This window comes from Methylobacterium sp. Leaf93, assembly GCF_001422345.1.
GTDB classification, from domain to species: Bacteria; Pseudomonadota; Alphaproteobacteria; order Rhizobiales; family Beijerinckiaceae; genus Methylobacterium; species Methylobacterium bullatum.
Window position 1 is genome coordinate 395,210 of sequence record NZ_LMMS01000026.1, and the last position, 56,051, is coordinate 451,260.

54 protein-coding genes and 1 pseudogene (2 of these 55 running past the window's edge) are annotated in these 56,051 nt (G+C 66.8%); 33 read left to right on the top strand and 22 right to left on the bottom strand.

Features of this window, described 5'->3' with window-relative positions:
* The 5 genes from ASF26_RS15590 to ASF26_RS15610 form a co-directional block, all read right to left on the bottom strand.
* On the bottom strand, window positions 1-216 hold the start of the coding sequence (locus ASF26_RS15590; RefSeq protein ID WP_056255848.1) for a cytochrome c1. Its footprint begins 684 nt before the window's first position; only the first 216 of its 900 coding nucleotides appear in the window; its start codon is at window positions 214-216; its stop codon lies off the left edge, out of view.
* A 19-nt stretch (window positions 217-235) separates the two neighbouring features.
* Window positions 236-1,519: a cytochrome b N-terminal domain-containing protein gene (locus tag ASF26_RS15595; protein ID WP_056255668.1), complete on the bottom strand. Its 1,284-nt coding sequence runs from the start codon at window positions 1,517-1,519 to the stop codon at window positions 236-238.
* A gap of 97 nt (window positions 1,520-1,616) precedes the next feature.
* Complete coding sequence (gene petA / locus ASF26_RS15600) at window positions 1,617-2,177, bottom strand: ubiquinol-cytochrome c reductase iron-sulfur subunit (RefSeq protein WP_056255850.1); 561 nt, start codon at window positions 2,175-2,177, stop codon at window positions 1,617-1,619.
* A 241-nt stretch (window positions 2,178-2,418) separates the two neighbouring features.
* Entirely contained in the window at window positions 2,419-3,831 is a 1,413-nt protein-coding gene (locus ASF26_RS15605; RefSeq protein WP_056255670.1) for an MATE family efflux transporter, read from the bottom strand.
* Window positions 3,828-5,696, bottom strand: coding sequence for an ABC transporter ATP-binding protein (locus ASF26_RS15610; RefSeq protein WP_056255672.1), 1,869 nt, complete (start codon window positions 5,694-5,696; stop codon window positions 3,828-3,830). Before ASF26_RS15610 ends, ASF26_RS15605 begins: the two co-directional genes overlap by 4 nt.
* 98 nt (window positions 5,697-5,794) lie before the next feature.
* Here ASF26_RS15610 and ASF26_RS15615 point away from each other — a divergent pair, with 98 nt between their 5' ends.
* The 9 genes from ASF26_RS15615 (at window position 5,795) to hslU (ending at window position 14,106) form a co-directional block, all read left to right on the top strand.
* Window positions 5,795-6,253 (top strand): tRNA (cytidine(34)-2'-O)-methyltransferase, encoded by a 459-nt coding sequence (locus ASF26_RS15615; RefSeq protein WP_056255852.1) that lies wholly within the window; start codon window positions 5,795-5,797, stop codon window positions 6,251-6,253.
* Window positions 6,254-6,349: 96 nt separating this feature from the next.
* On the top strand, window positions 6,350-7,030 hold the full coding sequence (locus tag ASF26_RS15620; RefSeq protein WP_056255673.1) for a PspA/IM30 family protein: 681 nt from the start codon (window positions 6,350-6,352) through the stop codon (window positions 7,028-7,030).
* Between the two features lie 312 nt (window positions 7,031-7,342).
* Window positions 7,343-7,621, top strand: coding sequence for a YiaA/YiaB family inner membrane protein (locus ASF26_RS15625; protein WP_056255675.1), 279 nt, complete (start codon window positions 7,343-7,345; stop codon window positions 7,619-7,621).
* Window positions 7,622-7,675: 54 nt separating this feature from the next.
* Entirely contained in the window at window positions 7,676-8,596 is a 921-nt protein-coding gene (hemF, locus tag ASF26_RS15630; protein WP_200925948.1) for an oxygen-dependent coproporphyrinogen oxidase, read from the top strand.
* Window positions 8,593-9,711 carry an AAA family ATPase gene (locus tag ASF26_RS15635; protein WP_056255680.1) on the top strand — a complete coding sequence of 373 codons (1,119 nt, stop codon included), beginning with the start codon at window positions 8,593-8,595 and terminating at the stop codon, window positions 9,709-9,711. Before hemF ends, ASF26_RS15635 begins: the two co-directional genes overlap by 4 nt.
* 71 nt (window positions 9,712-9,782) lie before the next feature.
* The gene (locus tag ASF26_RS15640; protein ID WP_056255683.1) at window positions 9,783-10,178 is read left to right on the top strand and encodes a GFA family protein; all 396 of its coding nucleotides are present in this window, start codon (window positions 9,783-9,785) and stop codon (window positions 10,176-10,178) included.
* A 114-nt stretch (window positions 10,179-10,292) separates the two neighbouring features.
* Window positions 10,293-10,829: an ATP-dependent protease subunit HslV gene (gene hslV, locus ASF26_RS15645; protein WP_056255685.1), complete on the top strand. Its 537-nt coding sequence runs from the start codon at window positions 10,293-10,295 to the stop codon at window positions 10,827-10,829.
* A gap of 132 nt (window positions 10,830-10,961) precedes the next feature.
* Complete coding sequence (locus ASF26_RS15650; RefSeq protein WP_244475948.1) at window positions 10,962-12,587, top strand: HAMP domain-containing methyl-accepting chemotaxis protein; 1,626 nt, start codon at window positions 10,962-10,964, stop codon at window positions 12,585-12,587.
* 205 nt (window positions 12,588-12,792) lie between these two features.
* Window positions 12,793-14,106 (top strand): ATP-dependent protease ATPase subunit HslU, encoded by a 1,314-nt coding sequence (hslU, locus tag ASF26_RS15655; RefSeq protein ID WP_056255690.1) that lies wholly within the window; start codon window positions 12,793-12,795, stop codon window positions 14,104-14,106.
* A gap of 6 nt (window positions 14,107-14,112) precedes the next feature.
* On the opposite strand, the gene ASF26_RS15660 is transcribed toward hslU, so the two are convergent.
* Window positions 14,113-14,595, bottom strand: a complete 483-nt coding sequence (locus tag ASF26_RS15660) for an Lrp/AsnC family transcriptional regulator (protein ID WP_056255692.1) — start codon at window positions 14,593-14,595, stop codon at window positions 14,113-14,115.
* A 114-nt stretch (window positions 14,596-14,709) separates the two neighbouring features.
* On the opposite strand from ASF26_RS15660, the gene ASF26_RS15665 reads away from it, so the two are divergent.
* Complete coding sequence (locus ASF26_RS15665) at window positions 14,710-15,327, top strand: glutathione S-transferase (protein WP_056255694.1); 618 nt, start codon at window positions 14,710-14,712, stop codon at window positions 15,325-15,327.
* 32 nt (window positions 15,328-15,359) lie between these two features.
* Here ASF26_RS15665 and ASF26_RS15670 read toward each other — a convergent pair whose 3' ends face one another.
* The 4 genes from ASF26_RS15670 to ASF26_RS15680 form a co-directional block, all read right to left on the bottom strand.
* A complete protein-coding gene (locus ASF26_RS15670) occupies window positions 15,360-16,433 on the bottom strand; it encodes an MBL fold metallo-hydrolase (RefSeq protein WP_056255854.1) in 1,074 nt (357 codons plus the stop codon).
* Window positions 16,434-16,478: 45 nt separating this feature from the next.
* Complete coding sequence (locus ASF26_RS22760) at window positions 16,479-16,679, bottom strand: hypothetical protein (RefSeq protein WP_156463006.1); 201 nt, start codon at window positions 16,677-16,679, stop codon at window positions 16,479-16,481.
* Between the two features lie 67 nt (window positions 16,680-16,746).
* Complete coding sequence (locus tag ASF26_RS15675) at window positions 16,747-17,856, bottom strand: aromatic ring-hydroxylating dioxygenase subunit alpha (RefSeq protein ID WP_082477667.1); 1,110 nt, start codon at window positions 17,854-17,856, stop codon at window positions 16,747-16,749.
* Between the two features lie 476 nt (window positions 17,857-18,332).
* Entirely contained in the window at window positions 18,333-18,911 is a 579-nt protein-coding gene (locus ASF26_RS15680) for a hypothetical protein (RefSeq protein WP_200925942.1), read from the bottom strand.
* A gap of 174 nt (window positions 18,912-19,085) precedes the next feature.
* Here ASF26_RS15680 and pgeF point away from each other — a divergent pair, with 174 nt between their 5' ends.
* The 3 genes from pgeF to ASF26_RS15695 all read left to right on the top strand — a co-directional run bounded on the left by pgeF (window position 19,086) and on the right by ASF26_RS15695 (window position 21,972).
* Window positions 19,086-19,856, top strand: coding sequence for a peptidoglycan editing factor PgeF (pgeF, locus tag ASF26_RS15685; RefSeq protein ID WP_056255696.1), 771 nt, complete (start codon window positions 19,086-19,088; stop codon window positions 19,854-19,856).
* 272 nt (window positions 19,857-20,128) lie between these two features.
* On the top strand, window positions 20,129-20,974 hold the full coding sequence (locus ASF26_RS15690) for a porin family protein (protein WP_056255698.1): 846 nt from the start codon (window positions 20,129-20,131) through the stop codon (window positions 20,972-20,974).
* A 272-nt stretch (window positions 20,975-21,246) separates the two neighbouring features.
* Entirely contained in the window at window positions 21,247-21,972 is a 726-nt protein-coding gene (locus tag ASF26_RS15695; protein ID WP_056255701.1) for a DUF2076 domain-containing protein, read from the top strand.
* Between the two features lie 112 nt (window positions 21,973-22,084).
* On the opposite strand, the gene ASF26_RS15700 is transcribed toward ASF26_RS15695, so the two are convergent.
* The gene (locus ASF26_RS15700) at window positions 22,085-22,855 is read right to left on the bottom strand and encodes a L,D-transpeptidase (protein ID WP_082477656.1); all 771 of its coding nucleotides are present in this window, start codon (window positions 22,853-22,855) and stop codon (window positions 22,085-22,087) included.
* A 334-nt stretch (window positions 22,856-23,189) separates the two neighbouring features.
* Between ASF26_RS15700 and ASF26_RS15705 the strand changes: the two genes are divergently transcribed.
* The 7 genes from ASF26_RS15705 to ASF26_RS15730 all read left to right on the top strand — a co-directional run bounded on the left by ASF26_RS15705 (window position 23,190) and on the right by ASF26_RS15730 (window position 28,232).
* On the top strand, window positions 23,190-23,921 hold the full coding sequence (locus ASF26_RS15705) for a chemotaxis protein (RefSeq protein ID WP_056255703.1): 732 nt from the start codon (window positions 23,190-23,192) through the stop codon (window positions 23,919-23,921).
* Between the two features lie 81 nt (window positions 23,922-24,002).
* Complete coding sequence (uvrC, locus tag ASF26_RS15710; RefSeq protein WP_056255704.1) at window positions 24,003-26,057, top strand: excinuclease ABC subunit UvrC; 2,055 nt, start codon at window positions 24,003-24,005, stop codon at window positions 26,055-26,057.
* Window positions 26,058-26,165: 108 nt separating this feature from the next.
* Window positions 26,166-26,441, top strand: a complete 276-nt coding sequence (locus ASF26_RS15715) for a type II toxin-antitoxin system ParD family antitoxin (RefSeq protein WP_056255706.1) — start codon at window positions 26,166-26,168, stop codon at window positions 26,439-26,441.
* Entirely contained in the window at window positions 26,434-26,745 is a 312-nt protein-coding gene (locus ASF26_RS22175) for a type II toxin-antitoxin system RelE/ParE family toxin (protein WP_082477657.1), read from the top strand. The genes ASF26_RS15715 and ASF26_RS22175 overlap by 8 nt, the downstream gene beginning before the upstream one ends.
* A 135-nt stretch (window positions 26,746-26,880) precedes the next feature.
* On the top strand, window positions 26,881-27,480 hold the full coding sequence (gene pgsA / locus ASF26_RS15720) for a CDP-diacylglycerol--glycerol-3-phosphate 3-phosphatidyltransferase (RefSeq protein WP_056255709.1): 600 nt from the start codon (window positions 26,881-26,883) through the stop codon (window positions 27,478-27,480).
* A 31-nt stretch (window positions 27,481-27,511) separates the two neighbouring features.
* Complete coding sequence (moaD, locus tag ASF26_RS15725; protein WP_026176075.1) at window positions 27,512-27,763, top strand: molybdopterin converting factor subunit 1; 252 nt, start codon at window positions 27,512-27,514, stop codon at window positions 27,761-27,763.
* A gap of 40 nt (window positions 27,764-27,803) precedes the next feature.
* Window positions 27,804-28,232, top strand: a complete 429-nt coding sequence (locus tag ASF26_RS15730; protein WP_056255711.1) for a GNAT family acetyltransferase — start codon at window positions 27,804-27,806, stop codon at window positions 28,230-28,232.
* Between the two features lie 33 nt (window positions 28,233-28,265).
* On the opposite strand, the gene ASF26_RS15735 is transcribed toward ASF26_RS15730, so the two are convergent.
* Window positions 28,266-29,207 carry a zinc ABC transporter substrate-binding protein gene (locus tag ASF26_RS15735; RefSeq protein ID WP_082477658.1) on the bottom strand — a complete coding sequence of 314 codons (942 nt, stop codon included), beginning with the start codon at window positions 29,205-29,207 and terminating at the stop codon, window positions 28,266-28,268.
* 171 nt (window positions 29,208-29,378) lie between these two features.
* On the opposite strand from ASF26_RS15735, the gene ASF26_RS15740 reads away from it, so the two are divergent.
* The 6 genes from ASF26_RS15740 (at window position 29,379) to ASF26_RS15765 (ending at window position 35,507) form a co-directional block, all read left to right on the top strand.
* Entirely contained in the window at window positions 29,379-31,160 is a 1,782-nt protein-coding gene (locus ASF26_RS15740) for an ABC transporter transmembrane domain-containing protein (RefSeq protein ID WP_200925943.1), read from the top strand.
* A 56-nt stretch (window positions 31,161-31,216) separates the two neighbouring features.
* The gene (locus tag ASF26_RS15745) at window positions 31,217-32,254 is read left to right on the top strand and encodes an aldose epimerase family protein (RefSeq protein ID WP_056255715.1); all 1,038 of its coding nucleotides are present in this window, start codon (window positions 31,217-31,219) and stop codon (window positions 32,252-32,254) included.
* Window positions 32,255-32,323: 69 nt separating this feature from the next.
* Window positions 32,324-32,884: a MarR family transcriptional regulator gene (locus ASF26_RS15750; protein ID WP_056145774.1), complete on the top strand. Its 561-nt coding sequence runs from the start codon at window positions 32,324-32,326 to the stop codon at window positions 32,882-32,884.
* 23 nt (window positions 32,885-32,907) lie between these two features.
* Window positions 32,908-33,606 carry a DUF4166 domain-containing protein gene (locus ASF26_RS15755; protein WP_244475960.1) on the top strand — a complete coding sequence of 233 codons (699 nt, stop codon included), beginning with the start codon at window positions 32,908-32,910 and terminating at the stop codon, window positions 33,604-33,606.
* A gap of 25 nt (window positions 33,607-33,631) precedes the next feature.
* Window positions 33,632-35,134 (top strand): TIGR01777 family oxidoreductase, encoded by a 1,503-nt coding sequence (locus tag ASF26_RS15760; protein WP_056255717.1) that lies wholly within the window; start codon window positions 33,632-33,634, stop codon window positions 35,132-35,134.
* Between the two features lie 49 nt (window positions 35,135-35,183).
* Entirely contained in the window at window positions 35,184-35,507 is a 324-nt protein-coding gene (locus ASF26_RS15765) for a YnfA family protein (RefSeq protein WP_082477660.1), read from the top strand.
* 9 nt (window positions 35,508-35,516) lie between these two features.
* On the opposite strand, the gene ASF26_RS15770 is transcribed toward ASF26_RS15765, so the two are convergent.
* The 5 genes from ASF26_RS15770 to tesB form a co-directional block, all read right to left on the bottom strand.
* Entirely contained in the window at window positions 35,517-38,243 is a 2,727-nt protein-coding gene (locus ASF26_RS15770; protein ID WP_056255721.1) for a DNA translocase FtsK, read from the bottom strand.
* Window positions 38,244-38,457: 214 nt separating this feature from the next.
* Complete coding sequence (locus tag ASF26_RS15775) at window positions 38,458-39,414, bottom strand: TorF family putative porin (RefSeq protein ID WP_244475949.1); 957 nt, start codon at window positions 39,412-39,414, stop codon at window positions 38,458-38,460.
* Between the two features lie 296 nt (window positions 39,415-39,710).
* Window positions 39,711-41,216 carry an ammonium transporter gene (locus ASF26_RS15780; RefSeq protein WP_056255723.1) on the bottom strand — a complete coding sequence of 502 codons (1,506 nt, stop codon included), beginning with the start codon at window positions 41,214-41,216 and terminating at the stop codon, window positions 39,711-39,713.
* Between the two features lie 88 nt (window positions 41,217-41,304).
* Window positions 41,305-41,643, bottom strand: coding sequence for a P-II family nitrogen regulator (locus ASF26_RS15785; RefSeq protein WP_018044676.1), 339 nt, complete (start codon window positions 41,641-41,643; stop codon window positions 41,305-41,307).
* Window positions 41,644-41,926: 283 nt separating this feature from the next.
* The gene (gene tesB, locus ASF26_RS15790) at window positions 41,927-42,796 is read right to left on the bottom strand and encodes an acyl-CoA thioesterase II (RefSeq protein WP_056255726.1); all 870 of its coding nucleotides are present in this window, start codon (window positions 42,794-42,796) and stop codon (window positions 41,927-41,929) included.
* Between the two features lie 289 nt (window positions 42,797-43,085).
* On the opposite strand from tesB, the gene ASF26_RS15795 reads away from it, so the two are divergent.
* A complete protein-coding gene (locus ASF26_RS15795; RefSeq protein ID WP_056255874.1) occupies window positions 43,086-44,357 on the top strand; it encodes an FAD-dependent monooxygenase in 1,272 nt (423 codons plus the stop codon).
* Between the two features lie 235 nt (window positions 44,358-44,592).
* On the opposite strand, the gene ppa is transcribed toward ASF26_RS15795, so the two are convergent.
* From ppa to ASF26_RS15810, 3 genes are all read right to left on the bottom strand, one after another.
* Complete coding sequence (ppa, locus tag ASF26_RS15800; RefSeq protein WP_056255727.1) at window positions 44,593-45,129, bottom strand: inorganic diphosphatase; 537 nt, start codon at window positions 45,127-45,129, stop codon at window positions 44,593-44,595.
* Between the two features lie 181 nt (window positions 45,130-45,310).
* Entirely contained in the window at window positions 45,311-45,652 is a 342-nt protein-coding gene (locus ASF26_RS15805) for a hypothetical protein (protein ID WP_018044680.1), read from the bottom strand.
* A gap of 123 nt (window positions 45,653-45,775) precedes the next feature.
* The gene (locus tag ASF26_RS15810; RefSeq protein ID WP_056255730.1) at window positions 45,776-46,282 is read right to left on the bottom strand and encodes a GNAT family N-acetyltransferase; all 507 of its coding nucleotides are present in this window, start codon (window positions 46,280-46,282) and stop codon (window positions 45,776-45,778) included.
* Window positions 46,283-46,488: 206 nt separating this feature from the next.
* On the opposite strand from ASF26_RS15810, the gene ASF26_RS15815 reads away from it, so the two are divergent.
* Window positions 46,489-47,214: a tyrosine-protein phosphatase gene (locus ASF26_RS15815; RefSeq protein WP_056255732.1), complete on the top strand. Its 726-nt coding sequence runs from the start codon at window positions 46,489-46,491 to the stop codon at window positions 47,212-47,214.
* Between the two features lie 7 nt (window positions 47,215-47,221).
* Here ASF26_RS15815 and ASF26_RS15820 read toward each other — a convergent pair whose 3' ends face one another.
* Both ASF26_RS15820 and ASF26_RS15825 read right to left on the bottom strand, forming a co-directional pair.
* The gene (locus ASF26_RS15820) at window positions 47,222-48,094 is read right to left on the bottom strand and encodes a prephenate dehydratase (RefSeq protein ID WP_056145752.1); all 873 of its coding nucleotides are present in this window, start codon (window positions 48,092-48,094) and stop codon (window positions 47,222-47,224) included.
* A gap of 20 nt (window positions 48,095-48,114) precedes the next feature.
* The gene (locus ASF26_RS15825; protein ID WP_056255735.1) at window positions 48,115-48,858 is read right to left on the bottom strand and encodes a 3-deoxy-manno-octulosonate cytidylyltransferase; all 744 of its coding nucleotides are present in this window, start codon (window positions 48,856-48,858) and stop codon (window positions 48,115-48,117) included.
* A gap of 245 nt (window positions 48,859-49,103) precedes the next feature.
* On the opposite strand from ASF26_RS15825, the pseudogene ASF26_RS15830 reads away from it, so the two are divergent.
* The 5 genes and pseudogenes from ASF26_RS15830 to ASF26_RS15850 all read left to right on the top strand — a co-directional run.
* Window positions 49,104-49,649 (top strand): annotated as a pseudogene (locus ASF26_RS15830) (cytochrome c family protein); the annotation flags it as partial.
* A 442-nt stretch (window positions 49,650-50,091) separates the two neighbouring features.
* Complete coding sequence (locus tag ASF26_RS15835) at window positions 50,092-51,357, top strand: alpha-hydroxy acid oxidase (protein ID WP_056146519.1); 1,266 nt, start codon at window positions 50,092-50,094, stop codon at window positions 51,355-51,357.
* A gap of 207 nt (window positions 51,358-51,564) precedes the next feature.
* On the top strand, window positions 51,565-53,376 hold the full coding sequence (locus tag ASF26_RS15840) for an extracellular solute-binding protein (RefSeq protein WP_244475961.1): 1,812 nt from the start codon (window positions 51,565-51,567) through the stop codon (window positions 53,374-53,376).
* Window positions 53,373-55,235 carry an extracellular solute-binding protein gene (locus ASF26_RS15845; RefSeq protein ID WP_056255738.1) on the top strand — a complete coding sequence of 621 codons (1,863 nt, stop codon included), beginning with the start codon at window positions 53,373-53,375 and terminating at the stop codon, window positions 55,233-55,235. Before ASF26_RS15840 ends, ASF26_RS15845 begins: the two co-directional genes overlap by 4 nt.
* 9 nt (window positions 55,236-55,244) lie before the next feature.
* On the top strand, window positions 55,245-56,051 hold the 5' portion of the coding sequence (locus ASF26_RS15850; protein WP_056255740.1) for a microcin C ABC transporter permease YejB. Its footprint extends 300 nt past the window's final position; only the first 807 of its 1,107 coding nucleotides appear in the window; the start codon lies at window positions 55,245-55,247; its stop codon lies off the right edge, out of view.

Below are 56,051 nucleotides of genomic sequence, written 5' to 3' on the forward strand. Positions count from 1 at the left end.
CTTCACGAGGCTCATGCTGTGACAGTTGGAGCAGACCTCGCGATAGACCTGGAAGCCGCGCTGCAATTGAGCCTCATCGAACTTGCCGAAGATTCCGGCGAAGCTCCACTTCTCCCGCGGCGGTTTCGGCGTGGAGTGACTGTCCTCGGCGCTGACCGAAGCCGAGCCGAGAAGTGTCGCGACGAGCGTGACGGCGAGGATGCGCGCTGTGTTCATGCTTTTCACGATCCGCACCTCAACCCTTCGACGATGGTGCGGCGGCCGCACCGGCTGGCATGCCCGAACCGCCATATTGCGGATGTGGTCCGGTCACGCTCTCCAGGATCGATCCCGGCATGGCCGTCGGCGTCTCGAACAATCCCACCAGCGGCATCACGATGAGGAAATGCGCGAAGTAGTAGGCGGTGCAGATCTGCGAGGCGATGACGTAGCCGCCCTCCGGGGGCTTGGAGCCGAGCCAGCCGAGCAAGACGGTCACCGCGACGAACAGCCAGAAGAACTGACGGTAGATCGGGCGGTAGTTCGACGAGCGGACGCGGGACGTATCGAGCCAGGGCGCGAAGGCGAGGATGATGACGGCGCTGAACATCAGGATGACGCCGCCGAGCTTGTCCGGAACCGCGCGAAGGATCGCGTAGAAGGGCAGGAAGTACCATTCCGGCACGATGTGGGCCGGCGTGACCGAGGCGTTGGCGGGAATGTAATTGTCCGCGTGGCCGAGGTAGTTCGGCTGGTAGAAGATCCAGTAGGCGAAGAAGACGAAGAACACGACCGTGGCGAACACGTCCTTGATCGTCGCGTAGGGCGTGAACGGCACCGCGTCCTTGCCGGTCTTAATCGGAATGCCGGTCGGGTTGTTCTGACCGGTGACGTGCAGTGCCCAGACGTGGAGCACCACGACGCCGAGGATCATGAAGGGCAGCAGGTAGTGCAGCGAGAAGAAGCGGTTGATCGTCGGATTGCCGACGGAATAGCCGCCCCAGAGCAGGCTCTGGATCGTGTCGCCGACGATCGGGATCGCGGCCAGGATGTTGGTGATGACGGTGGCGCCCCAGAAGCTCATCTGGCCCCATGGCAGGGTGTAGCCGAGGAAGGCGGTGGCCATCATCAGGAGGTAGATGATCACGCCCAGGATGTAGAGCACCTCGCGCGGCGCCTTGTACGACCCATAATAGAGAGCGCGGAACATGTGTATGTAGACCGCCACGAAGAACATCGAGGCGCCATTGGCGTGCATGTAGCGAAGGAGCCAGCCGTAGTTCACGTCGCGCATGATGTGCTCGACGGAGTTGAACGCGTTGCCGGCGGAGGGGTCGTAATGCATCGCCAGCCAGATGCCGGTGACGATCTGCGACATCAGCATCGCGATCAGGATCGCACCGAAGGTCCAGAAATAGTTCAGGTTTCGTGGGACGGGGAACGAGACGAACGACGAATGGACCAGCCCGACGATGGGCAGCCGCGATTCGAACCACTTGGCGATCCGACTCTTGGGGACGTAGGTGGCGTGACCGCTCATGTGGTTACCCGCTTCGAAGTCTGTTTCGCTCTGATCCGTCGCGTGCCCTCGCGCGTCGGACCCCCTCCCTCACCGCCCATGGGCGATGGTCCCGAGATCAGGCGACGGCCTTGCCGCCGTCTTCGCCGATCCGGATCTTGGTGTCGTTCAGGAACGCGTAGGGGGGAACCGGCAGGTTGGTCGGCGCCGGTCCACGGCGTACGCGGCCGGACGTGTCGTAGAGCGAGCCGTGGCAGGGGCAGGACCAGCCTTCGTACTGGCCCTGATGCCCGATCGGGACGCAGCCGAGATGGGTACAGTTGCCGTAGACCACGAGCCACTTGGCGTGGCCTTCCTTCACACGGGCGGAATCGGGCTGAGGGTCCATGAGCTCGCTGAGCTTCACGGCCTCGGATTCCTTGATCTCCTTCTCGGAACGGTTCCGTACGAAGATCAGCTTGCCACGCCAGAACACGTTGACGATCTGGCCCTCCTGGATCGGCGTGAGATCCACTTCGAGGGGGGCACCGGCCGCGATCACTTCCGCGTCGGGCGCCATCGACGCCACGAAGGGCCAGGCCAACGCACCGGCGCCCACGGCGAGGCCCGCACCGGTAGCCAGGAACAGGAAGTCGCGGCGGGAGCCGTCGGGACCTGGTGTGGGAGGGGTGTTCGCCAAGATGGACACTCCGGTCAGGATGGCGCCGGCTCGGGCCGCCCGCGGATCGAGGACGCGCCGCTTCCGTTCGCCGACAATTAGAGGCGCTCGAAAGAAGCACGCAGCGCAGACGCAGACACGATTGTACCGGGCGGTGCAATGCGACCGGGCGTCACCCGAGACGAGCCTTCTGAGGCAGGGTTGTCTGGCACGCCAGATGCGAATTTGTCCAGAGTAGGCCCGTGACGGGACGCGGCATTCGTCACGGGCACACAGTGACGCTGCCACTGAGGGACAGCCAGCGGCGCACCAGCATCACGGCGACCACCGCCAGACCGGCGCAGAACCCCATCCAGATCCCCGAGCCGCCGAATCCGAGACCCCAGGCGGCGAGGATGCCGGCCGGAATGCCGACGATCCAGTAACCGAACAGAGCGATGGCCATGGGAATGCGCGTGTCCTGCATCCCCCTAAGGGCACCGAGCGCCACCGACTGGATGCCGTCCGCCATGGCGAAGAGCGCGGCGAAGCCGATGAAGGTGATCGCATAGGGGATCACCTCGGCATTGCCGGGAGCCTCCAGGTCGAGGAACAGCCCAATCAGCGGGCGCGGCAGCGTCACCTGCGCGAGGGCGCACGCGCTCATGAAGCCGAATCCGAGGAGGATCGCGATGGTGCCGGCCCGGCGCATGGCCATGCGGTCCCCCGCCCCGAAGGCACGCCCGACCCTCACCGTGGCCGCCTGGCCGATGCCGTTGGGCACCATGAAGCAGATCGCTGCGATCTGAATCGTCACCGCATGGGCCGCAAGCGGCGCCGTGCCGAACAGGCCCATGCCGAAGACGGCGGCCTCGAACAGGCTCGCCTCGGCCAGACCCGTCGCCGCCATGGGAAGGCCGAGGCGGAACATGGTCGCGAGGCGTGCGGCATTGGGGCGCCAGACACCGAGGAAGAGCCGTCGCCGGCGAAGGGACGGCGCCAGCATCATCACGCCGACGAGGGCGGCCAGGGACAGGAACGCGGCGAGCGTCGTGGCGAGGCCGACACCGACCATGCCGAGGCCGAGCAGCCCCGGCCCTTCGAAGGCGAGCCAGATCGCCAAGCCCACATTCACCGGCAGCGCCGCGAGGCTGATGGCAAGGGGCCAGCCGGGCCGCTCCAGGGCGGAGAGGCTGGCGCGCAGGGCCATGAAGGCGAGGGCCGGCCACATCGACCATTGCAGGGCGCGCATGTAGAGGCCGGCATCCTCGGCGAGCTTCTGCTGCTGCCCCATGGCCAGCAGGAGGGGCTCGGTGTGCCAGAGCGCGAGCATCACCGGGAGGACCGCGATGGTGACGGCCCAGAGACCGGCCCCCACGATGCGGCGCACATCGTGATCGGCGGAATCGTCACGGCCGACCGCGCCCGCGATCAGGGGCGAGACCGCCGAGGCGAAGCCGATCCCGCAGATGAACAGGATGAAGTAGAGGCTCGTCGCCAGGGCTCCGGCCGCGAGCGGCTCAGCCCCGAGACGACCGAGCAGAACAACGTCGGCGGTGACGAGGCCGTGCTGGGCGAGATTGGTCAGGATCAGAGGTGCGGCGAGAACCAGCGTCGCCCGCAACTCCGTGATCCAGGGACCGCGCGAGGGACGCCGCCGCTCAGCTGCCCCAGCCGAAACGTCGAGGGCGATCATTCCGCTGCATCCTCGTAGACGGTCGGCGAGACGTCACCGAGAAAGCCGCCGGACTGGCGCTCCCACAGGCGCGCGTAGAGTCCGCCGGTGCGGATCAGTTCCGCATGTGTCCCCTCCTCCACGATGCGCCCGGCGTCGATCACGATCAGCCGGTCGAGCGCTGCGATCGTGGAAAGCCGGTGGGCGATGGCGAGCACGGTCTTGCCCTGCATGAGCGTGTCGAGGCTGTCCTGGATCGCCGCCTCGACCTGGCTGTCGAGGGCGGATGTCGCTTCGTCGAGGATCAGGATCGGCGCGTTCTTCAGGATGACGCGGGCGATGGCGATGCGCTGGCGCTGACCGCCGGAGAGCTTCACGCCCCGCTCGCCGACCTGAGCGTCGTAGCCTGTCCGCCCCTTGTTATCCACGAGACCGGCAATGAACCCATCGGCCTCCGCCAGACGCGCTGCCCGCTGGATCTCCTCCAGCGTCGCGTCCGGTCTGCCATAGGCGATGTTGTCACGGATCGACCGGTGCAGGAGCGAGGTATCCTGCGTCACCATGGCGATCGCTCCGCGCAGCGATTCCTGCGTGACGCCGGCGATGTCCTGACCGTCGATGAGGATCCGGCCGTTCTGGATGTCGTGCAGCCGAAGCAGCAGCGCGGTCAGCGTGGTTTTGCCCGCGCCGCTGATTCCGACGAGGCCGACTTTCTCACCCGGGCGGATATGCAGGCTGAAATCCTGGATGACGGACGGTGTGCCGTCGCCGTAGCGGAAGCCGACCCGCTCGAAGCGGATATCGCCGCCGCTCACTGCGAGGGTCCGGGCGTCGGGCCGGTCGACGATCCCGTGAGGCCGCGAGATCGTCTGCATGCTCTCCTGGATCACGCCGACATTCTCGAAGATGCCGCGCACCGTCTGCATGACCCAGCCGGACATCGCCATCAGGCGCAGGACGAGGGCCAGGCCCGCCGCGGCCTCGCCGGTGGTCATGCCGCCCCGCCGCCACAGGACGAAGCAGGCCGTGGCGGTGGCGACGATGAGCGCGCTGTTGAGCAGGCCCAGCAGCGTCGTGGTGGTGGTGACGAGCCGGAACTGGTGGAGATGGGCGACCGTATGCACGTCGATGGCGTCGCGCACGGCCGCGCGCTCCTCGCGGTCGCGGGCGAAGAGCTTCACCGTGAGGATGTTGGTGTAGCTGTCGACGATCCGACCGATGAGGAGGGAGCGCGTATCGGCCGTCACGAGGGAGCGCGCACGGGCACGGGGCACGAACCACCAAGTCAGCACCGAATAGGCCGCGACCCAGACGACCACCGGCAGGGCCATCCAGAGGGAGATGGAGCCGAACAGGCCCACCGCCGTGACGGCGTAAATCGCCACGTAGAGCAGCGTATCGATGAAGACCACGGCCAGTTCGCGCACGGCCGGGCCGACCTGAACGACGCGGTTGGCGAGCCGGCCGGCGAAATCTGCCTGGAAGTACGAGAGCGAGTGACCGAGAGTGTAGAGATGCGTGCGCCAGCGGACCTGGTTGGTCGCCTGCGGCACGAGGAGCTGGTTCGACATCACCTCGTGCAGCCAGACTGTGAAGGGCCGCACCACGAGAAGCAGCACCGCCGCGAGAGCGATCTTGAAGCCGTGCTCCTCCAGCACCGTCGCGCGGTCGGCCGTGTTGAGGAGATCGATGAACCAGCCCATGAGCAGGTAGAGCGACGCTTCCACCGTTCCGGCCGCGATGGCCACGAGGAAGAGCAGCACCAGGGCAACCCGCATCGGCTTCAGGTAGAAGGCAGCGAAGCCCGTCACCGTCTTGGGAGGCATCCGGCCGTCTTCGAAGGACGCGAACGGGTCGATGCGGCGCTCGAGCCAATCGAGAAACATAATCTGGTCCGGTGTTGGAGACTTGCCTGAGGTAGTGGGCCTTGACGACGTGCCAACCGCGAGGCGATGCCGCAGACGCAATGCAGCCGCCCGGTCCGATGCTCCGTCTCGCCCTCTACCAGCCCGACATTCCCCAGAATACGGGGACGATCCTGCGGATGGCAGCGTGTCTCAACGTGGCCGTCGACATCATCGAGCCGGCAGGATTCGATGTGTCCGACCGGCATCTGCGCCGTTCGGGCCTCGATTATCTCGACCATGTGGCGATCACGAGGCATCGCTCCTGGGCGGCCTTCTCGCAGTGGCGGGAAGCGACCGGCACGAGGCTCGTCCTCGCCACGACCGCCGGCGCCCTCCCCTACACAGCCTTCGCCTTCCTCCCCGGCGACTGCATCCTGCTGGGTCGGGAATCGGCGGGCGTCCCCGCATCCGTCCACGAGGCGGCCGATGCCCGGATCGTCATTCCTATCCGCGAGGGCATGCGCTCGCTCAACATCGCCGTGGCGGCGGCGATGATCCTCGGCGAGGGGCTGAGACAGATCGGGTCGAGCGCGTGACATGATTTTGAACGGTGTGCAGTTCAGCACTTGAACGGCGTGCAAATATCGGCGAGACCATGAGTGTGAACAGCGTTCAAACGCCGGAGGCACACCATGCTCAAGTTGTTTCGGCTCCTCGCCCGCGGCGCCGCCGCCCGGGCCGAGGAAGAGGTGATCGATCGCCACGCCCTGCTCATCCTCGATCAGCAGATCCGGGAGACGCGCGTCTCCCTGGAGCGCAGCCGCCGGGCCCTCGCCGCCGCAATGGCGGGTGACAAGGCGGAAGGCCGGCGTTTCGCCGAGGTGGAAGCCCGCGCGGCAGATCTCGAAGAGCGCGCCCTGGCGGCCTTGGCGGCGGGACGCGAGGAGCTGGCGGCCGAGGCGGCGGAAGCCATCGCGGAGCTCGAAGCCGAACGCGACGCCATCGGTGATGCACGCCTGAGATTCGCCCGCGAGGTCGCCCGCATCCGCTCCGTCGTCGCCGACGCCACGCGCCGGCAGAGCGAGCTCGAACGCGGACGCCGCATCGCCGCCGCGGCGGAGGCGGCACGGCGCCTCGGCGTTCAGGCCAACCCGAGCGAGCGGGCGACACTCAAGGAAGCCGAGTCGACCTTGAGCCGACTGCGCGCCCTCCAGACCGAGGCCGCCGACACGGAAGCGGCGCTCGCCGAGACCGAGCCCGGCCTCTCCATCGCCGAACGGCTCGAGCGCGAAGGCTTCGGCGCCAGCACCCGCCCGAGCGGCGGCGCCGTCCTCGACCGCCTCCGGCGTAAGGTCGATGCGCGCGCCGCATGAAGGTTGATGCGACGCGGACTCGATGAGTCTGGGCAGGTCATGGGAGCATCAAGACATGGGAAACACCATTCTCCCATCCGCCACCTCATCCTGAGGCGCCGGAGCGCATCGGAGGCCTCGAAGAAGTCCTCCAGCAAGCTCGCTCTAACTGGAGGCCTCCTTCGAGGCTGCTTCGCAGCACCTCAGGATGAGGTCGAGGTGAGGAATAACCTTCAGAACCACCAAATCCGGGGCGATCGACATTCGAAAATATCGCCGATGACTTGAACAAAACTCACGCAACTCAGCACTCTCACATCGAGGACTACGACCATGACCATCAACAACGAGACCACTCAGCATTCCGGCGCCTGGGTCACCTTCACCTACGCGTCCTTCATCGGCTCCGCGGCCATGGTCGGCCTCGGCATCCTGTTCATGCCCATGGATATCTGGATCAAGGGCTACCTCGCCATGGGCACGATCATGCTGGTCCAGTCCTGCATCACCGCCACCAAAACGATCCGCGACGTCCATGAGGGCCGCCGCATGGTCAACCGGATCGAGGACGCCAAGACCGAGCGCCTGCTGATGTCGGTGGGCAAAGATTGAGCGGACCTTGATTGACGATGGACGGGAGGGATGGGACATCCCTCCCCCATGACGATGTCCGACACGACCCCGCCACCGCCCCCGGCCGCCGAACTCGCCCTCCTGAAGGACGAGGTCACCACCTGGTTCGCGAGCCTGCGCGACCGGATCTTGACGGAACTTGAAACGATCGAGGCGGAGGCCGAAGGGTCGTTCCATCCCGATGCCCCGGCCGAGGCCGGACGTTTCGTGAAGACGCCCTGGCAGCGCACGGACCATAGCGGCACGCCCGGCGGCGGCGGCACCATGGCGATGCTGCATGGCCGCGTGTTCGAGAAGGCCGGCGTCCATGTCTCGCAGGTCTTCGGCGAGTTCGCGCCGGAATTTCGCGCGCAGATGCCGGGCGCGGCGGAGGATCCGCGCTTCTACGCCACGGGCATCTCGCTCATCGTCCATCCCTGGAACCCGAACGTTCCGACCGTGCACATGAACACCCGCTTCGTCTCCACGACGAAGACGTGGTTCGGCGGCGGGGCCGACCTGACCCCCGTCCTCGACCGGCGTCGGACGCAGGACGATCCCGACACGCTGCGATTCCACGCGGCGATGAAGGCGGCCTGCGACGCCCATGCGCCGGCAGCGGATTACGACCGCTACAAGGCGTGGTGCGAGGAATACTTTTTCCTCAAACACCGCAACGAACCCCGCGGGATTGGCGGAATTTTCTACGATTATCATTGGACCGGCGATCCGAAGGCCGATCTCGCCTTCACCAAGGATGTCGGCCTCGCCTTCCTCGATGCCTATCCGGCCATCGTGCGCGCGAACCTCTCGACGCCCTGGACGGAGGAAGACCGGTTGGAGCAGCAGGTGCGGCGCGGGCGCTACGTGGAATTCAACCTCCTCTACGACCGGGGCACCATCTTCGGCCTGAAGACCGGCGGCAACGTCGCCTCGATCCTATCCTCGCTGCCGCCCACCGTGCGCTGGCCGTGAGCGACGATCTACCGACCCGCTACGCGCCGCAGCAGGACGCAGCGCTCAAAGCCATTGCCGAGTGGCGCAAGGCCGGCGGACCCCAGGTGTTCCGCCTGTTCGGCTATGCCGGCACCGGCAAGACCACCCTGGCCCGCCGCATCGCCGACGATGTCGAGGGCAACGTCGTCTTCGGCGCCTTCACGGGCAAGGCCGCCTCGGTGATGCGGTCGAAAGGCTGCCACGACGCCGCGACGATCCACAGCTTGATCTACCGCAGCAAGGAAACCGAGGAGGGCGGACCGGCCTTCACCATCAACCGCACCGGGCCGGTCTCGAAGGCGGAGCTCGTCGTCATCGACGAGTGCTCCATGGTCGATTCGGATCTCGGCAACGACCTCCTTTCCTTCGACAAGCCTGTCCTGGTCCTCGGCGACCCCGCCCAATTGCCCCCGGTGCGCGGCGGCGGGTTCTTCACCGAGGCCGAGCCCGATGTGATGCTCACCGACGTCCACCGGCAGGCCGCCGACGACCCGATCGTGCGCATGGCCATGACGATCCGGGAGGGCGGCCGGCTCAGCATCGGCGAATACGGCGAGAGCCGCGTCGTCTCGCGCCGCTCCCTCGACCCGTCGAGCGTGCTCGAATGCGATCAGGTCCTGGTCGGGATGAACAAGACGCGGCGGCTCTACAACAACCGCCTGCGGGAACTGGCCGGCCATACCGATCCGATGCCGGCGGTGGGCGAGAAGCTGGTCTGCCTGCGCAACGACCGCACCAAGGGCCTGCTCAACGGCTCGACCTGGACAGTCCATGCCCTTCGGGCCGCGCCCCGCGCCGACACGATCCGCCTCGATGTCGTGCCCGACGACGACCCGGCCCTGAGGCGGCGGCCCATCGACATCAAGGTGCTGCGGGCGGTGATGTCGGGCTCCGAGGAGGAGATCCCGGCCTTCCTCAAGCGCGAGACCGACGAGTTCACCTATGGCTACGCGCTGACCGTCCATAAGGCTCAGGGCTCGCAATGGGACAACGTCGTCCTGTTCGACGAATCCTTCGCCTTCCGCGAGCACCGGGCGCGCTGGCTCTATACCGGGCTGACCCGCGCCGCCCGCGCCATCACCGTCGTGGTGTGAGCGAGGGCGCCAACGTCTTGCCCGCGTCATCGTTCTCTGAGACAAAGCACGAGAACGAAGGGGGAACTCACATGGGCCTGACGGGACGGTGCCGCTGCGGAGCGATCCAGTACAGCGCCGAGGGCGAGCCGAGCCATAGCGCCCTGTGTCATTGCGCCGATTGCCGACACTCGTCGGGGGCTCCGGTGGTGGGCTTCGCCCTATTCCCAGCCGAGCGTGTGACGATCTCGGGTCACCCGACCGATTACGAATCCTCGCCGGGCGTCATCCGGCAGTTCTGCGGCACCTGCGGGACCAACCTGTTCTACCGCAACGAGGCGGTCTTCCCCGGCCAGGTCGACATCCATACCGCGACCCTGGACGATCCCGAGGCGCTGCCGCCCCAGGTCAGGATTCAGATCGCCGAGGCCGCCTCGTGGTTCGCTCGGTTCGAGACCCTACCGGCCTTCCAACGCTACCCGGAATAGCGCGCTACCGCTCCGGCGGAGGTTGGAGTCCGCGTTCCGAAAGACTACCTGACACCGGTCAGAACCAGACCGGAGTCAACCTTGTCCCATTCCGCATCCGGCGGCCCGCCGCAAATGCACGCCACCACGATCCTGATGGTCCGCAAGGGCGGCAAGGTGGTCATCGGCGGCGACGGGCAGGTCAGCCTCGGCCAGACCATCGTGAAGGGCAATGCCCGCAAGGTGCGCCGCCTCGCAAAGGGCGCCGTCATCGGCGGATTCGCCGGGGCGACGGCTGATGCCTTCACCCTGTTCGAGCGGCTCGAAGCCAAGCTCGATCAGTATCCGGGGCAACTGACCCGTGCCTGCGTCGAGCTCACCAAGGATTGGCGCACCGACCGCTACCTGCGCCGTCTCGAAGCGATGATGCTGGTGGCGGACAAGGATGTCAGCCTGCTTCTTTCCGGCGCCGGTGACGTGCTCGAGCCGGAAGGTGGCGTCATGGCGATCGGCTCGGGGGGGAATTACGCTCTGGCCGCTGCCCGCGCGTTGGAAGATGGCGAGCACGACGCCGAGGCGATCGTCCGGCGAGCACTCGGGATCGCTGCGGAAATCTGCGTCTACACCAACGGCAATCTCGTCATCGAGCAGCTGGAGATTTCTGCATCTTAATGCCAGTTTGAAGGCCGGATTAACTCAACCTTGTCGATATTCTCCTAGCGCTATCGTCTGACTGTTTCAGGAAGTTGGCCGAAGACAATGCGCATCCGGGCAAAAATTCTCGCTTTCGTAGGGATCTGCTCGATGGTGACGCTCGTCGTTGCCACGATCAGCATCCTGTCGCTGCAAGCGTTCAATACCGCCCTGACGGATGCGAAACTCGCGTCCCAGCGGGCGCTCGACGCTGCCAACCTCAACCAGATCGTGACCAGTGTCGTCGTCGAGTCTCGCGGCATCTATGCCGCGAAGGACACGCAGGACGCGAAGAAATACGAAGTCCGTCTCAAGAAGAACCTCGACGCCATGAACGCCTTGCTGAAAAGCTGGGCTCCACGCGTGCCGGCGAGCGAACGTGCGGCGTTCGACAAGATTCTGGCCGATGCCGGGAGCTTCACGATCCTGCGCAACGAGTTGGGGCGGCTCGGCACCGAAGTTTCGCCGAAGGCCGCGGCCGATCAGGGCTTCAACGAGGCCAATCGGGCCAACCGCCAGGCCTTCCAGGACAGCATCGACAAACTCGTCGGCACTGCCGCCGCGGAGGTCGAGGCGATCGATCGATCGACCGACTCCCTCTATGCGGAGCGTTTCCAGCTCCTGCTGTTCCTGGCCGTGGGCGGTACCCTCGGCGGCCTGCTGATCGGCGGTTTCGTGGGAAATCGCGAGATCGCCCGTCCCCTGGCCGGCGTCTCTCAGGCGATCCGCCGGCTGTCCGAAGGGGACTTGGCCTTGCCGGCGATGAAACCCCGGCGCGACGAGATCGGCGAGATCTGGACCAGCATGCAGGTCTTCTCGGCGACGATGAAAGAGGCGGCGGACCTCCGCGCCAGCCAGGACCAGTCCGCCGGAATCGCATCCCAGCGTCGCCGTGCCGAGAGAAACGAGCTCGCGGATCGCTTCCAGGGCAGCGTCGGAAATCTCGTGGAGACGCTGGCCGGCTCGGCCGCCGAGATGGAGCTCACCGCCCGTTCCATGGCGGCCAATGCCGACCAGACCAACCGGCAATCCACCGCGGTGATGAATGCGGCCAACGAGACGGCCATGAACGTTCAGGCCGTCGCTGCGGCCACCGAGGAACTCGCCGCCACCGCCAACGAGATCGGCGCACAGGTGTCCCAGACGTCTGCCGCCGCCGCCGGTGCGGTGGAGAGCGCGCGCCGGACGACGGAGCGTGTACGTGTCCTTGCCGACAGCGCATCCCGCATCGGCGACGTGGTCGCCCTGATCTCCGACATCGCCAGTCAGACGAATCTGCTCGCCCTGAACGCCACCATCGAGGCGGCCCGCGCCGGCGAGGCCGGTCGCGGCTTCGCGGTGGTCGCGGCCGAGGTGAAGGGGCTCGCCGCCCAGACTGCGAGGGCGACGGACGAGATCACCGCGCAGATCGCGACGATCCAGCAGGCCACCCGCGATACGGTGGGCGCCATCGAGGAGATCGGCTCCACCATCGGCAGCGTCCATACCATCGCGATAGGCGTCGCGGCGGCGGTGGAGCAGCAACAGGTGGCCACGCAGGAAATCGCCCGCAGCGTCAACGATGCCGCGCGCGGAACCCAGGCCGTCACCGAAACCATCGCGGATGTTCAGGTCGCGGCGGTTCAGACCGGAGCCGGCGCATCCCAGGTGCTGGCCGCCGCCGAGCATCTGACGCGCCAGTCAACGAGCCTCGGACACGAGGTCGATGGCTTCGTCGGCGGCATCCGGGCCGCCTGAGCGCCGTCCCGATGCATCTGGAAAGGAAGGCTGCCGACGCTTAGATCGGGACCGTGCACGATCTCGATCCCATGCCGACCCGCCCACATGGTTGCGCCTTCGGCTCGCATCATCCGCGCATCAGCGGGTGGCGCATCCTTGCGGATCGAAAGCGCGCCCTCCCCTCTTCTCGGGCAGCGCAGCTGCCGCATCCGACCGGAGCGTGATGACAACCTTCTCCCCCCGCGAAATCGTCTCCGAGCTCGATCGGTTCATCGTCGGCCAGCACGATGCCAAGCGCGCGGTGGCCATCGCCCTACGCAACCGCTGGCGCCGGCAGCAGCTCGTCGGTCCCCTGCGGGAGGAGGTGGCGCCCAAGAACATTCTGATGATCGGCCCCACGGGTTGCGGGAAGACCGAGATCGCCCGCCGGCTGGCCAAGCTCGCCGGCGCGCCGTTCCTCAAGATCGAGGCGACGAAGTTCACGGAGGTCGGCTATGTCGGCCGCGACGTGGAGCAGATCGTCCGCGACCTCGTGGAGGTGGGCATCGGCCTCAAGCGCGAGGAAAAGCGCCGCTCGGTGCAGGCGAAGGCCGAGGCGGCGGCGGAATCGCGCATCCTGGATGCCCTGGTCGGTCCGACTTCGGGCCAGGCCACCCGCGACAGTTTCCGCAAGAAGCTGAGGGCCAGCGAACTCGACGACAAGGAAGTCGAGATCGAATTGTCCGGCGGATCGCCCTCCGGCCTGCCGATGTTCGAGATCCCGGGGATGCCGGGCGCGTCCATGGGGGCGGTCAATCTCGGCGACATGCTCGGTAAGGCGTTGGGCGGCCAGAAGGGCAAGCCGAAGCGGATGACGGTGCGCGAGGCCTACGCTCCATTGCTGGCAGAGGAATCCGACAAGCTGGTCGATACGGAATCGCTGACGCAGGAAGCGATCCGCGAGGTCGAGAACAACGGCATCGTCTTCCTCGATGAGATCGACAAGATCTGCGCCAAGGAAGGCCGCTCGTCGGCCGACGTGTCCCGCGAGGGCGTGCAGCGCGATCTGCTGCCGCTGATCGAGGGAACCACGGTGGCGACGAAGCACGGTCCGGTGAAGACCGACCACATCCTGTTCATCGCCAGCGGCGCCTTCCACGTCTCGAAGCCGTCCGATCTCCTGCCGGAACTACAGGGCCGCCTACCGATCCGCGTCGAGTTGCAGCCCCTCACCGTGGAGGATTTCAAGCAGATCCTCACCACCACCGAGGCGAGCCTGCTGAAACAGACCGTGGCGCTGATGGCGACGGAAGGCGTGACCGTCGATTTCACCGACGATGCCGTGGACGCGCTCGCTCGGGTCGCCGTAGAGGTGAACAATTCGGTGGAGAATATCGGCGCCCGCCGCCTTCAGACCGTGCTGGAGCGGGTGATCGACGACATCTCCTTCACCGCCACAGACCGGTCCGGAGAGACCGTGGCGATCGATGCCGGCTATGTCCGCGAGCGCGTCGAAAGCCTCGCCGCGAACGCCGATCTCAGCCGGTTCATCCTGTGATCCGCCTCATCCTTTCCGGCCGGCGCGGATGAGTTCTCGGCCGATCGGCCGGCTCGGCTCGCTCTTCAACACGACAGAGGTCGTGACCGGACCGAACCGGCCGATCGCGTCGACGATCGCCGCGAGGTCACCCGGCGTGGGCACGATCGCCTTCAGAATGAAGCAATCTTCGCCGGTCACGCGGTGGACCTCGCAGATATGCGGCAGGGCGGCGAAATGGGTGAGGCAGGCCCGGATGTGTTCGTGGGCAGTCTTGAGCCGGATGATCGCCATCATCCCGAGCCCCAGCGCAGCATGGTCCAGCCGCGCGCCGTAGCCGGCGATGATACCGCTCTCCTCCAGTCGCTTCACCCGCTCCGACATGGCGGGTTGCGAGAGGCCGATGCGGCGGCCGAGTTCCGAGAGTGCGATCCTCCCGTCATTCTGCAGGATTTCGAGGATGGCGACATCCTTGTCGTCGAGATCGGCAGCCGGTCTTCCCACGCGCATCGAACCTTCAAATCATCGGCAGATACCGATCGACGCCGATGACTTGGCATAGTGCATTAGCTGATGAACGGCCAAGCTCGTCCTCATCGATTCTCCAATCGGACAGGACGCTCCGTGCAATTGATCGGCATGCTCGATTCACCCTACGTGCGCCGCGTGGCGATCTCGCTGAAGCTCATGGGAATCCCGTTCGTCCACCGGCCGCTTTCGGTGTTCCGACACTACGAGGCGTTCGCGGCGATCAACCCGGTGGTGAAGGCGCCGACCCTGGTCACGGATAACGACATCGTCCTGATGGATTCGACGCTCATCCTCGACCATGCGGAGTGTCTCATCGGAGCGGATCGCCGTCTTCACCCGATCACCCCTTCCGAGCGTGACCGCTCGCAACGTCTGATCGCATTGGCGCTGGCTGCCTGCGAGAAGACGGTGCAGATCGTCTACGAACGCAATCTACGACCGGCCGAGAAGCAGCACGGCCCGTGGATCGACCGGGTCCGCGGTCAACTCGTCGCGGCATACGATCTCATCGAGGACGAGATCGGCGATGGCGAGGGCTGGCTCCTATCGAGCCCGCGCCCGCTCCAGGCCGATGTCAGCGTCGCGGTCGCCTGGAGCTTCTCGCGAATGATGATACCGGACCTCGTCGATGCCGGTGTCTATCCGCGGCTCGTCGCATCGACCGCCCGGGCGGAAGCGCTTCCGGAGTTCCTCGATACACCCGCCACCTGAGCGCGCGCGTCCCAGGGCGGACATCCGAAATATCAAGGGAGATCGGGCGACCAGACCTGGCCGGGTCGCAGCGGAATGAAGCGGGCGGGATCGATCCCGCCCGCCGCGCATGCCGCCGCTAAAGCCTCCACCGGCTGTTCGATGCCCTCATCGGTGAGGCGGAACGTGCCCCAATGGTGCCCAAGTACTTGGTCCGCTCCGAGCAGTCCGGCCGCGACGACGGCGTCGGCCGGGTTCATGTGCTGGGCTTTCATGAACCAGCGTGGCTCGTAGGCCCCGATCGGCAGGGTCGCGAGGCGCGGGGGACCGAAGCGGTCTCGGGCATCGCGGAAGATCGCGCCATCGGCGAGACCGGTATCCCCGGAATGATAGACGACGCCGGACGGGCTGGTCAGGACGTAGGAGCACCACAGCGCCATGCGCTTGTCGTTCAGGCCCCTGGCCGACCAGTGATTGGCGGGAGTCATGTGTAACGTGAGCCCCCCGCCGAGATCGACGGACTGGCCCCAGTCGCATGTCTCCACATTCATCGTATCGTCGAAGGACCGCAGGATGCTGTCGTTGCCCAGCGGCGCCACGATCAGGGGCTGATGCCGTTGCCAGAGCCGGGCCACGGTCGGCCCGTCGAGGTGGTCGTAATGGTTGTGGGTGATCAGCACGACGTCGATGGGCGGGAGCGCGTCGAAGGCGATGCCCGGCGGGTTGACCCGCTTCGGACCCGCCACGGAGAGGAGGCTGGCGCGCTGGGCGTAGACCGGGTCGACGAGGATGTTGCGGCGTCCGACCTGGAACAGGTAGCTCGCATGGCCGATGAACGATACGCGTAAGCCCTCCACCCGTTCGGGCGGTGTATCGGTGAAGGGGCTCGGAAACGAAGCCGGCCAGGCGATCCTGGCCCGCTCCCGCTTCCAGCGCAGGATGTCACCCAGCACCTTGTCCGCCGGCTGATCGACGCCGTGGAACTGTAGCCCGTCGAAATGATCGGTCACCGGGCCGCTGTAATACGGGTTACGGCCCTTGCTGCGCCGGTGCGCCGCGTAGCCGACGCCGCCGAGCGTCATGACGGTGAGCGCGGAGAGGGTCGCGAGAAGGCTTTGCCGTTTCATCGTTCCGAGATGGCGGTGGCCGCCGCGCAATCAAGACGCCTTCCGTCAGGCTTGGCAGTCCTTCGGCATCACGGCCACCAGCTCTCCGGCGAGGGCACGGATCTTCCGATGGGCTTCGACCTCGACTTCCTCGCGGGTCTTGTTCTCGGTCGGAATGGCGACGACGCCGGTGATCCGCCCATGCGCACCGATGAGCGTGAAGTTGAATCGCCCCATGCGACTGCGGCGAACGACGTAATGCGGCAACGGTCTCGCTCCTTCCCGAAAGCATCGGTCTGAAAGGACGAGCTACGGGGCGGAGAGCCGAAAAGTTTCAGGACCGCCAGCGCAATTCCTGCTGCACCAGCGGATTGCGGAAGGACCGCGCCTCGCGGGCCGCCTGGAGGGCTTCGCGCTTGAGGCGGAAGTACCATTGCGACGGCAGATCGCTCTGGCCGAACAAAACCATCGTCGGCTTGCGGTCGAGGCCGGCCTGGGCGTGCTGGAGCACCTGCTGATCCTGGGTCAGGAACTGCCGCATCAGCGGGCGCGCCAGGGGCTTCAGCAGGTTGAGGACCGGCATGTTCCAATACAGCGCGTTCGTCAGCATGGTGCGGTTGTGGGTGAGCGGTGTCGCGAAGGTGTAATTCGCCACGCGCTTCGGCCCGGCCTCGATCCGCTCCAGGCGCACGCCGGGCAGGCGGAACTCGATCTCCACCTCCGGCACGCCGCCGAGCAGCTTGTAGACCGGCGAACTCGTTGTCGTGGCATGGCTCGACATGGTGAAGCCGTGCGGCGTCGGCGTGAAGGTCTTCACCTTCTCGCGCAGCTCCTTCGACGGGCGGAACCACCAGGAATCGTGGACGAAGGCCACATGGCCGGGGTCGACGAGGCTCAACGTGGTGAGGTCGAACGAGGCTTCCACCACGAGCTCGACCACGAGGGAGCCCGCCGCCTCGAACCCGAGTTCCGGCAGGGGCGGCAGGTCACCACCCGGCGGCCCGAGAGAGGGGTTCACCCAGACGAAGCCGGCACTCTCGCGAATGGGAAAGCGCTGGACCGCGATCCGGGTGAAATCCGCCGCATCCGCCGAGGACAGGGTGGGCACGTCGCGGCAGCGCCCGTCGGTGCCGAAGCGCCAGCCATGGAAAGGACAGGTCACGGCTTCGCCATCGAAGCGCCCCTTCGACAGGGCCATGCCCCGGTGCGGGCAGCGGTCGCGCATGGCGAAGGGGGCTCCGGCCCTATCGCGGCCGAGGACGATCTGCTCGCCGTTGAGTTCGACGGCGCGCAGGCTGCCAGGTTTCAGCGTGTCGGAGCGGCCGACGCAGTAGAACGCGTCAGGCAGGGGCTGGCGCATGGCGTCCGGGTCGAGGGCCGCGTCGTCGGTCGCCGGGGTCTTCGCCGTATCGGCCTTTGCCTGGGGCGGCGGGGATGGGAGCATGATGGGCCGCGACTGTCCTGATGCGATCTCGTCTCCGGCCATGCCCGGGCCTGCTGGATCCCGGACGATGCGTGGCGGAGAGCGCCCCGTCTTACGCCTCGGTGGCGGCGGTGGCCATAAGTGTAAGAAGTCCGGCTGACGAACGCCGAGCGTCGATACCGTCGGGCCGCGCGCAGGCGGTCGGGAGCCCCCCAGCGGCGAGGCGCCGCGCCCGCCGCATCGGGGCTTTTCAAGCCGGGAATCCGTGACTAGCTTGGGGTTCTCGCAACGAACGAAAGGAGGTGATCCAGTGTCTCATTGCCTAAATCAGCCGCTTACCTCGGCTTACCGGACCTGGAACGTCGCCTCCGGCGCGCACGCTTAGCGCGTTAGAGGACCCCTCACCGGGTTCGGCCGAACGGACAAGCGGTTCGGCAATGGAAGGGCCGCCCTGATGGGGCGGCCCTTCGTCGTTGGGGTCTCGGTCAGTGAGTGGTTCAGCGCTTCTGGAACAGGGGCTGGGCCAGGGCCTCGGCCCGAGCCATCCAGAGGTCACGATCGGAACAGGCCTGGGCCAGTTCCTCGGCATCGCTTTCGGAGCGCACGCGAGCCTCTTCCAGCTTCTCGACGAAGAGGGTCTGGAGTTCGGCGAGGCGGTCGCGCTCGGCGCGCAGGTCGTGAAGCTCGGCCATCTCCTTCTCCACATGCGATCGCAGGCGGCGCAGTTCCTGGGCGAGGATCCCCTGAAGTTGGTCGTAGCGGTCGCTCTCGACCTTGAGCTTGGCCTTGAGCATCAGGTTCTCGGCCATCAGTTCCGAGACGTCGCCGTCCTCGATGGCCTCCGAAGCCTCAGTCTGGGCGGGCTGCGGCACCACCCGGGGCGACCAGGACGCGGCCTGCGGCTCGGCCTTCTCCGGCGCGGCCGGTCTCTCGAACGCCGCGACCTTTTCGGCGGCGGGGGCCTGCTCGGCGGAGGTGGTCGCCGCCTTCATGGCCGCCAGCCAATCCCGCAACGGTCCGGGCGTCGGACGTCCGTTTAGATCCTGTGCCTGGTAGTGACGGGCTGGTTCCGACATCGCTCGCGTCCTCGTGTGCAGACGCATTCGATCAAAGCATGCTTAACGAACCGTAAAGGTTAAGAAAATTTCCTCGTCCCGATTTGCGGAAAACGACGGGCCGCGCGCGACCACCCCTCGGATCGTGCTGATGCTATAGCTCGGCGCGCAATCGCCAAAGGACGGACACGATACATGTATATCGAAGCGCCCAGCCTCGTGGGACAGCCCGGCATCAGGCACGCCTTCTTCACCCGTGCCGGCGGCGTCTCCCACGGTCTTTATGCCAGTCTCAACGGCGGCCTCGGCTCGCAGGACGAGCCCGCCCTCGTGGCGGAGAACCGGAGCCGCATGGCCGGGCATCTCGGCGTCGCGCCAAGTCATCTCGTGAGCCTGTATCAGGTCCATTCCGCTGAGGTCGCCGTCGTCGAAGGCCCCATGGCCCTCGCCGACCGCCCCCGCGCCGACGCCATGGTCACGCGCGTGCCGAACCTCGCGCTGGGCATAGCCACCGCCGATTGCGGTCCCATCCTGTTCGCCGATCCCGTGGGCCGCGTCGTCGGCGCCGCCCATGCGGGGTGGAAGGGCGCCTTGTCCGGCGTGATCGCCGCCACGGTGGAGGCGATGGAGCGTCTCGGCTCCGCGCGGGCCGACATCACCGCCGTGCTCGGCCCGACGATCTCGCAAGCCGCCTACGAGGTCGGGGACGATTTCCGTGCCCGCTTCGCTGAGGAGGTTCCGGGATCGGACGCCCATTTCGCGCCGGGCCAGCGCGAGGGGCACGCCCAGTTCGACCTGCCCGGCTTCATCGCCCGTCGCCTGCGGGAAGCCGGCATCGAGAAGGCATCGACACTGGGCCTTTGCACCTACGCCGATCCCGAACGCTTCTATAGCTATCGGCGCACGACCCACCGCGGAGAGGCCGATTATGGCCGACTGATCTCGGCGATCGTTCTTGCCGCCTGACAGGCGAGACGGCGGCGGCCAGGGGATGCGACAATCTGTCATTCGCGAAGGTGCCGAAAAAGCGTGGCCGTAAGTGAACCTTGGCCGTTCAGCGGTGTTCTGGCTATGCGTTGCCTCTGCTGAGGTGGTCGCTGCCACAAAGGGGCCGTGTTCGACACACGCGGCGTGGTTGCGATGCAACAGCTTCCTGAGGGATGCTGAGCTATAGACGGGGAATTGCGCAGGACCGCCCCCCAAAAAGGCGGCCGCGCTAACGAGTAGAGGACCAGACCATGAAATCCTTCCTTCGCGGCACGACCGCCCTTGCCGGCATCGTCATCGCCGGTTCCGCTTTCGCCGCCGACCTTCCGCGTCGCGCCGCTCCCCCGGTCTTCGTGCCGGTGCCGGTGTTCACCTGGACGGGTGCCTACTTCGGTATCAACGCCGGTTACGGCTTCGACGCCGGCAGCAACAGCGACCGCTACACCCTGCCGGGTGGTTCGGTGCTGAACTCCTTCACCCGTACCCCGGTGGTCGTCTCGACCAACGGCGGCAACGATCTCGAAGGCTTCGTCGGCGGTGGCCAGGTCGGCTATAACTACCAGTTCACCCCGGGTTCGGGCGTGGTGGTCGGTATCGAAGCTGACGCCCAGTACACCGACTTCGGCAACAAGAGCCGCACCGTGGCCGGCACCATCAGCCCCGTCGCCGGCGCTCTCGTCAGCCCCACCTCGGTCCGTATCCCGGGCAATGAGATGAACTTCTTCGGCACCGTCCGCGGCCGTATCGGTTACGCCTTCGACCGCACCCTCGTGTACGGCACCGGCGGCTTCGCCTACGGCGACGGCGCCACGGGCGGCGACGATTTCCGCACCGGCTACACCGCTGGTGGTGGTATCGAGTACGCTCTCCCCACCGACTCGTTCTTCAACTTCTTCAAGTCGTCGGCCGTGACCCTCAAGGTCGAAGGTCTGTACGTGAACCTCGAGAACGACAAGAACAACCGTGGCGGTCGCTCGGTGTTCAACGCCGCTGCCGGCCCCAATGGCCTCCTGACCATCAGCCCCTCGGTTGCTGCTCGCGAGTCCGAGTTCGCCGTCGTCCGCGCCGGCCTGAACTACAAGTTCGGCTCGTACTAGGCCTTAGCGGATTTGGTCGCCTCCTCAGGGTGGTGACCTCCGTTCATCGGAAGGAGCCCGACCGCAAGGTCGGGCTCTTTTTCGTTGCGCGACAGGGACTTGCACCTGCCCAACCTGTTTCCTGTCGGAAATTTCATGGTGGGAAGCGGCTTCCCCGTGCATCCGCAACGGCGAAGTTCGCGTTGACCCCCTGACAAAGCCTGAGGCGCCACCCCATCTCGGAGGCGCCGGGGCGGCATTGGCCCGCAGGCTTCTCTCAGGAGGACGACCCCATGAACAGCGAAGAACGCGAGGTCATCGGCGGCATTTTCCAGCGTCTGGAGCAGGCCGCGAGCCAGCCCCGCGACGCCGATGCCGAGCGCTTCATCGCGGACAAGCTCCGCGCTCAGCCCTATGCGCCCTATGCGATGGCGCAACTGATCTACGTCCAGGAAGAGGCGATCAAGAGCCTGAACGAGCAGCTCGAACAGGCTCGCCAGGCGGCCCAGCAGCCCCAGGGCGGCGGTGGCGGCTTCCTGTCGAGCATCTTCGGCGGCGGCTCGCGCCAGCCGGAACCGCAGCGTCCGTCCGGCCAGCCTTGGGGCGGTCAGGGTGGGCCGCAGCAGGGATACGGTCAGCAGCCCGGCTATGGGCAGCAGCCGGGTTACGGCCAGCAGCCCGGTTACGGCGGACCGCAGCAGGGAGGCCCCTGGGCCGGCCAGCAGGCGGCTCCCGCGCGCGGCGGCGGCTTTATGGCGACAGCGCTTCCGATGGCGGCGGGTGCCGCCGGCGGCATGCTGCTCGGCAGCGCCTTGTCCAATGCCTTTGCCGGCGGGCATTCTGCCCTCGGCAGCGCGGCGGCGGCGGGCCTTCCCTCGGCCGGTGCTGCCGCGGGTAACGAAGACCTCGGCTCGGCCCTCGGAGGCGGCAACGACTTCCAGGACGCGTCGTTCGACAGCGATCCGGGTAGCGATTTCGGCGGCGACCTGGGCGGCGGCGGCGACGACGATTGGGTGTGAGCCCAACTTGTACCCGTCACAGTGCGTGATGGTTCAGTGAAGAGAAAGGCCCGGTGCGTGTCCCCACGCGCCGGGCCTTTTTCATGGCGGGCCTTTTTTCTTGGGATGTCGGTTACAGGACTTCGACCCGCGTTCCCACGGGCGTGCGTTCATATAGGTCGATGACGTCCTCGTTCATCATCCGGATGCAGCCCGACGAAACGGATTGACCGATCGTGTGCGGCTCGTTGGTGCCGTGAATGCGATAGAGGGACGAGCCGAGATAGAGCGCCCGCGCTCCAAGCGGATTGGCCGGGCCGCCCGCCATGTGGCGCGGCAGATCGGGGCGGCGCTGCAGCATCTCCGCCGGAGGCGTCCAATCCGGCCATTCGCGCTTCTGGCTGATCGTCTTCATTCCCGACCAGGCGAAGCCCGGACGACCGACACCGATGCCGTAGCGGATGGCCTGACCGCCGGGCTGGACGAGATAGAGAAACTTCGTCCGGGTATCGATGACGATGGCGCCGGGCTTCTGCCGCCCATCGAAGGGGACGACCTGCCGGGCAAAGCGCGGGTCGGGCGTCCGCTCGATCGCCGCGGCCTGCATTTCGGGTGCTGCCTGCGACGGAAGGGCGGCGAGCCGCGTGCGCGCGGGAGCGAGATAAGGATCGACGTCGGGCACACGGTCGCCCGAGTAGAGCACGCGCGGCATGGGCTCGCCGCCATAGCCCTGCGCCGCGGGATGACGGGGGAGCACCCCGTCATCGGCGAGGCCGGGACGCCTGGGGCGCGGCGGCGTTCCGTTGCCCGTCACCAGGAATTCGATGAAGCCGCCACCGTACTGGCCAACCGAAGTCTGAGCCCGTGCGGTTCCCCCTGTCACAGCCGTCGCCAGGCAAGCCATAGCGACGCACAAACCGATACGCTTCAACACGCGACTACTCCGGGCCATCATCGTCCTGCTCTCAAGGCTGGCTGGACGAGGCGAGAATCGCGTGAAGGAACGTGGTGAATCGTTCAGTCCATTGCGGCTCCATTGGCCGCTTTCAAGAACAGCATGAATCGTCCGTAAAACTGCACACGACCTTTTGTCTGTTGAAGAAATGGCAACCACTTGGTCGCATGGTGGCTCGAAGGCTTCTCGTCTCGGGATCCGCGTCGTTCGTCAGGACGATGGCGTCCGAGCCACGCGTGCCCCGCCATTCGATCCAGTTACTCCTGCCGGCTGATCATCCCCGATGAACATGAAGCGCTACCGCATCGAAGACAGCCTCGGTTTGGCAAGCGTGCGACCCGTCGCGGAGGTCGCGCACACCGTGGAGCGTTCCGGCGCCGATGACGTGAAGCTCGATGAGATCCTCTCGGCGATCCAGGATCTTCGACGCATCACGCAGACCAGCACGGTCGAGACGATCGAAGCCTGCCGGAAGGAGCTCAACGAGGCCTTCGCCATGCGCTCCGAGCTCGACGTGATGAAGGAAGCCATCACCCGGACGAAGAAGGAAATCGCGACGCTCTACCATTCCGAGAATACCGGGAAGGGGATGAAGCGGGTCGCCGGCGAACTCGATGCGGTGGTGGAATCCACCGAGCTCGCAACGAGCACGATCCTCGGCGCCCTGGAAGAGATCGAGACCAATGCCAGCGCATTGCGGGCCATGCGCAATGCCGCCGGCGCCGAGAATGTCGACATGATCCTCGAGCGCGTGATCGTCGCCTACGAGGCCTGCAACTTCCAGGATCTCACCGGCCAGCGCATCAACAAGATCGTGGGCGTGCTCAAGTTCATCGAGGAGCATCTGGACCGTATGATCGAAGCCTGGGGCGGCCTCAATTCGTTCAGCGAGATCCTCGGCGTCGTGCCGCAGGGCCCCAGCATCGACGACGAGAGTTCCCTTCTCAACGGACCCAAGCTCGACAGCGACCCGGGCCATGTGGACCAGGGCGATATCGACGCGCTGTTCGATTAAGGTACGAACGCGCCGAGCTTCGCGGGTCGATGGGAGCGTGAGCCCCTTCCCTCTCGAATCCCCGGCGCTTAAGTCTCGGGCATGAGCCGCCAGCCCGCGAAAGACCCGTCTTCCCAGCAAGACCTGCCGCCGGATTCGTTCGACGAACGCGAGGATGCGGACGAGACCCCGGAACGCATCGACGACGGCCCCGAGATCGACTTCGATTTCGAGGAAGGCGCGGTCAAGGCCGGCACGGAGATCATCCGCCGGTTCTGGAGCACGCTGCCGTCGGGACCGGGCGTCTACCGGATGTTCGACGAGAAGGGCGACGTCCTCTACGTCGGCAAGGCCAAGAACCTGAAGGCCCGGGTCGGCTCCTATGCGAGGGGCCAGGCCCATTCCAACCGCATCGCCCGGATGATCTCGCAGACGGCGGCGATGGAATTCGTCACCACCGCCACCGAGACCGAAGCGCTGCTGCTGGAGGCCAACCTCATCAAGCAGCTGAAGCCCCGCTTCAACGTGCTGATGCGGGACGACAAGTCGTTCCCCTACATCCTGGTCACGGCGGATTCGGAAGCGCCGCAGATCGTCAAGCACCGCGGCGCGCGGCGGCGGAAGGGCAGCTATTACGGCCCCTTCGCCACAGTCTGGGCGGTGAACCGCACCGTCAACGCGCTCCAGCGCGCCTTCCTGTTGCGCACCTGCACCGACAGCTATTACGAGAACCGCACCCGGCCCTGCCTGCTCTACCAGATCAAGCGCTGCGCCGGCCCCTGCACCGGTGAGATCGCCCTGCCAGAATATCAGGCGCTCGCCGAGAATGCGAAGGGCTTCCTCTCGGGCAAGTCCAACGCGGTGAAGGACCGCATGCGCGAGGAGATGCAGGACGCCTCGGAGAAACTCGAATTCGAACGCGCCGCCCGCTTTCGCGACCGCATCTCCGCCCTCTCGGCGATCCAGGGGACGCAAGGCGTCAACACGCAGGGCGTCGAGGAGGCGGATGTCTTCGCCCTCGACGAGCAGGCCGGCCAGTTCTGTATCGAGGTCTTCTTCTTCCGCAACTTCCAGAACTGGGGTAACCGCGCCTACTTCCCCAAGGCCGACCGCTCCATGACGCCGGACGAGGTCCTCGCCTCCTTCATCAGCCAGTTCTACGACGACAAGCCGGCCCCCCGGATCGTCCTCGTCTCCCATACCATCGAGGATGCGGAGCTGATGGCGGCCGCCCTGTCGAGTCGCGCCGAGAACCGGGTGGAGGTCCACCAGCCCCAGCGCGGCGAGCGCAAGGCCCTGGTGGACTACGCCCAGCGCAACGCCAAGGAGGCCCTGGCCCGGCGCCTCGCCGACACCGCCTCGCAGGGCAAGCTGCTGGTGGCCCTCGGGCAATCGTTCGGCTTGCCCGCCGCACCCCGCCGCATCGAGGTCTACGACAACTCGCACATCATGGGCACGAACGCAGTGGGCGGCATGATCGTCGCCGGCCCCTCGGGCTTCGCCAAGACGCATTACCGCACCTTCAACATCAAGTCCGAGGAGCTGACGCCGGGCGACGATTTCGGAATGATGAAGGAGGTGCTGCAGCGCCGCTTCAAGCGTCTCGTCAAGGAGAACCCGCGCACGCCCAACGAGGCGGCTTTGGCGGCCAGCGAAGGCGGCGTGCCCGAGCCTGTCCCCGAACCGGACGGCGAGACCATGCCGGCCTGGCCCGATCTCGTCCTCATCGACGGCGGCAAGGGCCAGCTGGAAGCCGCGCGCACCGCGCTGGAACAGCTCGGCGTCACCGACGTCGCCCTCGTCGGTATCGCCAAGGGCCGCGACCGCGATGCGGGGCGCGAGACCTTCTTCGTGCCCGGCAAAGCCCCGTTCAAGCTGCCGCCGCGCGACCCGACCCTCTACTTCGTCCAACGCCTGCGGGACGAGGCGCATCGCTTCGCCATCGGCACGCACAGGGCCAAGCGCAAGCGCGAGATGATCAAGAACCCCCTCGACGAGATCGCCGGCATCGGCCCAACCCGAAAACGCGCCCTCCTCCACCATTTCGGGACGGTGAAGTCGATCCAGCGCGCATCCCTGGAGGATCTCGCGAAGACACCCGGCGTCAACGCGGCCACGGCGCGAGCGGTGTATGATTTCTTCCAGGCCGGAGGGTGAAAATCGGTGGTCGTTCCGATCACGGCGTTAACGACGGCGATTGGCCGAGATAGCATAAAGTGATACTTCTGCCGTCCCATCTCGAATTTGGGCAGGCGCGGTGGACCAATGGCATCGAGCTACACGGTAGGACGACATTACGAACAGTTCATCAGAACCATGGTGAGCACCGGTCGTTACGCGACCGCAAGCGAGGTCATGCGCGATGGCCTCCGCTTGATGGAAGAGCGGGAGCAGATACGGGCCGCTAAACTCGAGGCTCTGCGCGGCGACATTCGAGCTGGGCTGGACAGTGGCTCTTCGGAACCGCACGACATGGCGGAGATCAAGGCCGAAGCCCGGCGCCGGTGCGGATCCGGGACCAAAGCCGCTCTTCGTGAGTAGGATCGACCGACGTCCTCTGGCACGCCAGGATCTTGTCGAGATCTGGAGCTACATCGCCGAGGACAACGACCGCGCTGCGGACAGCATGCTCGATCGTATCGAGGGGATACTCCGAATGCTTGCCGACCGACCACGAGCCGGCCGTTCACGGCCTGAGCTGGCAGACAATCTGTGCAGTTTTCCGATTGGTGCCTACGTCCTTTTCTATCTGCCCCTTCCGGATGGGATCGAGCTCGTCCGCATTCTTCACGGCTATCGCGATATCGGCCATGACGACGTCAGCCATGACGATGTCTCGACCTGAGTGCCAGGCCATGATCGCAAAACCTCGCTCTCAGCGATCGACGCTTCCGCGCAGCATCGAAACTCGACCGTCCACGGGACGACCGGGTGTTCATCCCGGTTGACCCCTCCCCCCGCCCATGGTTTCACCGCGTCGATGACTGTCCTCCCCCTTCGACGCCGGTCACCGGCCTGGACGCTGGCGAATTGCCTGACCTACGGGCGGCTGGTCGCCGTCCCCGTGGTCGTGGCGCTGTTGTATTGGCCGGACGAGCATGCGGCGCGGTTCGCGGCGCTCGGCGTCTTCATCGCGGCGGCCATCACCGATTATCTCGACGGCTACGTGGCCCGGACCTACGATCAGAGTTCGGCCCTGGGGCGCATGCTCGATCCGATCGCCGACAAGCTTCTCGTCGCCGCCTGCCTGCTGATGCTGGTGGCCGACAAGACGATCCACGACTGGAGCCTGTGGGCGGCCATCGTCATCCTGTGCCGCGAGATCCTCGTCTCGGGCCTGCGCGAGTATTTGGCGGAGCTGAAGGTCAGTCTTCCCGTCAGCCGCGTGGCCAAGTGGAAGACCACCCTTCAGCTCGTGGCGATCGGCTTCCTCGTTGCCGGCAGGGCGGGGGAAACCATCCTGCCCCATACCGTCTTTGCCGGCGTCGCCCTGCTCTGGATCGCCGCGGCCCTGACGCTCTACACGGGCTACGATTATATGAGAGCCGGCATCCGGCACGTGATGGACGATCCGCGCTGACCCGCCGATGCCGCAGCCGGAAGGGCAGACCATGAAACTCGTGTATTTCGCCTGGGTGCGCGAACGCATCGGCAAGGCCGAAGAGACCGTGGACTTACCGGCCGGGACCGAGACGGTGGCCGACCTCGTTGGCTGGCTGCGCGGTCGGGGCGAGGAATACGCCTATGCTTTTGAGAATGCAGGGATCGTGCGGGCCGCCATCGATCGGGTTCACGCCAAGCCGGATGCCGCCATCGCGGGCGCCACCGAGATCGCGTTCTTCCCGCCGATGACCGGCGGCTGAGCGGCCGCTCGCCGGATCGCTCACGAGGGCGCGCCCATCGATGACCACCGTGATTCGCGAGTTCCAGGACGGCGATGCCGACGCGGTGGTGACCCTCTGGCACGCCGCCGGAATCTCCCGGCCGTGGAACGATCCGGCCAGGGACATCGCCTTCGCCCGGCGCGATCCGCATTCGACCATCCTGCTGATCGAGCGCGACGCGGCCGTCGCCGCCACCGCCATGGTGGGCGAGGACGGCCACCGGGGCTGGGTCTACTACGTCGCCGTCGACCCGCGGCTCCGCGACCTCGGCCTGGGCAGGGCGATCATGGAGGCGGCCGAGCGGTGGCTGGTCGCCCGTGGCGTCTGGAAGGTCCAGCTCCTCGTGCGCGAGGAGAATCGCGCGACCCGCCATTTCTACGAACATCTCGGCTACCGCGACACCCGCACGATCTGCTTGCAGAAGGTCATCGGCGACACGGCGGGGTGAGCGGGCCGAGGCTCAGCGGGCCGCGCGGCTCGCTCACTTCTTGCCGAGAGCCGCGCTGAAGGCGGCGATATTGCTGCGCATCATCGCCGCATAGGTGGCCGCCGGACCATCGGACCCCGACAGGGCGTCGGAATAGACCTTGCCGCCCACCGTGGCACCGCTCTCCCGCGAAATCTGCTGCATCAGGCGTGGGTCGGCCACGTTCTCCAGGAAGACCGCCGGGATCTTGTCGCGCCGGATCTGACGGATGATGCGGGCCACATCCTTCGGGCTCGCCTCGCTGTCGGTGGAGACGCCCTGAGGCGCGATGAAGTCGAGCCCGTAGGCGGCGGTGAAATAGCCGAACGCATCGTGCGTGGTGATGATCTTGCGATGCTCCGGGGGGATCGCCGCGATGGCCGCGCGGATGTCGGCCTCCAGCCCGTCGAGGGTGGCGAGATAGGCCTTGGCGTTGGCCGCATAATCGGCGGCCCGGCCGGGATCGACCTTCGACAACCCGTCCCGGATGTTGGCGATGTAGATCCTCACATTGGCGATGCTCTGCCAGGCATGGGGATCGTCGTGATGGGCATGGCCCGCATGCCCGCCCCCGCCGTGGTCGTCGTCACCTTCGATGGGATTCACCCCCTTGGTGGCGACGATGACGGGGGCCTTCGTGCCGGAGGCCTTGATCAGCCTGTCGAGCCAGCCTTCGAGGCCGAGGCCGTTGACCACGACCAGATGGGCGGCGGTGAGTTTGCGCGCATCCCCGGGGGCCGGGTTGTAGCCATGCGCGTCGGCATCGGGGCCGACCAGCGTCGACACCTCGACCCGGTCGCCGCCCACCTGCTTCACGAGATCGCCGAGGATGGAGAACGTCGCCACCGCCTTGACGGGTTCGTCGGCATGCACCGCATTCCCGAACGGGGCTAGGGCCAGCAGGAGGCCGAGACAGGCCGCTGCCGCCGATCCGACCATGTGGCGCCTCGATTGCATCCGTCCCGCTCCTTGACCACGCCAAAGCCGGGCACCGGACCCGTCCCATTCGTCTAGTGTAATAGTATCACATTGCCAAGACGGAGGGCGTCGCTTGATCTTCCTCTCATCGCCCGGCAAACCCCCGCTTGAATGTCGGGCGCTTGCCCGCGCGCCAGACAACGGATGATCATGGGCCGTAGGCCGCTTCTCAGGGGTGACACCCTTCCCCTCATCGGCCGCGTCTGGCACGACTGGCTGCGGCCCCACCGGGCGACCCTCGCCGTGGTCCTGGTGCTGATCGCCATTATCGGGGTCGCGACGGGGCTGTATCCCGCCCTGATCAAGGGCGCCTTCGACGCTTTCGACCACAAGGACCCTGCCGCCCTCACCTATGGGCCGATCATCGTCATCGCCATCACCTCGATCCGGGGCTTCGCCCTGTTCGGCCAGACGGTGCTCACGAACCGGGTGGTGACCCGCGTCGAGGCCGACATGCAGGCGGCACTTTACGGGCATCTCATCGATTCCGACCTCGCCCAGCTCGGGCGAGAGAGCCCGGCCGCCTTCACCCAGCGCTTCACCACGGATTTCGCCTTCATCAAAGAGGCGCTGACGCGCATCTCTACCGTGCTCCTGCGCGATCTCGCCATGCTGATCGCCCTCGTCGTCGCGCTGCTGTGGATGGACCCGGTGCTCACCCTGGTGGCGGCGGTGGTCGTGCCCTTCGTCGCCGGCCCGATCGGCCGCATCGGCAAGAAGCTCAGGCGGGTCTCCACCACGACGCAGGAGCAGATGGGCCTCACGGCGAGCCTCATCACCGAGAGCCTGCAAGGCGCCCGCATCGCAAAGACCTACGCCCTCGAATCCTACCTGAAGGGCAGGGCTTCCGGCGCCTTCGACAATGTCCGCCGCCTCAAGATGAAGGCGGCCAATGCCCGTGGACGCCTCGATCCGCTGATGGAGATCGGCGGGGGGGTCGCGGTGGCGGCGGTGCTGGTTCTGGTGGGCCAGCGCGTCATGTCCGGCGACCGGACGGTGGGCGATTTCACCGGCTACGTCGCCGCCCTGCTTCTGGCCGCGCAGCCCGCCCGCGCGCTGGGCACCCTCAACGCCATCCTCCAGGAAGCCGGAGCGGCTCTGCAGCGCTACTTCGCGCTGATGGACGAGGCGCCGCGCATCCGCGAGAAGCCCGATGCCGTGCCACTGGTCATCACCGGCGGAGAGATCCGGTTCGAAGGCGTCCGCTTCCGTTATCGCGAGGACGCGCCGGCCCTGGAGGGCATCGACCTCACCGTCCCCGCAGGTGCCACCGTCGCCCTCGTCGGGCGCTCGGGCTCCGGCAAGTCGTCCCTGCTCAACCTCGTGCCTCGCCTCTACGACGTGACCGGAGGCCGTGTGCTCATCGATGGCGCGGATCTGCGCGACGTGACGATCCCGTCCCTGCGCGCGGCCGTGGCGGTGGTCTCCCAGGACGTGGTGCTGTTCGACGATACCATCGCCGCCAATATCGGGTTCGGCCGCCCCGGTGCGACGCGCGCCGAGATCGAGGCCGCCGCGGAAGCCGCCGCCGCGCACGGTTTCATCAGCCGGCTGAACGAGGGCTACGAGTTCCGCGTCGGCCCCTCCGGCGGGCGCCTGTCGGGAGGCGAGCGCCAGCGCATCTCCCTGGCCCGCGCCTTCCTCAAGGACGCGCCGATCCTGCTCCTCGACGAGGCGACGAGCGCCCTCGATTCCGAATCGGAGCGCCTGGTCCAGGGCGCGCTGCTGCGCCTGATGCAGGGGCGGACCACCCTCGTCATCGCGCACCGCCTCTCCACCGTGCGCGATGCCGGCTTGATCGTGGTCATGGAAGCCGGCCGCATCGTCGAGACCGGAACGCACGACGCTCTGATGGCCTCGCAGGGGGGCTATGCGCGCCTGCACCGGATGCAATTGTCCAGCGATGCGGACGAACCGGCCCTCGCCCCCTGAGCCGTATCCCGCGCGTTGAGGCCCGACGATCCCTCGGACGCGAAACGAGTGCCGGCATGGCAGGACAGGCTTTCGGACGAACGAAAGACGGTAGCCCCGTCTCGCGCTACAGACTCGCCCGGTCCCGCCTGCGCGTCGACATCCTCGATTACGGCGGCGTGGTCAGCCGGGTCGATACACCTGACCGCGAGGGCCACTGGGCCAACGTGGCCCTCGGCGCCCGTGACTTGGCGAGCTACGAGGCCAGCGACGCGCATTTCGGCGCCATCATCGGCCGCTATGCCAACCGCATCGCCGGGGGGCGCTTTAGCCTCGACGGGCAGGAATACCGGCTGCCGCTCAATGCCGGCGGTAACACCATGCATGGCGGGGCGAACGGGTTCGATCGGCGCGTCTGGCGGGTGATCCGAGCGGACGACGCGTCCCTGGTCCTCGGCTACCGCTCTGTCGGCGGCGAGGAAGGCTTTCCCGGTAATCTCGATGTCGAGGTCGCCTATATGCTCAGCGACGACGAGACCCTGCGGATCGACTACACGGCCTGGACCGACCGGCCGACCATCCTCAACCTCACCAACCACAGCTACTTCAACCTCTCCGGCGAGGGCTCCGGCGACGTGATGCAACATCGGGTCGCCATCGCGGCGGACCATTACCTGCCCACCGATGCCGGACAGATCCCCACGGGCGAGATCAGGCCCGTGGCGGGCACCGCCTTCGATTTTCGCGAGCCCGAAGCCCTGGGCACCCGCATCCGCGACGCGGATCCGCAGCTCGCTCTGGCGCATGGCTACGACCACACCTTCGTCCTGCGCGACCCCGGCCGTCTGCGCCACGCGGCGTCCGCCCACGATCCGTCGAGCGGGAGACGCCTCGACGTCGCCACCACCCAGCCGGGCCTGCAACTCTACACCGCCAACATGCTCGACGGCACGGTGGTCGGGTCCGGCGGGCGGCTGTACCGGTCCGGCGACGCGGTCTGTTTCGAGGCGCAGGGGTTCCCCGACGCACCGAACCGCGCGAATTTTCCCTCCACGACGCTCCGCCCCGGTGAGGTCTTCACAGCGACGACGACCTATCGGTTCAGCGCAGACTGACACGCCGCTTGTCATCGCCCGACGAAGCGGTCGCTTGACTTGGGTTCTTTTATGTCTGTAATTTCTGTCATGACAGAAATTACAGACACTCCCGAAAAGCTCCCCGTGGCGGTGGAGCGCTTCATCCTTCACTGGGGCGATCTCGGCGGGCAATGGGGCGTCAACCGCTCCGTCGCCCAGATTCACGCCCTGCTCTACCTATCGGACAAGCCCCTGGCGGCGGAGGAGATCGCGGCGACGCTGGGCATCGCGCGCTCTAACGTCTCGACGTCGCTCAAGGAACTGTCCGGCTGGAACCTGATCCGGCGCGTCCCCGTGCTGGGCGAGCGCCGTGATCACTTCGTTGCCGAGACCGACCTGTGGGAGATGGTCACGCGCATCGCCGCCGGCCGCAAGGAGCGTGAGATCGACCCGGCGATCGCGGCCCTGCGCACCTGCGTGGCGCAGGCCGAGGGCGATCCGACCATCGGTGCCGTCGCCTCCCGCCGCCTCAAGGCGATGCTCGAATTCACCGAGACCATGGACCGCTGGCACAGCCAGATGCTCGGCGTTCCGCACGCGACCCTCGCCAAGCTGATCCGCCTCGGCAGCCGGATCGTGCGCTTCCTGCCCTCCAAGCCCGAAGGCTGAACCGGGGAGCCGCGATCATGACGATGACGGCATTGAGGGGGCCTTCCGTGGGAGGCACGGCGCCTCCCATCGGCGAAAGCCCGGTAATCGCCCGTGCGCACGAGGCCGACCTCCGCGACCTGCGGTTCCGCAGCCTGATCGCGGACGAGGACTGGACCACGTTGTTGCCCGCGATCCGGCGGCGCTTCACCAAGCGTCTCCAACCCGGCACCAGCGCCGTCTATGTGGGAACCGTGATCGAGACGCGGATGAGCCGCCTCGGCTGGCTCCTGGCACAGGCCGCCCGACTCATCGGCGGTCCGCTGCCGACCTCCAGGGGGGCCGGCCTCGCCAGCGTCGTCTCCGTCACCGAAGACCGGTCGGGCGGCGGGCAGGTCTGGACCCGGCTCTACGCTCGGCCCGGCGGATTTCCCCAGACCATCAACTCGGCCAAGCGCTTCGGCGGGCCGACCGGCCTCGAAGAGCATGTGGGCGGCGGCCTCGGCATGAGCCTCGATGTCGCCGTCGTCGACGGCAGGCTGGTCTTTTCAAGCCGCCGCTACTTCCTCCGGCTGGGCGGATGGCGTCTGCCGCTACCCGGTTTCCTGACGCCGGGCAGTCTCACGGTCACCCACGGCGAGACCGGGGCGAACCGCTTCGCCTTCACCCTCACGATCCGCCACCCCTGGTTCGGGCTCCTGATCCACCAGGAAGCGGAGTTTCACGACGTCGTCGACGCCTGATCCATCATGCGGGAGACCCGACACCATGACCTCGACCCTGCTCTGGTCGCTCATCGCCGTACAGATCGCCATGGGAGCGTTCGACACGCTCTACCACCACGAGTTGACCGAACGCCTCGCCTGGCGCCCGTCCCAGCGCGGGGAACTGCGCCTGCACGCCGTGCGCAACTGGCTCTATGCCCTGCTCTTCCTCACCCTTGGGTTCGCCGAGCCGAAGGGGCTTCTCGCCTGGATCGTGATGGGCGTGCTCATCGTGGAGGTGGTCATCACGCTCATGGATTTCGTGGAAGAGGATCTGAGCCGCCGCCTGCCGGCCACCGAACGGGTGAACCACACGCTCCTCGCGCTGAATTACGGTGCGATCCTCGTCCTCATCCTGCCGGTGCTGCTCGGCTGGGCCGGGGAGGCGACGGGTATCGCCTGGGTCAGCCACGGTGCCTGGAGCGTTCTCGCCCTTTGCGCCTCGCTCTCCGTCGCGATCTTCGGCCTGCGCGACTGGTTCGCGGCCGAACGGTCCGAGCGCCTCGACCCGACTGCGCCGGCCGGTCTCGTGGATGCGCTCGCACCAGCTAGTAGGATCCTCGTCACGGGGGGCACCGGGTTCGTCGGCCGGCGCCTCGCCGCGAGCCTCGTGGCGGCAGGCCACGACGTGACGGTCCTGACCCGCGACGGGGCGAAGGCGGCCGCATTGCCGGCGCCGCTGAGAATCGTCACCAGCCTTGACCAACTACCGCCCGACACGCGGCTCGACGCCATCGTAAGTCTCGCCGGCGAACCGATCGCCGATGGGCTGTGGACGTACGCCAAGCGCCGCGCGATCCTCGCGTCGCGCCTGAGGATGACGCGCGGGCTCGCCAAACTGGTGGGCCGCCTCGACCGGCCACCGTCCGTCGTCGTCAGCGGCTCGGCCGTGGGATGGTACGGCTTGCGCGGGGATGAGAGCCTCACCGAATCGAGCCCGGCGGCTCCGGCGTTCACCCACAGGATCTGCGAATCCTGGGAGCGGAAGGCGACGGGAATCGCCGCCCTCGGCCCACGGGTCGTCCTCCTTCGGACCGGACTGGTTCTCGGCATCGAAGGCGGGCTCCTCGCCCGGCTTCTCATGCCGTTCGAGTTCGGCCTCGGGGGACGGATCGGTTCAGGGCGGCAATGGATGTCGTGGATCTCGCGCGACGATCTCGTGCGCCTGATCTGCCACGCCATCGCGACGCCCACCCTGCATGGGCCGGTGAACGCGACCGCACCGGAGCCCGTCCGCAACGCCGACTTCGCTGCATCCCTGGCGCGGCATCTCCGTCGGCCGGCGATCCTCCCCCTTCCGGCGTGGCCCCTGCGCCGGCTGGGCGGCGACTTCGCCGAGGAGATGCTGCTTGGCGGGCAGAGGGTGCTGCCCGAAAAAGCGCTCGCCAGCGGGTTCGCCTTCCGGCATGCCCGGCTGGATTCGGCGCTCGGATCCATGCTGGGCCGGGATATCGGGCGGGAGGCGGAGGCCCGGCCCTCGCGGGCCGTCGTCCCGGTTAGAGAATGACCGGCATGGGAACGCGGCGTGCGGCCCCCCTTCGTGATGGAGTGAACCCCTGATCACCGCCCTCGTCTATACCGGCGCCGCTTTGGCCGAGATCGCCGGGTGCTTCGCCTTCTGGGCGTGGCTGCGGCTCGGCCGCTCGGCATGGTGGGCGCTGCCGGGCGTGGCGTCCCTCGTCCTCTTCGCCGTGCTGCTCACCAGGGTGGAGAGCGATGCGGCGGGCCGGGCTTACGCGGCCTATGGCGGGGTCTACATCGCCGTCTCGCTCCTGTGGCTCTGGCTCGCGGAGAGTCAGAGGCCGGACCGGTGGGATATGACCGGTGCCGCGATCTGCCTCGTCGGGACCGGGATCATCCTGTTCGCGCCGCGCGCCTGACAGCGCGCGTCACATCTCGTGCGGATCGGGCTCCACCAGGATCTCGCGCTTGCCGGCGTGGTTGGCCGAGCCGACGATACCCTCCACCTCCATCCGCTCCATGAGCGAGGCGGCACGGTTGTAGCCGATCTGCAGACGGCGCTGGATGTAGCTGGTCGAGGCCTTCTTGTCCCGCATCACCACCTGCACCGCCTGGGCGTAGAGGTCGCCGCCGCTTTCGCCGAAGCTGCCCTGGTCGAAGACCGCGCCATCGACCTCGATCTCGTCGATCGAGCCCTTGGCCGACTTCCCGCCGCCCTTCGAGCCCTTGTCGTCGTCCTCGCCATCATCGGCGGTGACGGCTTCGAGGTAGGACGGCCGGCCCTGGCGCTTGAGATGGGCGACCACGCTCTCGACTTCCGAATCCGAGCAGAACGGGCCGTGGACGCGGGTGGTGCGCCCGCCACCGGCCATGAACAGCATGTCGCCCTGGCCAAGGAGCTGCTCCGCACCCATTTCGCCGAGGATCGTGCGGCTGTCGATCTTGGACGTGACCTGGAAGGAGATCCGGGTCGGGAAGTTCGCCTTGATCGTGCCGGTGATCACGTCCACCGACGGGCGCTGCGTCGCCATGATGAGGTGGATGCCGGCGGCACGGGCCATCTGCGCCAGACGCTGGATCGCCCCTTCGATGTCCTTGCCGGCCACCATCATCAGGTCGGCCATTTCGTCGACCACGATCACGATGTAGGGGAGCGGATTGAGATCCATCTCCTCGGTCTCGTAGACCGCCTCGCCGGTCTCGCGGTCGAACCCGGTCTGGACCGTACGGGTCAGGACCTCGCCGCGCCCGCGCGCCTCGGCGAGGCGCGCGTTGAACCCGTCGATGTTGCGCACACCGACCTTCGACATCTTCTTGTAGCGCTCCTCCATCTCGCGCACGGCCCATTTGAGGGCGATGACCGCCTTCTTCGGGTCGGTGACGACGGGGGAGAGCAGGTGCGGGATGCCGTCATAGACCGACAGTTCCAACATCTTGGGGTCGACCATGATCAGGCGGCACTCTTCCGGCTTCATCCGGTAGAGCAGCGACAGGATCATCGTGTTGATGGCCACCGACTTGCCCGAGCCCGTGGTGCCGGCAACGAGCAGGTGGGGCATCTTGGCGAGATCGGCGATGATCGGCTCGCCGCCGATGTTCTTGCCGAGGCACAAAGCGAGGCTCTGCTTCGTCTCGACGAAATCCGCCGAGGCGAGAAGTTCGCGCAGATACACGGTTTCGCGCCTAGCATTGGGCAATTCGATGCCGATGGCGTTGCGGCCGGGCACGACGGCGACACGGGCCGAGACCGCCGACATCGAGCGGGCGATATCGTCCGAGAGGGAGATCACGCGGCTCGACTTGGTGCCCGGCGCCGGCTCCAGTTCGTAGAGCGTGACCACCGGGCCGGGGCGCACGGCCAGGATGTCGCCGCGCACGCCGAAATCGCTGAGCGTCGCCTCGAGGAGGGTGGCGTTCTGCTCCAGGGCTTCCGTCGAGACCTGGCTCGCCAGGGACAGGCCCGGCGCCTCGCCGAGCAGGTCGAGGGGAGGATGGGAATAGCTCTCCGCGCCATAGGCCGGCGCGGGAGACGCGCGCCGGATCGGTGCCGGCGCGGGGGACGGTGCCACCGGGGCGACACGGGAGCGCAGCGCCGGCGCCGATGCGGCCGGTTCTTCGGGAGCGTAGAACTCCTCGCCGCCATCGTCCGGCTCGTCATCGTGCAGGATCGGTTCCGGGAGGGGGCGGCGGGTCACCGGCCGGGGCTCCGCCACGGGCTGCGGCTCGAAGACCGGCTCGCGACGCGCCGAGGCGGCATCGCCTCTCGGCTGGTGTCCCACGTCCTGTGGCACATGGCTCGACCATGGCGCGTCGTCCGCGTCCGAGAAGGCGCGGCGCGCGGCGAGCGCTGGCGAGGCGCCGGCATAAGCGAGTTCGGTGGCCGCCGCCGCCCGGTCGGCGCGCCACTCGGCGATTCGTCTGGTGATGGCGGTCCGGCCGCCCATCAGAAGATGCGCCAGGGTGCCGAGGGAGACGATGCCGAGGCTCGGCTCGTCCTCTTCGTAGCGGCCGTCATGCCGGGCGGAGGGGGGCGGACGCTGGTTGGACGCGGACGGAGCGTGCTGATCGTAGGAGTCTTCCTCCGGCTCGGCTCCGGCGCGGCAGGCGCCGGTGAGGCAGAGGATCGCCACCGCCGCGAAGGCGAAACCGACGAGGGCCGTGGCCGGGGACGCGATGGCGCCGACGATGAGCCGCGCGGTGTGGATCAGGGCATCGCCGGCCACGCCGCCGAGCCCGGTGGGCAGGGGCCAGCGGGCAGTGGGCGGCAGCGCGCTCGCCACAGCGCTCGCGGCGAAAAAGCCGATGATCCAGAGGGTGATCCGCAGGCCGCCCCGGGGCAGTTCCCGAGACCGCATGAGTTGGACGCCCCAGAAGGCGGGCGGCAGGGCGAAGGCCAGGGAACCGAGGCCGAGGAGCTGCATCGCGAGGTCCGACACCACCGCGCCGCTGGTGCCGAGCACGTTGTGCGCGGCATGGTCGGTGGCGTGGTTGATACTCGGATCGTCGATTGACCACGTCGCCAGGGCAACCGTGAGCGCAGTCGCGCCCGCGAACAGGAGAAGACCGCCCATCTCCGTCATCCGCTTCGCCAGGAACGGCCTGAAGCTGTCGACGAAAGTGTCGTAGGGCGATGCGGAACGGCGGAGCGAGCGCATACGGGACCAGACGCAGGGAGAAACGATCCGGTAACGCTATGTCGACCGAGTTAACGGCTGTTTAAGGCTTAGAGATCGTTAGCGCGGCCCGCACAGATGTCCGTGTTTTCGGACCCTTTCACGACTCGCCTCGTCGAATCCGGTCCGTGCCGCCAACGAAGAAAGGCCCCGGATCGCTCCGGGGCCTTTCTTCGTCCATTGCTGAGCTTGGCGCTTAGCGGAAGAGGTTCAGGAGACCGCCCGGCTCGGCATAGATGCCGGGAGCCGCAGTCGAGGTCTGGAAGGTGATGGAGCCGATGACGGCATCGCCGCACCACTTGGAGGTCCCGCCGTTGTTGAAGCCGCGGTAGTCGCCGGTGAAGTTGAAGCAGTCGGTCTTGCTCAGGTTGGTGTTGTGGTAGCGCACATCGAGGACGATGTTCTTATAGGTATAGGACAGGCCGACGTTACCATAGAGGTAGCTCGGCAGGTTCACCGCGACCTGCCCGGTGGCGGAAGTCTTCGCGGCGGTCAGGAAGTAGTAGCCGAGCTCGGACGAGATCGAGAATCCACCGGAATAGGCCTCGGGCAGGAACGAGAACCAGTTGGCCGGCAGGGTATAGGCGGCCGTGCCGGAGGTGTAGGTGCCGTTGGCGTGCTGGCCCAGGAAGTTCGGCGAGTAGAACACGTTGAGGCCGAGGGTCAGCGAGTCCGTCGCGGTCCAGGTGCCCTTGGCTGCGTATTCCATGAAGTCGGTGTTGGCGGTGGTCAGGAACGCGCCGCCCGGGCCCAACAGGCGCTTCTCATTGGGGTAGAAGTAGTAGAGCACGCCGAGATCGAGGGCGAACTTGTCGAAGGTCGGGCGGATACCGGCGGCGAGATCGAACTCCATGTCCGGCTGCGTGGGCAGGCGGGTCTGGTAGGTGGCGAGGCCGGTATAGGCGAAGCCGCCGAAATACTGGGCCTCGAAGAAGGACTGGTAGCTGCCCTGGCGGTTCGACTGCGACACACCGCGGAAGTTGTAGTCCGTCTGATAGCGCGAGCCGAACGAGAAGCCGATCAGCGGATCGGGCGCCTTCGCCTCGACCGGCATGGTCTTCGGCGCGGCAAGGTCGGCGGCGTTGACGTTGCCAACGCTCAGGAACGCGGCGAGGGAAGCGGCAGTCCCCAGTGCGGTTAGCTTCAGTGTCATCAGAGTTCAGCCCCAGTTATTCTGTGATTTGCAAGTTGCCAAATCCGGCCGAGCTTCGCAAAACTAACTTTGATGCAATTGCCCAGCAAATAGGCAAATACGGTCGTTCGCGGGACTTGCCATGGGGGTGTTGCATTCGCATCACATTTTCGCCCCACTCCGGCGGCGTGAGCCGGCTCTGCTTCACGGTCGGGGGCGTCGATGCGGCTCTCGACGGCTGCCACGGACATGAGAAAGGCCCCGGTCGCATAGCGACCGGGGCCTCTCGGTTCGGTTGAGATCGTGTTTAGGCGGGATCAGTAGTTGTAGGCGCGCTCGCCGTGGTCGGCGATGTCGAGGCCTTCGCGCTCTTCGTCCTGGGTCACGCGCAGACCGATGGTCAGGTCGACGAGCTTGTACAGGATGGCGGAGCCGATGCCGGACCACAGGATGGTGAAGCCGACGGCCTTACCCTGGGCCAGGAGCTGCGCCGCCATGTTGTAGGCGCCGACAGCGAGTTCACCGGGCTTGCTGGTGTAGTCGGGGATGCCGACGCCGCCGAAGTCCGGGCTCACCAGGATGCCGGTGGCCAGGGCGCCGAGGATGCCGCCGATGCAGTGGACGCCGAAGACGTCGAGGGAGTCGTCGTAGCCGAGGGCGTTCTTCACCGTGGAGCACATGATGAAGCAGGCGCCGCCGGCGACGAGGCCGAGGACGATCGAACCCATCGGACCGGCGAAGCCGGCGGCGGGCGTGACGGCGACGAGGCCGGCGATGGCGCCCGACAGCATGCCCAGGAGCGAGGGCTTGCCCTTGAGCATCCACTCCACGAAGAGCCAGGAGACGGCGGCTGCGGCGGTGGCCACGAAGGTGTTGATCATGGCCAGACCCGCGGAGCCGTTGGCTTCGAGGTTCGAACCGGCGTTGAAGCCGAACCAGCCGACCCAGAGGAGCGAGGCGCCGATGGTGGTCATGGTCAGCGAATGCGGGGCGAGGAGGTCACGGCCGTAGCCGATACGCTTGCCGAGCATCAGGCAGCCGACGAACCCGGCGATACCCGCATTGATGTGCACGACGGTGCCGCCGGCGAAGTCGAGGGCGCCCCACTTGAAGAGCATGCCCGCATCGGCGTTGACCGCATCGAGAGCCGCCTGTGCCGTTGCCTTGGAGGCGTCGTCGGTGGCCGCGGCCAGGGCCTTGGCGGCATCGCCGACGAGATCGGGACCACCCCAGTACCAGACCATGTGCGCCATCGGGAAGTAGATCAGCGTGACCCACAGCACCGAGAAGACGAGCAGGGCGGAGAACTTCATACGCTCGGCGAAGGCGCCGACGATGAGGCCGGGCGTGATCATCGCGAACGTCATCTGGAAGCAGATGTAGACGTATTCGGGAATGACGACGCCGTTCGAGAAGGTCGCCACGGTGGTGGACGGGTCGACGCCCTTCAGGAAGACCTTGGAGAAGCCGCCGACGAAGTCGTTGAGACCGCCGCCGTTGGTGAACGCCATGCTGTAGCCGAAGGCGACCCACAGAAGGCAGACGATGGAGGCGATGGCGAAGACCTGCGTCAGCACCGACAGCATGTTCTTGGTGCGCACGAGGCCGCCGTAGAACAGCGCAAGGCCGGGCACGGTCATCAGCAGCACGAGGACGGCCGAGACCATCATCCAGGCGGTATCGCCCTTGTTGGGGACGGGCGCGGCGGCGGCCGGCGCTGCGACGACTTCTGGGGTCGGCGACTGTGCGAGGGATGGCTCGACGAACAGGAGGGCCAGCGCGGCGCCTCCCATCCCGAGCGCAAGGGCATTGCGAAGTTTCATGGAAACGGAACTCCCGGTCGCGGTGCGATGGTGACGTGAAGAAAGGAGGAGGAAGCGGGCCGGAGCGTCGTCCGGCCGGGGCGAGGGCTCAGAGCGCGTCGACGTCGGTCTCGCCGGTGCGGATGCGGACGGCCTTTTCGAGGGGAACGACGAAGATCTTCCCGTCACCGATCTGGCCGGTGCGGGCGGCGGCGGCGATGGCGTCGATGACGCTGCTGGTGAGATCGGACGCGACGGCGACCTCGATCTTCAGCTTCGGCAGGAAGCTCACGGCATATTCGGCGCCGCGGTAGATTTCGGTGTGGCCCTTCTGTCGGCCATAGCCTTTGACTTCGGTCACCGTGAGGCCGTGGACGCCGATTCCGGTCAGCGCATCCCTGACCTCCTCGAGCTTGAACGGCTTGATGATAGCCATCACGATCTTCATGGGCGGCGCCCCCTTTTGTTCTGGATGCCCCCGGTCACCGGCGCGATCTGTGTCGCGGCCCGGCAATCCGGCGTTTCGCACCAGCCGGAATGGCCAAGCGATCGGCGCCCATCATTCAAGGACTATGCCAAAGGGAACTTTTCTCGATTTCCCGTTCTGCACACAAAGTGATCGATCACTGACGCGTGATCGTGCGATTTTTTCGCGATCATTGCCTAAATGATCATCATTCAGACGATAACGTGAGCAGAATGGTAGCCCGTAAAGCAAAGCTCGCAGCGCATCACGAGCCGTCCGCGGTCGGCCGGATCAGGCCCTCCTGAGCCACGGATGCCACGAGTTCTCCCTCCCTCGTGAAGATCGATCCCCTGGCGAAACCGCGCCCGCCCGAGGCGGCTGGGCTCTCCTGCGCGTAGAGCAGCCATTCGTCGGCGCGGAAGGGGCGGTGGAACCACAGGGCGTGATCGAGACTCGCGGATTGGATCGCGGTATCGAACACCGTCTTGCCGTGGGGGATCAGGGTCGCGTCGAGCAGCATCAGGTCGGAGGCATAGGCGAGGACGGCGCGGTGAATGGCCGGGTCGTCCGGCAGGCGCGCCCCGGCCCGGAGCCAGACGTGGAAGCGGGGCTCGCGCGGGTCGCGCGACATGTACCGCTGCACCTCCACCGGCCTCAGCGCGATCGGAGTGGCTCGGCCGAGATAGGCGCGCATGGTGGCCGGGATCGAGGGACCTGCCTGCGCGGCCAAAGCGGGGGCGTCGAGGAGCGCCTCGGGCCCCGGCACGTCCGGCATGGCGGTCTGATGGACGAGCCCTTCCTCGTCGGTGTGGAAGGAGGCCGACAGGGTGAAGATCGCGCGCCCATGCTGATGGGCCACCACCCGCCGCGTGGCGAAGCTGCGCCCGTCCCGGATGCGTTCCACCGCGTAATCGATCGGCGCGGCCGGGTCGCCGGCGAGGATGAAATAGGCATGGAGGGAATGCGGCGGCCGGCTCGCCCCTACCGTGCGCGATGCGGCGACGAGGGCCTGCCCCAGCACCTGGCCGCCGAACACCCGGAACCATCCGGTTTCGATGCTCTGGCCCCGGAACAGGTCGTCGTCGAGGCGCGCGAGGTCGAGGCAGGCGAGGAGTTCGTCGACGGATCCGGTCATGCGGGCCTTTCACCGGGCTGAGGACATCGATACGGCCGTGCATCACGGCGTAACGGCGTCACGGCAGAGGGAATCGCCACAGCTCGACCGGAATGCAAGACTCATCGGGAATGCGAAACTCGCGGGGAATGAACGTCTATCTCATCGAAAGCAACCACCCGGCCGATCCGGTGACGCATCGTGCTTCGCTGTCGCGCGTTGCCTCCGGCGCGGCGGGGTGCCACTCCACGTGTCACTCATTGCAGGCCGTGGGAATGGGGACGAGGCAAAGGGCATGGGCGGAACGGGGATGAGCGGATCGATGCGAGGTGGCGCGCTCCGCAAGGTGGTCATCGCCGGTGGCGGTATTCCCGGTCTCAGCCTGGCCCTGGCCCTGCGCCAAGCTCATGGCGATGCCCTGGAGGTCACCGTCTTCGATCCGGGGCTCGACCGCGCCGCGCTGCGGCATCGCGGGCGTGCCTTCGCCGTGGCGGCCGGCGGACGGCGCATGCTGACGCGGTTGGGAATCTGGGATGGCGTCGCCCATGCGGCCGAACCGATCCTCGACATGGCGATCAGCGACAGCCGTCTGACGGATCCGGTGAGGCCGGTCTTCCTGACTTTCGGCCAGGACGGTGACGGCGAATCGCCGCTCGTCGGTGAGCCCTTCGCCCATATGGTAGAGGCAGAATACCTCGTCGACGCCCTGCTGACGGCATCGAAAGCCGTCGGGGTGGCCTTCGAACCGTTCGGCATCCGCCACGCACAGGCGAACGGCCGGAGCATCGCCCTCGCCTTGTCCGACGGGCGCGAGACGGACGCGACGTTACTGGTCGCCGCGGACGGATCGCGGTCGAGGCTGCGCGAGGCGGCCGGGATCGGATGGGTCGGCCGGTCCTATCCGCAGACGGGCATCGTCGCCACGATCGGCCATGAACGTCCCCATGGCGGCCGGGCCTTCGAGCATTTCCTGCCGAGCGGTCCCTTCGCCATTCTGCCCCTGGTGGATGGCGGCGCGCTCGGCCACCGCTCCTCCATCGTCTGGACGGAGCGGGCAGCGGATGTGGAGGCGCTGATCGGCGGCAGCGCTGAGGAAACCCTCGGGGAAATCGAACGCCGCTTCGGGCTCAATCTCGGCCGTCTCGTCCTCGAAGACGGGCCGAGTGCCCATCCGCTCTCCCTCGGCATGGCACGAAGCTTCCGGGGCGAGCGGCTCGCCCTGATGGGCGATGCGGCCCATGTCATCCACCCGATCGCCGGCCAGGGGCTGAATCTCGGCCTCGCCGATGCCGCCTCCCTGGCGGAAGAGATCACAGAGGCCCTGCGCCTCGGGCTCGATCCGGGGGCGAAGGATGTGCTGCAGCGCTACGAGCGGAGCCGGCGCTTCGACACTTTCGCCATGGCGGCCGCCACGGACGGGCTCAACCGCCTGTTCTCCAACGACATCCTGCCGGTTCGGCTGATGCGCGATCTCGGGCTCGGCCTCGTCGACCGGATGCCGGGATTGAAGTCGCTCTTCATCGGCGAAGCATCGGCCTCGCGGGGCGCCTCGCCCAGGCTGATGCGGGGCGAGGCGTTGTGAGACGGTCTCACCGCCTGTTCGGGTTGTCTTTCCAAGACATTACCTCATCCTGAGGCGCGGCGTAGCGGCCTCGAAGGAGGCTTCCAGGGATCGCGTGGCAACTGAAAGCTCCTTCGAGGCCCTTTGCTCAAGCAAAGGGCACCTCAGGATGAGGTGGTTGGTCTGGACGACCGACTTTCGCAGGCGGGCCGCCTTGGAATCACACGCTGCGGAAAGATCCGATCGAAGAAGGCTCTCAGACCTTCTCGGCCTTGGCGCGCTCGATACCCTCGTTGATGAGGCGCTGGGCCTCGGCCTTGTCGCCCCAGCGCTTGATCTTCACCCACTTGCCGGGCTCCAAATCCTTGTAATGCTCGAAGAAGTGCTGGATCTGCTGGATCGTGATGTCCGGCAGGTCGGTGTAATTCTCGATCCGGTCGTAGCGCATGGTGAGGTGGCGAGACGGCACGGCGATGATCTTCTCGTCCTCGCCGGCATTGTCCTCCATCACCAGGACGCCCACCGGGCGCACGCTGATGACCGCGCCGGGAGCGATGGCGCGCGTATTCGCCACGAGAACGTCGCAGGGATCGCCGTCGCCCGAGAGTGTGTGGGGAATGAAACCGTAATTCCCCGGGTAATGCATCGCGGTATAGAGAAAGCGATCGACCACGAGGGCACCGGATTCCTTGTCCATCTCGTACTTGATCGGATCGCCGCCAATCGGCACTTCGATGATGACGTTGACGTCGTCCGGCGGGTTCTTTCCGATCGAGATGGAGTCGATGATCATGGGGTCCTCGCTCGAGCCTGCAGCAATCCAAGGCGCTGTTTCGGCGTCTCTTAAATCCCTTCCGCGTTAAAGGAAATCGACCTTGGCCCGATGCGCGGGGCTTTTGCGGCTTATCGTAACCGCTGCGCGCCCTTTCCGCGCTGAAAGCCCCGGCCCATACAGTCGGGGCCGGAGTCACGGATCAGGATTTCTGATCGCCCGATCCGAACCAGCGCCGCCAGACCCCTTCGATCCAGCGGGCCGAGCGTTCGAGCGGGACCTTGAGGGCCGGGATGTCCTGGCTGAGGAGGGCGAGCCCGACGGGCAGCATCCAGAGCCCGAGCACGGGCAGGATCGAGAAGACGCCGCCCAGGATGAACAGGATCGCCGCACCGATTCTCACCCAGCGGCGAGAGGGCTCGCGCAGCCACTCGATGGCGCGCCGCAACCGGTCGGGCAATTTCTCGGTGAGGCGGGTGACGCGGTCGTCCCAATCCTGCGCCGTGCACTCACGGCGTGGCAGATCCTGCTGGCTGGCGGTCATTGTGGTCCCTAGATCCGGCGCGAGGACGTCGCGACGCGTTCCCCCATATGGGAACGGCGACGTCCGGGCGCAGGATCAACGTACCGCCCCGCCTTCAGGGTTCCCCGATGACGGGATCGGGACTCACTCGAAGCGATAGGCCACCTTGGAGAGGACGGCGCCGGCCATGCGGTCGACGGCCTCGGCCACCTTGATGCCGCCGAGACCGGCGTAGAAGTCACAGGCACGGTCGTTGCCCGCCAGGGTCCAGACCCCGATTCGCGTCAAGCCGTGATCGGCCAGATCGTTGCGGACCGCGCGGAACAGGCGCCGGCCCAGGCCCAGGCCCTGATAGGCCGGCAGGATGTAGAGTTCGTCCACCTCCCCCGATGCCTTCAGAGCGCTGCCCCTCGCCTGCCCGTAGATCGCGTATCCGACGACCTCGTCGCCGATCTCGACCACGACCAGGGGGCGGTTGCGCTGGGCCGCGCCGACCCACCATTGCGACGAACGCTGGGAGATCATCCGTTCCAGGGAGATGCCGGGGATGACGCCGCGATAGGCCTCCCGCCAGGTTTCGTCGAAGACGTCGCTCAACCGATCGGCGTCTCCCGGACGGGCGCGGCGGATGCTGGTGGTGCTCGTCTTCATGACTGTCCCTACGCTTGGTGGAAACGGGAACGATCGCGCATCGAAATCCACGATACGGGCATGATGAAGGCAAGCCGGATGCCGAGTTCCGGAAAGTGTGCTTGCCCAGGCGTGAGTGGCGCAATTCTGCGACATCCGTTTGCCCGACGCTGCCCCGGCTGTTAGAGCCGCCGCACGCTCCTCTCGACAGGTTCCCGCCGCCACCCGTGTTCAACAGATTCATCAAGCCCGAGATCCGCTATGCCCGGCGCATGGCGCGGATCGCCCGCTTCGAGCAGCCGATCGCCGGCCGGGGTGCGCGCATGCGAGCCTGGGCCAACATGCTGCTCGTGGATCACGGCGTGTTCCGGCTGGCCTATCTCAACCGGCACAAGATCGGCACCGGCAAGGTCTGGCGCTCGGCCCAGCCGACGCCGCACCAGCTCGCCTGGTTCCGGCGGCAAGGCGTGCGCACGGTGATCTCCCTGCGCGGCGGCCGCGAGCACGGCTCCTGGCCGCTCCAGCGCGAGGCCTGCGCGCAGCAGGGGCTGACCCTCGTCGAGTTCGTCCTGCGCTCGCGCGAGGCGCCGTCGAAGGAGACGATCCTCGGCGCGAAGGCGTTCTTCGACGGCCTCCAGTATCCCGCCGTGATGCATTGCAAGTCCGGGGCAGACCGGGCCGGTCTCGGTGCCGCCCTCTTCCTCATCCTGCACGAAGGCGTGCCCGTCTCGGAGGCGATGGGTCAGCTTTCGGCCCGGTACGGCCATTTCCGCTTCGCCAAGACCGGGATCCTCGATGCGTTCTTCGACCTCTACCTGCGCGAGGGCGAGGCGAAGGGGCTGGATTTCCTGACCTGGATCGAGACGGTCTACGACCCCGAGGCCCTGAAGCGCGAGTTCCGGCCGGGTTTCTGGTCCGATCTCGTGGTCGACCGGGTGATCAAGCGGGAATAAGCGCGCGCTATTCCGCCGCCAGCCGCGTGGTCTCGCGGAACGGATGGGCCGGGTAGGTGCCGATGATGCGCAGTTCCCGCGAGAAATAGGCGAGTTCGTCCAGCGCGCGGGCGAGGCCCGGATCCTCGGGGTGGCCGTCGACCTCGGCATAGAACTGCGTCGCCGAGAACTGGCCCTCGACCATGTAGCTTTCGAGCTTCGACATGTTGACGCCGTTGGTGGCGAATCCCCCCAGCGCCTTGTAGAGCGCGGCCGGGATGTTGCGCACACGGAAGATGAAGCTCGTCACCGTCGGCCCCGAGGCGGCCGGGATCTCCACCGCCTCGGGCGAGAACACCACGAAGCGCGTGGTGTTGTGGCTCTCGTCCTCCACGTCGCGGGCGAGGATGTCGAGCCCGTAGACGCCCGCCGCCATGGCCGGGGCCAGCGCGCCGCGGCTCGGATCGCCGGCTTCCGCGACTTCCCGCGCCGCGCCCGCGGTGTCGCCGGCGACGATGGCCTTCAGCCCGAGCCGGCGGATGATCTTGCGGCATTGGCCCAGGGCGTGGACGTGGCTGTGCACCGTCCGGATCGCCTCGATCGGCGTGCCGGGAAGCGCCATCAGCTGGAAATGAATCGGCAGGAAGTGCTCGGCCACGATGTGCAGGTTCGAGCTCGGGATCAGGTGATGGATGTCGGCGACACGCCCGGCGATGGAATTCTCGATGGGGATCATCGCCAGGGCGGCCCGGCCGTCGTTCACCGCCGCGAAGGCCTCCTCGAACGAGGCGCAGGGCAGCGGCGTCCAGTCGGGATAGGCCTGGGCGCAGATGATGTGCGAATTCGCGCCCGGCTCGCCCTGGTAGGAGATCGTGGTGCGGGATTCGGTCGTGTCGGACATGGGAGAAACAACTCGGTTCGTCAGTTGAGGCGCCGGGCCAGGAGCACCGTCCTCGCCCGTTCGAGGTCGGCGGGGGTGTCGACGCCCAGCGGCAGGTCGTCGACGACGGTGGCGTCGATGCGCATGCCCGCCTCCAGCGCCCGCAGCTGTTCCAGTTTCTCGCGGGTCTCGAGTTCGCCGGGCGGCAGGGCCATGAAGCGGGTGAGCGCCCGGCGGCGATAGGCGTAGAGGCCGATATGGTGGAACAGCGGCCCCTCCCCCCAGGGCGCCTGCGCCCTGGTGAAATAGAGCGCACGCAGGCGGTTGGGCCCCACATGGTGGCCGACGAGCTTCACCACGTTGGGATCGTGCCGCTCCTCCTCGCGGGTGATGATCGCGCAGAGGGTGGCGATGTCCACGGCGCGATCGGCCAGCGGCATGATCGCCGCGCCGATGATCGCGGGGTCGATCGTCGGCAGGTCGCCCTGTACGTTGACCACCACGTCGTGGTTGCCCTGCGGATCGATGATGTCGAGCGCCTCGGCCAGCCGGTCCGAGCCGGAGGGATGATCGGCCCGGGTGAGGGTCGCGAGGCCGCCGACCCGCTCGATCGCCTCGACGATCTCGACGGCATCCGTGGCCACGACCACCGGTCCGATCCCGGCTTCCACGGCGCGGCGCCAGACATGGACGATCATCGGCTCACCGGCGATGTCGGCCATCGGCTTGTTCGGCAGCCGGGTGGCGGCCATGCGGGCGGGAATGAGAACGAGGGGATCCGACATCGACCGGCGTATCTCCGCAGCGAGCCGGGGGAGTAGCAGGGGCGGTGCGCGTTGTCATCGGCGCACGGTCGCGGGTGCGGGAGAATGACATCCGGCGCTATGCGACTACACGGCCGCCCGCTCCGCCATTGTCAAGGTCGGCCCTTAACCGCTATTCACCCTCGAACATTTCCAGAGTCCGGGGCATCCGCTCACCGGGCCACGCCTGCCGCCGCAACCGGCGGACGCCCCCGGAGTTGTCGAGAATGGACTCTTTCGAGTTGAACAAGGTCGCGGGCGCCGTACTCGGCACTCTCCTTCTCGCCATGGGCTCCGGTTTCGTCGCCGAATTGATCTACAGCGCCAAGCCGGCGGGAAGTGCCGGCTACGCCCTGCCCGAGCCTCAGCCCGAGGCGGCCGGCGGCGCCGCCGCCGCTGCGGCCAAGGTCGAGCCGCTTCCGGTCCGCCTCGCCAGCGCCAGCGTCGAGAAGGGTACCGGCGCCGCCAAGAAGTGCGCCGCCTGCCACAGTTTCGAGAAGGGCGGCCCCAACAAGGTGGGTCCGCACCTCTGGGGCGTGGTCGACCGCCAGCGCGCCCATGAGAGCGGGTTCGAGTATTCCGCCGCGCTGAAGGAGAAGGGCGGCACCTGGACCTACGACGAGCTCGACCACTTCCTCGCCAACCCTAAGACCTACGTGCCGGGCACCAAGATGGCCTTTGCCGGCATCCAGGCCCCGCAGGAGCGCGCCGACGTGATCGCCTATCTGCGCTCGCTCGCCGACACCCCGGCGCCGCTTCCCGCCGTCGAGAAGGCCGCCGCCGAGGACAAGCCGGCGCAGTAAATTTCGGCTTTGCCGACACGTTTTCATCGGCTCGACGGAAAGGCGCGGCATGTCCGCGCCTTTCCTGTTCCGAACGACTCGTCGACCGGCCCTTTTCATATTGCGATGCGGTAGTGCCGGGCGAATCACGTCGCCTGCTCAGCTCTGAGATCCGGCGGATCGCGCCATCGTGAAAGCGCGGCGCAGGACGCAAATCGACATATATCGCCGCCGATCTGCGATTTTGAGCCCGGATCGCGTTGGAGTACCGCATCGGCCGACCTCATCGCGTTGGCGGCGGAAGGCATGCACGCTACGATTTAGAATTATAACAGTTATTGCATCGCACAATAGAATTGGTGCAGGAAGGTCCGGCAAATCGAAGCAAGCGAGAGCGAGACGTATGTCGAACGGTGTCGAGGGAAAGTCTGCCATGGGTGAACACGCATCGATCCACCGCCGGAAACTATTGGCCTACTTCTCGTCCAGCCCCCTGTTCGCGCCGAGCGCCGCACGCGCCCTGGCGGGAATCGCCGCCCTCGGAACCACGGAAGCGGTGGCCCAGAGCTACGACGTCCTGCGCGCCGCCCCCGTGATGAACGGCGACCTCATCGCCTCCCCGGCGCAGGCCCTCAACGTGTTCGATTTCGAGCCCGTGGCGAAGAAGGAATTGCCCCCGGCGCATTACGGCTACCTCGCCAGCGGCGTCGATGCCGACAAGACGCTGAAGGCCAACCGGGACGATTTCGACAAGATCCATATCCGCGTCCGCCGCCTGATCGACGTGCGCAAGATCGACACGACCGTGAAGATCTTCGGCGAGACCTGGGCGAGCCCGATCGCGCTCGCCCCCGTCAGCAGCGTGGGTGCGTTCCATCCCGAAGCCGAGGCGGCCGCCGCCCGGGCCTGCAAGGTGAAGGGTCACCAGATGATCCTGTCCACGGTGGGCAGCACCTCCATCGAGGACGTCATCAAGGAGCGCGGCGCCCCCGTCTGGTACATGCTCTACCCCACGGACGACTGGTCCGTGACCGAGAAGCTGGTGAAGCGGGCCGAGGCGGCCGGCGCCCCCGCCATCGTGCTGACCGTCGACCGCCAGGGCGGCCGCAACACCGAGACGCTGTTCCGCGAGCGCCGCGCCGACACCCGCACCTGTACCGATTGCCACACGCCGGGCTTCAAGAACGAAGTCAGCCGCAAGCCAATGTTCGACGAGATCGACGTGTCGAAGGTCACCAACCTCTACGGCACCGGCATGACCTGGGACTACGTGAAGCGCCTGCGCGGCATCGTGAAGGGCAAGCTCGTCCTCAAGGGCATCGTGACCCAGGAAGACGCCAAGATCGCCCTGACCCACGGCGTCGACGCGATCATCGTCTCCAACCACGGCGGCCGCGCCGAGGAGAGCCTGCAATCGACCATCGGCGCCCTGCCAGAAGTGGTCGCCGCCGTGAACGGCAAGGTCCCGGTCCTCATCGACGGCGGCTTCCGTCGCGGCACCGACGTGCTGAAGGCACTGGCGCTCGGCGCCACCGCCGTCTGCGTCGGTCGTCCCTATGTCTGGGGCCTCGCCGCCTTCGGCCAGCCCGGCGTCGAGATGGTGCTCACCCTGATGCAGCGCGAATTCGAGACGATCATGCGCCAGGTCGGAGCCACCAAGCTCTCCGAAATCACGCCGAAGAGCGTCCAGATCGTCTGACGTCCTTTACGAGACCCGATCTCCGGCGCGTTCAACCGACGCGCCGGAGATCTGCCCGCTTGGCGTGCCCCGCCCCGGCGTCCTAGAAGGACATGCCGCCAAAGCCCTCGACGGCTTCGGCCATGGAATTCGGGAGACAGCCGCCTCGTGAAGCGAAAAGCCCTGATCGGACGCCTACTCGCCGCCTCCCTCGCCTTGGCGAGCTTCGTGGAGAGTGCGCGTGCCGCCGCGCAGGACGGTGGATGGGCCCATGGCATAGCGCTGATGGGCGAGCCAAAATACCCGTCCGAATTCAAGCATTTCGATTACGCGGACCCGAAGGCTCCCAAGGGCGGCCTCGTTCGCCTGGGCACCCAGGGCGGCTTCGACAATTTCAACCTCGTCGTGGCGGGTCTAAAGGGCGATCTCGAAGGCGGGGTCGCGCAGATCTACGATACCCTCCTAACGGAGTCGCTCGACGAGCCCTTCACCTCCTACGGCCTTCTCGCCGAGGGGGTAAAACTCGCCAACGACCTGTCCTCCGTCACCTTTCGCCTGCGCGAAAACGTCCGCTGGCATGACGGCCAGCCGATCACGCCCGAGGACGTGGTCTGGTCCTACAAGACGTGGAGGGCCAACAACCCGTTCTACGCGGCCTATTACAAAACCGTGACGAAGGGCGAGGTCACCGGCCCGCGCGATGTCACTTTCACCTTTGCCGACAAGGGCAACCGCGAGTTGCCGCAGGTTCTCGGCCAGTTCCGGGTTCTGCCGAAGCACTGGTGGACGGGCAAGGATGCCGAGGGTCGCCAGCGCGACGTCACCCAGACCACCCTCGAGATTCCCCTCGGCTCCGGCCCCTACCGCCTCGCCAAGTTCGAGCCGGGCCGCAGCGCCACCTACGAGCGCGTGGCCGATTACTGGGGCGCGGACCTGCCGGTGAATGCGGGGCGCTACAATTTCGGTACGATGCGCAACGAGTATTTTCGAGACTCCACCGTGCTCATCGAGGCTTTAAAGGGCGACCGGGTAGATTTCCGCAATGAAAATGTCGCCCGCAACTGGTCTACTGCATACGATGATTTTCCGGCGGTGAAGCAGGGCCGACTGATTAAGGAGGAGTTTCCCGATCGTGGCGATGGCAGGATGCAGGCTTTCGTCTTCAATACTCGAAAGGCCAAGTTCTCCGACGAACGTGTCCGGCGCGCGTTCAACCTCGCCATGAATTTCGAGGAGATGAACCGCTCAATCTTTTACGGGATGTACAAGCGCGTAGACTCGTATTTCTTCGGCTCGGAACTCGCCTCTTCGGGGCTGCCGCAGGGCGAGGAACTGGCGATCCTCGAAAGCGTGAAGGACAAGGTCCCGGCCTCTGTCTTCACGACGCCCTACACGAATCCGGTGAACGGCACGCCCGATGCCGTCCGCGCCAACCTGCGTGAGGCGGTGCGTCTCCTGAGGGAGGCCGGCTACGAGCTGCGCGACGGTCGCATGACCAATTTGAAGACCGGCGAGCCGCTCACCGTCGAGTTCCTGGAGTCTCAGAGTGCGTTCGAGCCGCCGATCCTCTCCTTTTCGGCACAGCTCAAGCTCATCGGCATCCAGACCTCCCTGCGCATGATCGACTTGGCGCAGTACAAGAACCGGCTGCGGAATTTCGACTTCGACGTAATCACGAACAGCTGGGGCCAGTCACGTTCTCCCGGCAACGAGCAGCGTGACGATTGGGGCTCGGCTGCCGCCGACGAGAAGGGGTCGGACAACCTGATCGGGATCAAGGACCCGGCCATCGATACGCTGATCGAGCGGGTGATCTTCGCCAAGGACCGTCCGGGCGTGCTCGCCGCCACCCATGCCCTCGACCGGGTGCTCCTCGCCCACAACTTCGTCGTGCCGCAATGGGCCTCGAACGTGTCGCGGACCCTGCGCTGGAACCGGTTCGGACATCCGGCCACCCTCCCGCTCTACGGCTCCTCCGGCTTCCCGACTACGTGGTGGTACGACGAGGCGCTGGCCGCCAAGACCGGGGCGCCCCGGTGAGGGTCGCGCCGACCCGCCGGGACTTCGTCGCCGGGGCCGGTGCTCTGGGCATCGCCACCGCTTTGACAAAGCCGGCGGGGGCCGCCCCCAAGGGGGCGAGCCACGGCATGTCGAGTTTCGGCGAGCTGAAATACCCGGCCGACTTCCCGCATTTCGGCTATGTGAACCCGGCCGCGCCACGCGGCGGCCGGTTCTCGGCGCAGCTCTCCTCCACCCTCGGCAACCAGGCCGGCGACACGTTCAACACCCTCAACGTCTACGTCCTGCGCGGCGACGGCGCCGCCGGCATGAACCTCACCTTCGATACGCTGATGGTGCGGGCGCTGGACGAGCCCGATTCGCTCTACGGCCTCGTCGCCCGCAGCGTGGAGGCGAGCGAGGACGGCCTGACCTACCGTTTCGCCCTGCGCCCGCAGGCGCGGTTCCATGACGGCTCGCGCCTCTCCGCCGCCGATGTCGCCTTCTCCCTGAATCTGCTGAAGGAGAAGGGGCACCCCGAGATTTCCCAGGTGATCCGCGACATGGCGGACGCCGTGGCGGAGGGCGACGAGACCGTGGTCGTGCGGTTCGAGAAGGGCCGCAGCCGCGATCTGCCGCTCTTCGTCGCGACCCTGCCGATCTTCTCGAAGGCCTATTATTCCGGCCGCGACTTCGAGGCCTCGACGCTCGAGCCGCCGATGGGGTCGGGCCCCTACAAGGTCGGCCGGCTAGAGGCCGGCCGCTTCATCGAGCTGGAGCGGGTGGCCGATTACTGGGCCGCCGAATTGCCGGTGATGATTGGCCAGAACAATTTCGAGCAGATCCGCTACGAGTATTTTCGTACCCGTCTGGCGGGATTCGAGGCTTTCAAGGGCGGGATTTTTACCTTTCACGAGGAGTTCATCGCAAGGGAGTGGGCGACGGGCTACAATTTCCCCGCCTTCCGCGAGGGCCGCGTGCGCAAGGAGGTGGTGCCGGATGCGCGCCCCTCCGGCACGCAGGGCTGGTGGATCAACACCCGCCGCGAGGCGTTCAAGGATCGCCGGGTCCGCGAGGCGATCGGCCTGTGCTTCGACTTCCCCTGGGCGAACAAGAACCTGATGTTCGGTGCTTATATCCGCACCGCCTCGTTCTTCGAGAATTCAGACCTCAAGGCCACCGGAAAGCCGTCGCCCGAGGAGCTAGCGCTGCTCGACCCCATGCGCGCCGGCCTGCCCGACGAGGTCTTCGGCGAGGCATGGCAGCCGGCGCAATCCGACGGATCCGGCCAGGACCGGGCGCTCCTCAGCCGCGCCGTGGCGCTCCTGCGTGAAGCGGGCTGCACGCGGGAGGGCGGCACCATCACGCTGCCGGGGGGCAAACCCCTGGAGATCGAGTTCCTCGACGCCGATCCGGCCCTTGAGCCGCACACCCAATCCTTCATCCGCAATCTCGGCCTGATCGGGATCAAGGCCACCATCCGGCGGGTGGATACGTCCCAGTATCAGTCTCGCCTGAAGGATTTCGACTTCGACATCACCTCGCGCCGCTATGGCAGCGGCCCGACGCCGGGGCCGGAACTGAAACAGGTCTACGGCTCGGCCAGCGCCGCCACGCCGGGTTCGGACAACCTCGCCGGCATCTCCAACGCAACGGTGGATGCCCTGATCGGCCGGGTGCTCGATGCGTCCGCTCGCGCCGATCTCACGACCGCCGCCCGCGCCCTCGACCGGGTGCTGCGCTCGGGCCGCTACTGGATCCCGATGTGGTACAAGGCCGATCACCGGCTCGCCCTGTGGGACGTCTACGGCCACCCCTCCCCGGGTCCGGCCTACGATCTCGGCGCGCCGGCGATCTGGTGGCACGATGCCGACAAGGCCCGGCGCATCGGCCGGAATTGAGGACCACACGTGCTCGCCTACATCCTGCGCCGCATCGCCCTCATGGTCCCGACGATCTTCGGGATCATGCTCATCACCTTCGTCATCGTGCAATTCGCCCCCGGCGGCCCGGTGGAGCGCGTGCTGGCGCAGTTGCAGGGCCAGAGCGAGGGCAGCCTGTCCCGCGTCACGGGAGGCGCCGGCGACCTCGGAGGCGGCGGGCGCAGCGCGGGGAGCGGTTCGGAGGCAAGTTCGCGCTATCGCGGCGCGCAGGGGCTCGACCCGGCCTTCATCAAGAAGCTCGAACAGCAATTCGGCTTCGACAAGCCGGCCCCCGAGCGCTTCGCCAAGATGCTGTGGGACTACGCCACCTTTGATTTCGGCAAGAGCTACTTTCGCGATGTCTCGGTGCTGCAACTGATCCGCGAGCGGCTGCCGGTCTCGATCTCGCTCGGCCTGTGGATGACGCTGCTGTCCTACGCGATCTCGATTCCGCTCGGCATCCGCAAGGCGGTGAAGGACGGCTCGCGCTTCGACCTGTGGACCTCCAGCATCGTCATCGTCGGCTACGCCATCCCGAACTTCCTGTTCGGCATCGCCCTCATCATCCTCTTCGCCGGCGGCTCGTTCCTGCAGGTGTTCCCGATTCGCGGCCTCACCAGCGAGGGCTGGGAGAATTTCACCCTCTGGGGCAAGATCGTCGACTACGCCTGGCACATGACGCTGCCGCTCACCGCCTTGGTGCTCGGCGCCTTCGCCACCTCGACGCTGCTCACCAAGAACTCGTTCCTCGATGAGATCCGCAAGCAATACGTGATGACGGCGCGGATGAAGGGC

Excerpts from the sequence above, each read along its gene's own strand:
- ASF26_RS15595 (WP_056255668.1), bottom strand. The coding sequence starts at position 1,519 with ATGAGCGGTCACGCCACCTACGTCCCCAAGAGTCGGATCGCCAAGTGG.
- ASF26_RS15605 (WP_056255670.1), bottom strand. The coding sequence starts at position 3,831 with ATGATCGCCCTCGACGTTTCGGCTGGGGCAGCTGAGCGGCGGCGTCCC.
- ASF26_RS15610 (WP_056255672.1), bottom strand. The coding sequence starts at position 5,696 with ATGTTTCTCGATTGGCTCGAGCGCCGCATCGACCCGTTCGCGTCCTTC.
- ASF26_RS15615 (WP_056255852.1), top strand. The coding sequence starts at position 5,795 with ATGCTCCGTCTCGCCCTCTACCAGCCCGACATTCCCCAGAATACGGGG.
- ASF26_RS15620 (WP_056255673.1), top strand. The coding sequence starts at position 6,350 with ATGCTCAAGTTGTTTCGGCTCCTCGCCCGCGGCGCCGCCGCCCGGGCC.
- ASF26_RS15625 (WP_056255675.1), top strand. The coding sequence starts at position 7,343 with ATGACCATCAACAACGAGACCACTCAGCATTCCGGCGCCTGGGTCACC.
- hemF (WP_200925948.1), top strand. The coding sequence starts at position 7,676 with ATGTCCGACACGACCCCGCCACCGCCCCCGGCCGCCGAACTCGCCCTC.
- ASF26_RS15640 (WP_056255683.1), top strand. The coding sequence starts at position 9,783 with ATGGGCCTGACGGGACGGTGCCGCTGCGGAGCGATCCAGTACAGCGCC.
- hslV (WP_056255685.1), top strand. The coding sequence starts at position 10,293 with ATGCACGCCACCACGATCCTGATGGTCCGCAAGGGCGGCAAGGTGGTC.
- ASF26_RS15650 (WP_244475948.1), top strand. The coding sequence starts at position 10,962 with ATGGTGACGCTCGTCGTTGCCACGATCAGCATCCTGTCGCTGCAAGCG.
- hslU (WP_056255690.1), top strand. The coding sequence starts at position 12,793 with ATGACAACCTTCTCCCCCCGCGAAATCGTCTCCGAGCTCGATCGGTTC.
- ASF26_RS15660 (WP_056255692.1), bottom strand. The coding sequence starts at position 14,595 with ATGCGCGTGGGAAGACCGGCTGCCGATCTCGACGACAAGGATGTCGCC.
- ASF26_RS15670 (WP_056255854.1), bottom strand. The coding sequence starts at position 16,433 with ATGAAACGGCAAAGCCTTCTCGCGACCCTCTCCGCGCTCACCGTCATG.
- ASF26_RS15675 (WP_082477667.1), bottom strand. The coding sequence starts at position 17,856 with ATGCTCCCATCCCCGCCGCCCCAGGCAAAGGCCGATACGGCGAAGACC.
- ASF26_RS15680 (WP_200925942.1), bottom strand. The coding sequence starts at position 18,911 with ATGTCGGAACCAGCCCGTCACTACCAGGCACAGGATCTAAACGGACGT.
- pgeF (WP_056255696.1), top strand. The coding sequence starts at position 19,086 with ATGTATATCGAAGCGCCCAGCCTCGTGGGACAGCCCGGCATCAGGCAC.
- ASF26_RS15690 (WP_056255698.1), top strand. The coding sequence starts at position 20,129 with ATGAAATCCTTCCTTCGCGGCACGACCGCCCTTGCCGGCATCGTCATC.
- ASF26_RS15695 (WP_056255701.1), top strand. The coding sequence starts at position 21,247 with ATGAACAGCGAAGAACGCGAGGTCATCGGCGGCATTTTCCAGCGTCTG.
- ASF26_RS15700 (WP_082477656.1), bottom strand. The coding sequence starts at position 22,855 with ATGGCTTGCCTGGCGACGGCTGTGACAGGGGGAACCGCACGGGCTCAG.
- ASF26_RS15705 (WP_056255703.1), top strand. The coding sequence starts at position 23,190 with ATGAACATGAAGCGCTACCGCATCGAAGACAGCCTCGGTTTGGCAAGC.
- uvrC (WP_056255704.1), top strand. The coding sequence starts at position 24,003 with ATGAGCCGCCAGCCCGCGAAAGACCCGTCTTCCCAGCAAGACCTGCCG.
- ASF26_RS15715 (WP_056255706.1), top strand. The coding sequence starts at position 26,166 with ATGGCATCGAGCTACACGGTAGGACGACATTACGAACAGTTCATCAGA.
- pgsA (WP_056255709.1), top strand. The coding sequence starts at position 26,881 with ATGACTGTCCTCCCCCTTCGACGCCGGTCACCGGCCTGGACGCTGGCG.
- moaD (WP_026176075.1), top strand. The coding sequence starts at position 27,512 with ATGAAACTCGTGTATTTCGCCTGGGTGCGCGAACGCATCGGCAAGGCC.
- ASF26_RS15730 (WP_056255711.1), top strand. The coding sequence starts at position 27,804 with ATGACCACCGTGATTCGCGAGTTCCAGGACGGCGATGCCGACGCGGTG.
- ASF26_RS15735 (WP_082477658.1), bottom strand. The coding sequence starts at position 29,207 with ATGCAATCGAGGCGCCACATGGTCGGATCGGCGGCAGCGGCCTGTCTC.
- ASF26_RS15740 (WP_200925943.1), top strand. The coding sequence starts at position 29,379 with ATGGGCCGTAGGCCGCTTCTCAGGGGTGACACCCTTCCCCTCATCGGC.
- ASF26_RS15745 (WP_056255715.1), top strand. The coding sequence starts at position 31,217 with ATGGCAGGACAGGCTTTCGGACGAACGAAAGACGGTAGCCCCGTCTCG.
- ASF26_RS15750 (WP_056145774.1), top strand. The coding sequence starts at position 32,324 with ATGACAGAAATTACAGACACTCCCGAAAAGCTCCCCGTGGCGGTGGAG.
- ASF26_RS15755 (WP_244475960.1), top strand. The coding sequence starts at position 32,908 with ATGACGGCATTGAGGGGGCCTTCCGTGGGAGGCACGGCGCCTCCCATC.
- ASF26_RS15760 (WP_056255717.1), top strand. The coding sequence starts at position 33,632 with ATGACCTCGACCCTGCTCTGGTCGCTCATCGCCGTACAGATCGCCATG.
- ASF26_RS15770 (WP_056255721.1), bottom strand. The coding sequence starts at position 38,243 with ATGCGCTCGCTCCGCCGTTCCGCATCGCCCTACGACACTTTCGTCGAC.
- ASF26_RS15775 (WP_244475949.1), bottom strand. The coding sequence starts at position 39,414 with ATGACACTGAAGCTAACCGCACTGGGGACTGCCGCTTCCCTCGCCGCG.
- ASF26_RS15780 (WP_056255723.1), bottom strand. The coding sequence starts at position 41,216 with ATGAAACTTCGCAATGCCCTTGCGCTCGGGATGGGAGGCGCCGCGCTG.
- ASF26_RS15785 (WP_018044676.1), bottom strand. The coding sequence starts at position 41,643 with ATGAAGATCGTGATGGCTATCATCAAGCCGTTCAAGCTCGAGGAGGTC.
- tesB (WP_056255726.1), bottom strand. The coding sequence starts at position 42,796 with ATGACCGGATCCGTCGACGAACTCCTCGCCTGCCTCGACCTCGCGCGC.
- ASF26_RS15795 (WP_056255874.1), top strand. The coding sequence starts at position 43,086 with ATGAGCGGATCGATGCGAGGTGGCGCGCTCCGCAAGGTGGTCATCGCC.
- ppa (WP_056255727.1), bottom strand. The coding sequence starts at position 45,129 with ATGATCATCGACTCCATCTCGATCGGAAAGAACCCGCCGGACGACGTC.
- ASF26_RS15805 (WP_018044680.1), bottom strand. The coding sequence starts at position 45,652 with ATGACCGCCAGCCAGCAGGATCTGCCACGCCGTGAGTGCACGGCGCAG.
- ASF26_RS15810 (WP_056255730.1), bottom strand. The coding sequence starts at position 46,282 with ATGAAGACGAGCACCACCAGCATCCGCCGCGCCCGTCCGGGAGACGCC.
- ASF26_RS15820 (WP_056145752.1), bottom strand. The coding sequence starts at position 48,094 with ATGTCCGACACGACCGAATCCCGCACCACGATCTCCTACCAGGGCGAG.
- ASF26_RS15825 (WP_056255735.1), bottom strand. The coding sequence starts at position 48,858 with ATGTCGGATCCCCTCGTTCTCATTCCCGCCCGCATGGCCGCCACCCGG.
- ASF26_RS15835 (WP_056146519.1), top strand. The coding sequence starts at position 50,092 with ATGGGTGAACACGCATCGATCCACCGCCGGAAACTATTGGCCTACTTC.